The organism is Waddlia chondrophila WSU 86-1044 (genome assembly GCF_000092785.1).
Taxonomy (GTDB): Bacteria; Chlamydiota; Chlamydiia; order Chlamydiales; family Waddliaceae; genus Waddlia; species Waddlia chondrophila.
In genome coordinates, this window is the sequence record NC_014225.1 from 114,996 (window position 1) to 172,666 (window position 57,671).

Consider the following 57,671-nt stretch of genomic DNA (forward strand, 5'->3'; position numbering starts at 1 on the left):
CAGTCGCCGCTTTCTTCGGCCGTGCCGTGTTGATACCCTATGTTGTCCAACTGCCTTGAAAAGCCTTTGTACATCATTTTTTTCCATTCAGCTACCGGTTTCTGACTTTTTTGAGAGCCGGTGATTGGGGTCTTTAAAGTGGAGGTGGACTCTAACTTCTGTTTTCCCTGAGAGCTGACTATTGCAGCTTCTGGATTAGAGGTGGATTTAGAAACGTTGTAAAAGTGATGAGTTAAGGCTCGAAATGCGACAAATCCACCATATAAGGGAAAAATGACTGCTGCAATTGTGGAGACTAGCAGAATAATCCCTTCCTGCTTCCAATTCAACTCTTTGAAATTGGCCCAGGTGTTGAGCTCGGTTTTGGGATTGAGATAATCACTAATGCGCATCTATGTAGAACCTATAATTTAAGTTTTATTGATTTAATATTACTCTATTTGTGTTAAGATCTAATAAATTTTTAACAAAATTTTTTTCAAGAAACTTTTTTTTCTTGAGAGGCTCTTTGAAGGATTTGGTATAGCTGAATACTGATAGCTGCACAGAAAAAACACCAAACTGAAGTGAAAGCGTAGGTGTAGATGAGTTGAGAAATGATGAATGCGATCAGTAGGCTGATTCCAAAAATTTTCATTCTGGGAACACTGGAAAGAAAAATAGGAATAAATACGATCAGGCCGTAGAGAATATTTCCATATAGAGGCGTAAATCCGTAGTCTAGGCTTCTCCCTACAATTTGAGGCGTTATTCGGTAGTTGATCAAGTAGATAATGTCTATGTAGGAAATAATTAAGCCAATGAGGAAAACGGTTAAAAAGAGGATTTTTTTCCATTTTTCCTTTTCCGCAACAAAAAATGCGATCGGCACAAAAATCGGCCAGAAAAGCCAGGCGAAAAAAAGATAAAGGTTGACTGCTGCTTGGCTTAAAGGTGTTGAAACGAAAGAAGGGTGCATGTTAAGCCAAACAATCCCTTCGATAAGTTGTTGAGAGGCAAAGAATAAAGGAAAAAGCGCGACAAGAAAATATTTCTGTTTTTTTACCTGTTTAAGTGTCGTGATTCCTACAACACTTAAAATTGCTCCCACTGTAAAACTTGCTTCAGCTGAAAAACACATAGAAAATAATGATCAACTTTTGAGCGCTTTTAGATAAAGATCGGCAAAATCTTTTTCTTGAACCGGACGGGGGTTGTAGGAATGATAAGGCGTCTGATAGGCAAGAGCCGAAAGGTGCGCGACGTCGCCTTCGCTTACTCCAATCTCTTTTAATGAGCGAGGAAGTTCCAGGGTCTCCGCAAGCTCTTTGGTTGATCGGATAAAATCATGGCTCCAGATGGTGTCGGAAAGCTGTTGCAATTTGCGCGGGCTTTGAGGAATATTGAATTCTAATCCGTGCGGCAGCATGATTGCATTGGCAATTCCATAAGGGGTGTTGAACACTGAAGAAAGGGAATGAGCGGCAGCATGAATCACTCCCTGACCTTTTTGTTGTGCGACAGAGCCCATTAAGGCAGCCATCATCATCCCTGCCCGAGATTCCATATCGCCTTTTTTAACCGCTTTCGGCAGATGTTCAAAAACGAGGCGTACCCCTTCCAATGCGACTCCATCGCACATCGGATGAAAATTTTTTGCCAGAAACGCCTCAATATTGTTGGATAACGCGATGATGCCGGTTGAAGCGGTAATGGATGGCGGCAGTTCTAGTGAGAGTTCAGGATCTGCGAAGACTGCTTGAGCGATCAGCCTAGGAGAATAAATGGCCGCTTTTTCCGATGTTGCTTTATCCGTGATGACGCATCCGCGAGACACTTCGCTCCCTGTTCCGCAAGCCGTTGGAATCGTGATAAAAGGGGGGATTTTTTTTGAGATTTTTTCAGCTCCTCTTTTTTCTATCGAGTAGTCAAAAAGATCACCTGGATGATGGATTGAAAGGGCGATCGCTCGGGCAGCATCTATTGCTGTTCCACCACCGACTCCAATCACTGCGTCGCATCCATGTTTATTGTAGACTTCTTTTCCGTTTACCACTGATTGTTTCGTTGGTATGGAAGGGATATGGTCATAGATGATGCTTCCTCCAGACTGTTCGATGAGATTCGGAAAAAAGGGTTGTTTGGAGAGATTTGCATCAGTGACAAACAGGGGGCGGCGGATTGCTTGTTGATCGAGATAGTTTCCCAGTAGATTCGATACCCCTTGCCCAAAATTGATCAATGTCGGGAATTCAAAAACATAATGATCGGACATTCTGCACCTCCATGAGTTTGCAGAACATCCTAACTTAATTAGAGTGTATCGTCAATGAGCTAAACATGTCATTTTTCGACATCGGTGCCGCATTGCCCAGGAGGTCTGAAAGGACGGGATGACCCGGAAATCCAGTTGACAGAGACCGGAGCTGTTCCCTCATACGTGTAAATATCCATGTATCCATACTTTGGGATCCTTGTCGAACTCTCATGCAGTTTGAATTTTCCAGGCCTTTCTTCCACGCAGATGCTGGCCCATATTCTCTTAGGACAGGAGTTGTAGAATTTAATCACGTAATCGCTGCCGCTGCCCCTCCCAACCGTCATCAGCTGCAAGCATTCAGGCTCTTGAATAATGATATCTTCTTCATATTTTACCTCTTTCTCATCAGCGCTTGCCATTAGGGAGGCAGCTAGGAAAAGAGAGATCAAAAAAGTCATTCTAATCATTTTTACTCCCTGCCTGAAATAATTATAGAATGTACAAACAACGATGTCAATTAAATAATTTATTTGTATTATAGGTTAATCCGCTTGTATTTTACCGGCTATTTTAAGTATTTCTAATTCTAGCGCTGAGATCACCTGCATCCCTTGTTGAGGAGTTTGTACCATCTGAAAATCGCGTTGCGAGCGCACATCGGCAATGATGTTGAAAAGCATCTCTTTGGCATCCAAGCCACTAATTTTTCCTGTTTCGACTGCATCTTCAATCATGTCCATAGCTCCGCAAAAGACGATGAAAGTCCCTGTTCGCCCTACTCCTGCGCGACAGTGCACTTTCATCGGTGCAGGGTTGTCTCCATGCACCTCTCGATAGAGATCTCTTAAGCTAGTTAATACACTTGCGTTTGTTGCGCTGAAATCGCTCCAATGAGGGTAGTCGATCTGTGTGACGAAGCGGGGGGGTGTTTCTCCTGGTTGCGTGAGCTTGAATTGACGCAAGATAGCACCAGGAAAGTCTTCGATAAGGGTTTCATCAATGTGTTCCACTGTAATTTCATCTATCGTTGTCAATGAACCGATGTAGACTCCAGGCCCTGTTCCGGATTCCTCAGCTTCTTTTTCTTTTAAGACATAAGCAAGATGCTCTTTAGCCGCAATAAGGAGTATATCAAGCTCTTGTTTGTTCTTTTTGATTTCTTCGTTGTATTTTTTTATGTTCTGCTTAAGCTTATTGATTTGAGGGGCAGCATCTATTTCTGTTAATTCATTCTCCAAATGGTTAAGCTCGATTTCAGTTTTCGCTTTCTCTTTTTCCATTCTAGAAATTTTAGCGATCAACTCTTCTATCTTGTCTTTTTTTTCTATTCTTTTGAGTGTTTTTTCAGCTAGAAGACAGCGGTTTTGAAATTTTTTAATAGAAGGGTCTCCTTTTCTTACCGGCCAATAATCGCGGATCACGGGAAGATCATTGGAAAGAGGACAATGATTGGTGGAAAGCTTCATGATGGTTGCTCTTCCATCAGCTTCCCCTGCATCGTTCCACAACGAGAGCCAAACATCGTCCCTCGAATAATCTGTAGGAAGTTGGTGGCAGTCAAATTGATGTTTTCCCACTTTGATCGTGTTGCAATGAAAAAAGACGGGTTGGTCTCTTCTGATCAAAAGCTTAGCTGTTCTTTCTGCCAGATTGATTTCGTCAACAGAAGATTTTTTATGATTTTCCGAGCTTTTATGTTGAGGCCTGTTGTTTGGAGCTTTTATAAAATCGGATTTTTCTTTAAGCGATCTCCAATGGAAGAAGAAATTAAATTTTACTTCGGATAGTTGGCTGCACAATTTAAGCAACGCTTCTGTCTCCGGTTTCAACTCCCTAAGAGGGGTTACAGTCATGCTAAGCACTGCCGGAGGAGCAGTGTCTTCATCTTTGTCAATAGAAATTTTTTTAGAAAAGTTAGTCTCAAAGCAGGTAACGTCCTCTTCGCCCGAACAGCTGTCTTCAAAAGATTTGAAGAAAGAAAGTGGATTAAACACCGTGTATCCTGCTTCGCCTTCTTTTTTTTCCAGAGAGTGTTGTTCAGGGCCTGAATCGCCTTTAATGAACATTGTTAACTTTTTCTTTTCTTTAACGATGACGTAGCTTCCGATGGGGATTGAAGGCAACTTTAACGCATTCGATGCGGTCATTTGCGTCCATCCCATGCGATAGGCGGGATGGCTATCAAGATGATCTTCATCGAGTTCATTTAAAATGGTTTCCACTGTTTTGGACGTTGAGCTAGAAAAGGTTGTGCAGATGATTTCCGTCTCTCCTTTTGTTTTTTTTAATTTTTCTAAGGCTAGGCGGATTTCTCCGTTTTCAGAGATCGATTTTTTAGAATTTAAAACTTTGGAGACTAGATGAGTGATTTTATCGATTGTTGAATTTAGCTCGCCTTTGGAAATTTGTCTTCCGTTCCACGAATCGAGTGTTTCCCGGACAAACTGCTGAACGCTCTTGTCGTTGATTGAGCCCAGAATTTTTAATTGATCTTCCACAGTTGATTGACAGCTTGTTTCTCCTAATAGATTTATGCTCATTTTATGAATTTCTCCTATGTTTGATTGAAATAAACCTTATCTTAATGATTATTATAAAATAATACTAATCTATAAACCAATTTCAAGAACCGGAATTTATTGATTTTTGGGGATAGGGGAGAGCCTCATAAGAGGGGATTGCAAATCAGGAACCCATCCGTATATTGCTATTTGTGCAAATTTTTTTTCTTTTCGAGAGATTTTTTCGATCGCTTCGCAAGTAAAGCTTGGAAAAGCTTTGCAAGAAGCGATCGGAAAACAGAGCCGAAAAGAAGGGAAAGATGTCAAATTTGAATATACGGATAGGTTCAGGATACGATTACAGGTTCAAAGCATCCAACTTCTCAATCACGAGATCGGGAGTCAATACCTGGGGAAGAACTTCCACTTCGCGCTTCTCGTTGTAAAGAACGTAAAGAGGGACTCCGTTGCGACCGAATTTTTTCAGCCATTCAGTGATGACCGGATCAGATTTTGTCCAGTCTCCAATCATCCGGACCACCCCTTTTTGCAGAAATTTCTTTTCCACATTGTCCACTTCCAGCACAAGGTGGTTGGCTTGGCAGATCAAGCACCACTTTGCTGTGAAATCAATAAAAACAGGAATGCCTTGATCCTGGAGTTTTTCTAAAAGTTCGGGAGAAAACGGGATCCAGCGATCGGTTAGCTCGGATGGAGAGGCTTCGGCCATTGCGATTTCAGCATTTGTCAAAGGTGCAGGGCTGTTTCCGGACATGGAAGAAGCCTTTGTGATCGCATAACCTCCGATGATAAAGGTTGCTGAAGCCGCTGCAAGGCCGATCATGCGCGTGCGTTTTTTCATGACCGGTGTTCCCCATTTTCCCCAGATCCAGCATCCAATAGCGAGGAAGAAAAAGCCGATCAACAGAATAAATAGAGCCATGGTATCGGTTTGTGCGCCAAATACCCAGATGAGCCAAAGAACTGTGGCTAGCATGATAAAGCCCATGATCTCTTTGAATGTGATCATCCAGTTGCCTGGCTTAGGCATCCATCGGAGCAGGTTTGGAAAGGCTCCTAAAAGCAGATAAGGAGAGGCCATTCCCAGTCCAAGCGAGGTAAAGATTGTCAATGCTTGAAAAATCGGAAGAGTGACGGCGAAGCCAACGGCGGTTCCTAAAAAAGGACCTGTGCATGGAGTTGCGACAGCAGTTGCTAAGATGCCGCTTAGAAATGATCCTGTTAAACCATTGGCAGATTTCGTTGTTGCTTGCCCTGCTGCTGACGCCATGCCTGTTCCGATTTCAAAGACTCCAAACAAGCTAAGGCCGAAAATTAAAATAATTGCAGCGAGGATTCCGACGAATAAAGGTTCTTGCAGCTGAAATCCCCAGCCCACAGACTGCCCCCAGGACTGTAGCATCAACAAGACCCCTGCCAATACCCAGAAAGAGAGCAAAACTCCAAAAGAAAAAGCAAGGCCGTGTTGGAAGATTAACCGGCGGCTCTCTCCAGCCATCTTTACGAAGCTGAGAATTTTAAACGAGATGACCGGAAGCACGCAAGGCATGCAGTTGAGGATCAAACCTCCTAAGAATGCAAGGGCAATAGCCAGCCAAAGACTTCCACTGAACTTGTGCGCATCCCCTGAGGCTGCCGGATAAGAAGCGTTGTTCAGGTTCATTGCGACATCGGTAGAGTGATGGGGATCTAGTGAAACATAGATTTCGTAAGCATCTTTACCATTGAGAACGAGAACTCCTTTTAAAGGGTCTTTACTGCTGCTGCCCTGCTCCTTTAACAAAATGGTCGCATCATCTGCAATGACAGGATCGACAGAGATGTCGATTCTTTCCTCTTGCTCAGGATAAAAATTTGCGGAGACGATCTTTTCGGAAGTCTCGATCGGAATGCAGATCAGTCCGTTTTTCCGCTCCCCTTTTAAAGAATTCATCGCTTTTGGAAGCTTGCTACGCGCTTTTTCGAAATGGCCGGCGTGAACATCGTGAACCTGAATCTTATCTGTTGAAACGGCGAGAGTTGATTTGACATTGGCGCTGCCTGGGAGGCAAGAAGAAGAGTCGCAGACAACCCAGCTGATACTAGCTTCGATCTGAATTTCGGAATGGTCTGTTTTCGCCGGGGTGACTTTAGCAAGAAGGATCACTTCGTCTTCATAGCCGAAACCGATTGCTTCCATTGCTGTAAATTTTTTTGGACTTGGCCATTGGATATCGCTGATTGAGAAACCTTCAGGCAACGTCCACTCAATTTGAGGAGGCATGCCGGCATCTCCCGGATTTTTCCAGTAGGCGTGCCAGCCGTCGTCTAATTTCAATCTAACCCCTACCCAAAAAGGGGTGTCTGGGCGGATCGAGCGGGATTCGTAAATGAGCTCTGCTTGTACAGGGTCTTGGAAATGATCAAAGCTTTCTTGCGCAAAGCAGGCAATGGCAAAAAGTGTTAAGAAAACTGGAATGTATTTCTTTATTTGTGTAACCATAGGTTATCAAATTCCCGATTAGCGAAGGTTTAATTTCATTGAAATTTAACTAAATTCTAAAAGATTGTTTATTTTAAAGGATTTATATTTGTTTGTAAAGAATTTAATAATACTTGGCTCTACTAGCCCTTTTCTGCAAGCTTACCAACAATCCGACCTGCTGGGCAAAGGGATCTACCTTGCCATCGTTGCCGCTTCTGTGATTTGTTGGACATTGATGCTCTATAAGACATGGCAGATTAGGGAAGCCAGGAAAAATTCCTTGAGGTTCAAAAAGAAGGTTGATTTGCGAAAAGGGAACCTTCTCGCTCAGGAGGCGGAAGGGGAAAGAAAGGAAAGGCTACCCAATCCTTACTATGAAATTTATGTGATTTTGAAGAAGCATACTGTCGATCTGCTGCGCAAAAACCATCATGTAATGGGGCAGAAAGAGGGAGGTTCTTATCTGTCGCCGACCGATATTGACTGTATCGAGGCCAATTTGGCAACAGCTATTGCTAGCCAGACAAAAGAGATGGACAGACATCTGTTTATCCTATCTACGATCGTCGGCCTGGCTCCGTTAATGGGATTATTAGGGACTGTTTGGGGAATTTTGATCTCGTTTTCCCAGTTGCAGTCGCAAGCAGCAGCGGCAAGTAATCAAATGGTTTTGGGAGGGATTGCACTCGCGCTGACAACGACAGTACTGGGACTTTTAACTGCGATCCCTGCACTGATTGCCTACAATTATCTTAAGAGCAGCATTCGAGATTTTGAAACCGATATGGAAGGATTCACCAATGAGATGCTCTCTTCAGTGGAAATGCGCTATCGCAAAGTAGATATCAAAGGGTAGGCAATGGCGCGCAGGGGAATTCGACATCGCAGAGAGGAAGGGGAGCGTCCTGCAGTCGATTTGACGCCTTTAGTTGATGTCGTTTTTTCGATCTTGATTATGTTTATTATTGTCGCTCCCATGCTCAATCTTGATCGTGTTGAGCTGGCGGAAGGGGCTAAAGAGGCTAAAAGCAGCGATGTTTCGGTCAGGGACAGCTCCCTTGTGACAATTCATGTGCGCGAAGACAATTCCATTTGGATCAATCAAAAGCTTGTCGATGCTGTTCATCTTCCTGAGATTCTAAAGCAGGAGAGGCAGCGCCATCCTGATGCAAGACCGCAGCTTTATCACGACCGCCGCGCCCAGTTCGGGACGTACCAAATCGTGAAAAATGCCTTGGAGTCCGCAGGCTTTGAACAATTGGACATCATTTTAAAGCCTGTTTGAGATCCCATGAACAAACAACGCTTATGGATCCTTGCAGTATCGGTGATTTTAGCGCATCTTTGCGTTGTAATATGGCTGCATTATGGAGGGGTGCCGGAAAGCCGCTTTCCTTTGCAAGAGAAATTAGTTGTGAGAACGATCCACTTAACGCAGGAAAAAAAAGCGGAAACTATCCCAAAAAAACTCCCTGCACAGATTAAAAAAAATGCGCCCAAAAAAAAGCAGCCTTTACTTAAAAAAACAGAAAAGAAAACCGAACCGCGGCAGGAGAAGGGGCTCAGACAAGAGGAAAGAATGGAGAGTTTAATCGCTCAGGCAAGGCAGCAGTTGAGCCAGGTTGGAAAAGCGTCAAAAGCAATGGATCAGGCTAAAAGAGTGGAAACGTTGAAGATCGACGGAGTGGAGGATCATGGCTATTATTCACAGCTGGCAGCTTGTTTAAAGGAGAATTTGAGGCTCCCGGAATTTGGGGAGGTGAGAGTCTCTCTTACTTTAGATTGCCGAGGAAAAGTGATTCAAGTTAAGATCATTGGTGCCCAAAACGAGAATAACAAAAGATATGTGGAAAAAATTCTACCCAAAGTGAATTTCCCCTCTTTTGATCAAGCGTTTAAAAATGAAAAAGAGCACACGTTTAGCATCACATTGGCCAATGATTTATAGATTTTTGCTTTTCATTTTCCTCTCTTCTTTATTGGCAGCGGAAGAGCAAGAACTCGTTGTCCGATTGGAAACAGACAACCGATTAACCCCAGTCCAATTGATTCCAATTGAGGCTGCCCAATCTGCATTGCCAAAAGATTATGTTAGACAGCTGGAGGAAGTGCTCCGTTTTGATCTCGGCCATAATGGAGCTACGCAGCTGACGGACAAACCGGTTTTTTATCGAATCGCTTGCGAAGTGAAGGAACACCACATCTCTGTGCGCCTTTTCTCTTCGGATGGCGAAGAAGATTTCAGACTCGGCCAGCAACATCTTTCAGGATACTTGAGCGAAGACAGAAAGATTATCCATCGTATTGCCGATGCTATTCATCGCGCTCTTTTCGGTGCTGACGGCATCGCCTCGACCCGTTTATTGTATACGGTCAGAACGGTGGAAGAAAAGACAGAATATTCAGAAATTTGGCAATCCGATTACGACGGCGCTAATGCCATGCAGTTGACCTCGCGCCAGGCAGGTTACTGTATTACTCCGGGTTATGTCCCCCATTTGCCGGGGAAACAGGCGGAGTCTTTTTTTTACGTTTCTTATAAAACGGGAATACCAAAAGTTTACATCGCTTCTCTTGGAGAACCGATTGGAAGAAAAATGTTAACGCTGTCGGGAAATCAGTTGATGCCGGCGATCAACCGTCAGAGAGACCGTATTGCTTTTATCAGCGATGTTACTGGAAATCCAGATCTTTTTATTCAGGAGTTTTCCCCGGAAAAAGGGGGAATTGGCAAGCCGCGCCATCTCTTTTCTGCGCGATATGCAACTCAAGGGTCCCCAACGTTTAGTCCGGATGGCTTTCGCCTCGCCTTTGTTTCGAATAAAGGAGGATCTCCAAGAGTATATCTCATGAATATCCCTCCTCAGGGAACACCTCTTAAGGAGATAGAACCAATACTCGTGACTAAAGTAAATCGTGAAAACACAGCGCCTTGCTGGTCGCCGGACGGGACGAAGCTTGCCTACTGCTCTAAAACAAAAGGGGTGCGGCAGATTTGGGTGTACGATTTATTGACCGGTGTTGAACGGCAGTTGACGGATGGTCCAAGAAACAAAGAGAACCCATCTTGGGCGTCAAACAGCCTGCACATTGTTTACAATACCTCTGATGCCGGGAATTGCGAGCTTTATCTAATCAATCTCAAACAGGCAAAAGCTGTAAAGATCACTTCAGGAGCAGGGGAAAAACGGTTTCCTAGTTGGGAGCTTTAACCTCTGACTGTAGATGGACGGCAGATTTTTTAGTTTGTGACGAAGGGAATGTCCCTACATTCCCGAGGAGCAAAATGAAAAAGATGACGCTCAGCTATCAGAAGTTTAAGTTGATGGTTTGTAATAAAATTTTTCAAAAACTTCAATCGTCTTCCACTCCTGCCGGTTTTTTGAGAAACCAGACTGAGGCCTCATTAAGCTGACATGTTCAAATGCGGCATTTGCGGTCATGTTCTGATACTTGATCAAATAACAGACAACAATCATAAAGCTTCTGCCTCTGCCGGCTTTACAGTGGACATCAATGCTGACTCCTTTTGACAAGCACCAATGAATAAATTCTACACCGCGCAAGACTAGTTCGAAAAAAATGGTTTCACAATCGGGAGTGGGGATTTGCAGGTGTTTGATTCCGTTTTCTGCATATGTGCTTGGCTTGATGGGAGAGGTAAAATATCCGTCGCTATGTGTTTCGAAAACTTCTGTAACGCTGAGAACAGCGCTGATTTCAGCCTTTTTTAAATCCTCCAAAGAGTCCATATTTTTGGAGACCACCGGAAGAGCGCTTAGATAGAGGTTGCCGTTTTCAAAATGGCCGATTTTATTCATCCATTCCCATCCCGAGTCTGAAAGATAACTGCGGGCTTGATTGTAGAACAGCCCCGTCGAATAGCGTCCGTAATAGTGCATCATGCCAACAGATTCTTTAAGTAAGTCGGCGCTGTGGGCTATGGCTGCTTCCCACTCTTCGTCCGTATAATTTTCTTCAGGACAGATCGGTTTTTCCTCTGGTTCGAAAGTGTATGTCGTCAGAGAATTGAGCTGTTCGTTTCCGAGCATTTTCTTTTCCGGTAGCTGGTCGCGCAGAGCTTTGAGCGCGTTCAATGCGCTTTCTCTCATATTCGAGATCGCAGTTTCGATAACTTCTTTGGCATCTCCGTGATTTTCATAAGTTTTGAAGACTCCTGTAAGCCCTCCCCCTTCTACTCGCCCTCTAACGGCGTAGTGGATTCTTTGACAGACAAAGATAAGTTGACGGAATGTTTTACGGCAGAGAATTTCATTGTTGGATTCTAAAGCGGTTTCAGTTTCGGTGCTGATTAATACTTGAAGCTTCTTTGAGAATTTGGTGATTTGGGAGGCAGTTGCAGCGGGATCTCTCCCTTTATAAGTGTTAGCGATTGTTTGTGCACACAGGATAGTGGAAGCGAAATCGGCAGTCGTCATAAAATGACCTTTCCGGTTGCGGTGGAAATAGGTATTTGGAGGAATAGAGGCAAGAGTATTCAGTTCGGCAAGAAAGGGGCTGAAAGATGAAGGCGTTGTCATGAAATCCTCTGAATTTAAGTTATGATTATCTATTTTATATCTGATCTTCCCAATGTTGAGTAGGAATCTTTTGAGAGCCGATCTTGGTTTTCCAAATTATGGCAGATGTGCTAGTATCCTGTATTCGAATCTACAACTAATGCTTTGAGGGGAAATGAATAAGAAAAGCCTTGTGATCATCATGCAGTTCAATTTTTTTCTGCTTGCATTGACCGGATGCTGCCGCAGTTCAGAAGATGTTTGGGATGACACGAAAACCGCCGGAAGGCACATGGGAAGAGGGGTCCGGACTCTTGCCGGTAAGCATGGAGATTCCAGGCAAGTCCGTTGCCGGGAAGATTTCATGAATTGCCGTGAATATGAGGAAGACGATTTTTACACAAGCGCGTACTCTGGTTTGGAGTTTGAAGCGTTTCCCGATCAGGACTACGGCAGAGATGTGGCTCTGGCAGAGCCGCGCTATCATCCCCAAAAACAGCGCATAGAACCAGGGATGAGTAAGCAACTTCCTGGAATAGAGGATTTTACAGATCCTCGCTACGATGTTGAGTTGAGGACTGTTTTTCAAACTGTTTACTTTCCTTACAATAGTGGTTTGATTAAGGGGAAAGGAAATATGGATCGTCTCCGCACGATCGCTGCCTACATGCAGAAACATCCCGATACGTACCTTTTTGTAGAAGGGCACTGCGATGAAAGGGGAGCTGAAGCGTATAACTTGGCTTTAGGGGCTAAAAGAAGCAATTCTGTACGGGAATTATTGATTAAGGAAGGAGTAAGGCCGGAGCGTATTTTCACTGTCTCTTATGGGAAGGAACGTCCGGCCGATTCTGGACATAATGAAGAATCCTGGTCGAAAAATCGCCGGGCAGAGTTCAAAATTTTTAATTCTGATTCGTAAGCAATGAGGAAAATTGGCGTCTTTTTTATTTTGCTGAACGCTTCGGTTAGCGGGGCGCAGTATCAAAGTCGTTCAACTGGAAAAAGTGTTTCTTACGGCGATCTTCGCCATGAGATCGAAAATCACGAAGCAGAGATCCGCATGTTTGAAGAGAGGTTGAACACGCAGGAAGAAATTGTCGATTCTTTAAGGCAGCAGGTAATGGATGCTAATCATGAAAATCGGGAGCTAGTCAAGGGGGGCGTGATTCAACTGGAAGGCGATGTCTCAAGACTAGGAAATTCTGTCAAAGGGATGGCTGAGGATTTGCGTCAATTGCAAACGCACGGCAATGATACAGCATCCCTGTTGAACCAGCATAAGCGTAAAATTGAAGAAGTTGAAGAAAAGATGGGGCAGCTGCAGGCGACTTTGCAGCTTGTATTAGATGCGTTGCAAATTTCTGAGAAAGAGCAGATTTATGAGGTTGTTTCAGGAGATTCTCTGGAGAAAATCGCCCGTAAGCACAACACAACAATTCAGAAAATCAAAGAGCTCAATAAGCTTTCCGGCGATCGGATTTACATTGGACAAAAGTTAAAAATGCCATGAATGCAATCGCTGTTTTTGACTCCGGTCTAGGAGGGCTGACAGTTGTCAAAGCGCTTTGCGAGCATTTGCCTCAGGAAGAAATCATCTATTTTGGCGATACCGCTCGTGTCCCTTACGGTGGTAAAAGTCGAGAAACCGTTATTCGGTATGCAAGGGAGATCAGCGCTTTTCTTCTTTCTCAGGAAATCAAGGCGTTAGTCATTGGTTGCAACACTGCATCCGCTTACGCTGCAGATCTTTTGGCAGCGGAGTTAGAGCTTCCCGTATTTAATGTCATTGATCCCTTGATCGAAGAGATCAGTGCATGTCAAGCTGAACATATTGCAGTTCTTGGCACAGCGGCAACGGTGCGTTCCGGAATCTATCAGGCACGGCTGGCGCAAAAAATCCCTAATGTCAAGGTTACCGGGATTTCTTGCCCATTGTTTGTCCCAATTGTAGAAGAGCATTTTCAAAACCATCCTGCTGCGAGATTGATTGTTGAAGAATATCTTTTTCGTGTGAAGGATGAGCGCATGGACACAGTGGTTTTAGGGTGTACCCATTATCCGTTGCTTTATTGCTTGATCAGGGAATACTTGGGGGATGAAGTCAGAATAGTGGATTCGGCATCAGCTTGTGCAAAACAAATTCAGGCCGCTTTATTCTCGCATCCATTCAATAATTCTCTTTCAGTTAAAGGGAAATTAAAGTATTTTGTTTCAGACGACCCGGAAAGATTCAAGCATCTTGGGGAGCAATTTCTAGGGGTCGAGATCGGCCCTGTCGAATGTGTAGATTTAAACTCGGTTTTGCAAATCCCTCAAAACTTTGCAAAGTCGGGCTAAAGATTAGGAAATCGTTTCTTATGGCAATGCAATCTAAAATAAAATCTAGATATGCTTTTCAGCAGATCGCTTCGCTTTGCGACCACACATATCTAAAAACTGTAGAATTTTATCGCCAAGTTTCAAGAATTGGGCAGAGTCCAATTTTGCGTAGGCAGGAGGAATTTTACCGATTTCTTAGAGAAACGATCGAAAGTCCATTAACTCCGTATGGAATTTGTGTCGGAGCTGAAGATGTTCCCCATGTCCGCAAATTTTTGCAGCATCACAAAAAAGATTCAATCGCTCTCGTAGCAACGGTTGGGTTTCCCGATGGGAGTTGGCATCAAAAGCATTATAAATTCTTCGAGGCGCAGTATGCTTTGAGCGAAGGGGCGGACGAGATCGATATGCCTGTCAATTGGAAGGCCCTTAAGCAAGGGAATCATGCCGAGGTATTGGAGGAGCTGCAAACAGTATGCGGTCTTGTTCGTCAGAAAAAAGGGGTGTTCAAAATGATTTTGGAAACCTCTTTGCTTAATGATCGCCAGATTATTGAGGCATGTAAGTTGGCCAGGCATGCTGGTGTCGATTTTGTCAAGACTTCGACAGGATTTGGAGCGCATGGTGTCGGACCAAGACAGATCGAGTTGATTTTAGACCACTGGGATGGAGGGCTGAAAATCTCTGGAGGGGTGAATGCGGGCAACGTCGCTATCTATCTCGATCAAATTTTAAAGCGTTTAAAAGGTCCGGACCACTTGTTAAATCCCATGAAGGTTCGGATTGGGGAAAGTGATTTGCTTTCAGATTTAATGTGAACATTTTCCTTCCGTTATATTCGTTTCCGCAGAAGAAAAAAAAATATTGCTGTTCCCACCGCTGCAGCAGCAAATAGGAGATGTAAGCGGTTTTCTTTAGGAACTGCTTCGCCTTCAGTTAAAAACATTTGGCCTGTTTCAGGATCGATGCGAAGGGTTCCCCGCATCGTCACAGGTTGTTTTGTCGCTGGGATCGATTCAAGATCTTTGAGAACAATTTGCTCTCCCGACCGTTGGCGAGACCCGATACAGCACGATTTCAGGTCGGGTTGAGGGGCGAGGTACGCCTCCCCATTTTCAGATTGGTAGATATAGCCGCTGATTTCAATTTTTTCGTTATTTATCGTTTTTGAAATTTGATGAAAGGACACTTTTTGTTCTGCCCAAGATAAAACAGGTAATAGGCAAATGAGAAGTAGGTAAGAAGTCACTGTTTTCATTGATAAAATCATGCGCGATCTGTAAAATTATTCCAAATATTTTAAGAGGTTGCTTTCCCGTTATGAGTCATTTTCTTTTTACTTCAGAGTCCGTATCTATTGGCCATCCAGATAAAATTGCTGATCAAATTTCCGATGCTATCTTGGATGCTTGTTTGAAAGCTGATCCCGATTCTAAAGTGGCTTGCGAAACATTGGTCAGTACTGGGCTTGTTGTGTTAGCGGGAGAGATCACGACAAAAACACAGCTGGACTACCAGGAGATTGTTCGCAAAACCATCAAACGGATCGGGTACAATAGCAGTGAATTAGGATTTGATTATCGCTCATGCGGGGTCATTCTTTCCATTAATAAGCAATCTCCTGACATCTCCCAAGGTGTAGAGGAAGGAAAGGGTCTTTTTAAAGAGCAGGGGGCAGGCGACCAGGGAATTATGTTTGGCTTTGCTTGCGATGAAACTCCGGAGCTGATGCCGCTTCCCATTATGCTCTCTCATAAAATTGTTCTTGAGCTTCAGAGGTTAAGGGAAGAGAACGCTCTCTCTTATTTGAGACCGGATGCAAAGGCGCAAGTCACTTTGGAATACGATGAAGGCTTTATTCCTCGGCGCATCCATACGGTCGTGGTTTCCACACAGCATGATCCTGGTGTGGATCTGGATTTTTTGAAAAAAGATATGATTGGGATGGTTAACCGTCTTGCTCCGGAAGGTTTCATTGATTCGGAGACAAAGTATTTCATCAATCCTACAGGCAGATTTGTTTTAGGAGGGCCGGTTGCAGATTGCGGTTTGACCGGACGGAAAATTGTCGTGGATACTTATGGAGGGATGGCACGCAGTGGCGGAGGCGCTCTTTCTGGGAAAGATCCAAGCAAAGTGGATAGATCCGCCAGTTATGCAGCTCGCTATGTTGCCAAAAATATTGTGGCTGCGGGGTTTGCCAAGCGGTGTGAAGTACAGGTTTCCTATGCCATCGGAGTTGCAGAGCCTGTATCGATTAAAGTCGATACGTTTGGAACAGGGGTGGTTAGTGAACAGATGTTAGCTGAGGCAATCTTCAAAACATTCGATCTTTCTCCGAAGGGGATCATTGAAATGCTCGATTTGAAGCGGCCTATCTATAGTGAGACTGCCTATGGAGGGCATTTTGGCCGAAAAGGGGATGCGTTTACTTGGGAGAAAACCGACAGAGTGGAAAAGCTGCGGGAGGCTGTTGAACTGCAGGCAACCAACGCGTAAATTTAATAGCAATCAGCTGTTTTCACAACTCAGAAGAAAATTCTTCAAGTCAGTCGAATTAGGGCGTGTCATCAATTAGCTAAACATGCATCTTGCAGCTTTTTTTACCTTGAAAGAATCATTTTCAGACTCGCCACTGTGTCCAGTTTGGTTCGACTTCCAAATGGTTCTCTCAGGGAAAAATCGATGACAGTCTGTATATTTATCTAATTGGTGACATGCCCTAGTAAATTAATCCTCTTCTTCCTCTTTAAAGCGGTAGCCAACCCCTCTTACCGTCTCAATCCAGTGAAAGTTAGGCCCTAACTTTTTGCGGAGAGAGGCAATGTGCACGTCGATGTTCCTATCGACAATAAACGCTTCTTCGTTTTGTACATCATCAAGAAGTTGGTTGCGTGTCAATACTTTTCCAGGATTGGAGACAAGCCTTTTCAAAATCCCGAATTCAGAAAGCGTCAGGTGAAGTTGCTTGTCATGCTTGCGAACCTGATAACTTTCCGTATCAAGGGCAAAATGCCCGAATTTGATGATTTTTGGTCCTTTTTCCGGTTCTTTTCCTCTTCTTAAGACAGCGCGGATGCGGGAGAATAAAATTTTTGGGGAAAAGGGCTTGGTGACGTAATCGTCAGCGCCAAGCTCAAGCCCAAGAACGACATCCAGCTCCTCGCTTTTTGCTGAAATCATAATCACTGGAATATCTTTAGTTTCAGGATTGTTTTTTAACTTCCGGCAGACATCTAGCCCGCTTTGTCCAGGAAGCATAATATCTAGAATCACCAGATCAGGTTTTTCCCGTTCGATGGCAAGCAGTCCATTCAATCCGTCAACTTCTACGTGGAGTTTATAACCGGAAATATCAGCTTGGAGTTTGATGAGAGCTGCAATATCTTCTTCGTCTTCAATTAAGAGCAGTCGCGATTTTTGCATGATGAAGGTTTCCTGTAAAAATTTAATTTATTTTTATTATAACATTATTAATGCTTTTTTTTCTTTACTTTTTGTTTATGATTGGCTTTAGAGTGTGTGGGGAATATCTGTATAAATTTTTCACTTAAGGGATTCAAGTTGAAGATAAAAATCTTAGGATTAGCGGTATTGTTGGCAGCAAGCTGTGGAATGGGCCTTTACTATTTTTCCGGAGAGCCTCTGGATGAAGAAGAGCCGCTGGAACATTTCCAAAATGGAGATTATGCCGAAGCACTTGTTGCCCTGGAGAAAAATAAACGCTTATATACAAAAGCAGACTATCTTCTGCAGAAATCGTACATTCTAAGAAAAACTGGCGATGAGCAGGAGGCGGATTTGATTTTGCTGAAAATTGTGCAGTCAAGCGCTGCTAGTTCCTCCCAATTATCGGAGGTGTACCTCAATTTGATGCTGAGCGCATATCTGCAAAACAATCTAGACCTGCTAAAAAAACAGCTCATGGAAACGCGGCGTTTTCTAGGTGGCCACTGTGAATGGGTCTCTTTATTCATGGGAGTTGTTTTTTATCACGATGGCGAAAATCGAAAAGCGCTGCAAGCATTTGCCTCTTCATCATCTCGTGGATATCAATCTCCCTGGATGGAGCAAAGGTTCTCCAAAAAAATCGACACTATTTGGTATGCAGAACATCTCATTGATTGTTTGATCAAGACAGGTTCTTTAGACGAAGCAAGAGCGATGCTGGAAAAAATGAAACCGGTGTTTTTTCCTTTGCAGATGGATGAGTTTAATGGTTTGTATGGGAAATCGTACTTAGTCGAAGCGGAAGCAATGTCTTACGATCTGGCGATTCCCCATTATCGAATGGCTGTCGGGTATTTAAGCCGTATCCAAAAAAAAGAAAAGAAAGTAGAGCTGGCCGAAAGTCTTAATAAACAGATTCGGCAGATATTGGCGGCTGAAGATTTTGAATATCTTCCTTTTTATGTTCAACTTTACGAACAATGGGGGGAGAACAAAGAAGTGGGCGAGCTGAAGGATCTTCTAATCGCGACTTTGGATCAGCAGTTCATGAAAGGAGACCAAGAAGAGATTGGCCATCTCGCAGAGACTCTCGCCTACTTGCTGAAAGATAGTCGCGTGTGCGAAGAGATCGGAATGAGGTTCGAAAATCTTCTGGAGATAGCGATAAAGAGAGAAGAAACCGAGCTCTTGGCAGCATACTGGAATATGTTGTTAGCTTTTCAGCCAGAAGATGAAAGGGTACATGGGAAATTTTCCGATTTAGCAATCCAAAAGGTGCTGCAGTCGATTTTTTGTGACGATTCCTCTTTGACAAAGACGGGCGCCTTTATCAATTTTTATATGATTGCCGAGGATAAAGATGAAGATTCCAGGCAATTGGCAGATCATCTGGTGAGGATTGCTGAAAGATATTGGGAAATTCCCCAACAAAGAGGGAAATCTATCGAATTATTGAAAGCAGCAAAAAAAGTGGCTCCTCATGATTATAAAGGGAAGGTGCAAGCATCTATAGAGGAAATGTTTAAGTTTCGCTACGCCGATGCATTAAAGCAGGATATGCTGCCTGAATTATTCGATCTAATGAATGCCGTTGAAACACTTGAGATTGCGAGCATCGATGTGAAGAATCGGCAAGGACTGCAGCAACAGCTTGAAGAAGCTGAATATTTATATCTGCAAGGGCAGTTGAACGAAGCTCAGAATAAAGCTGAATGGGTGCTGGCAATTGATCCTGAGAGTGTGAGGGCAAGGCGGTTGGTTGGTATGGTTTCCTATTATTTCGCAGATTATGAAAAAGCGAGCGGGTATTTGAAAGACATTCCTCCCGTAAATGATGAAATGCGCGAAGCGCATGCGGTTGTAGCGATTTTATCAGGTAATGAGCAGAAGGGAAGGCAGTGGTTGGAAGAGGTTGCAAAGACGCGTGCGGTGCAGCCACAGATCTATTTGCGCATTGTTTATGGGTTCTTAGTTCAAGATAAGCCGACCCAGGCGATTGAGTGGTTGGAAAAAGTTGATGAGAAGAATCCAGAGGTTCTCCCAGCAAGAGTCTTTGCTTCATTTCAATTGAACAGCTGGTATGAGACCATTGAATTGTTCAATCAGATGAAGCCTCCATATGTGAATTTAGATGGCTTTCACGGTATTGTGGTGGATTCTTATACTGCGTTGGGGAATACTCAACAAGCTGAAGTTCAATTGGGTCAATTGCTTAAAAAACCTCCTCAGCCTGTCGACAGCAATTTTTCTCCCTATTTTCAGGCTTTCATCAGAAAGAAACTCAACCAATGGAACAGATTCTTTGTTGCCGGGCTCTATTTTAAAATTGTTCGCAATGATCCTGAAAATGCGTTGCGCTACTTCGATAAGATCGACAATCCATCATTATTGGCCCAGGTTGAAAAAGCGGAAGTTTATTTCCAGTTAGGAAGGCTTATTGAAGCAAAGGATCTGATGCTGCAAATCGACAGCGAGGCCGCTGAGAATCAAAAGGGGATCAAGCTTCGCATTTTACCTTTGCTTGGAATGGGATTTGAGCGACTGGGCTATGATATCGAATCCGTCCCTTTTTATGAGGAGTATTTCAAGCTTAAACCAAACGATGCTGATTATCGTTATCCTTATATCCGTGTCCTTATGCAGTTGAAACGGTATGATCTTGCATTGGAGCAGATCATGAAGCTTAAGAAAATCAGAGAGCTTGTTCCTAAAGAAGTGGTTGCCTGGATGCAATCCTTGCTGCATCGGGGAGATTTTGAAAAGGTTGATAAAATTGCCAACGAATGGCTTTCGAACAGGCAAGTGCCGCTTTTCCCAAAGCTGCAAATGGCTAGAATGATGGTAGTCACGGGGAATTTACCACTGCTTGAGTATATCGTTAAGGAGATCCCTGAGCCTTCTCAACGTTCGATTGAAGATAATCAGGAATTAATTCTCTTGTGGATGGATATGGGAGAGTTCGCGAAGGCGCTGGATCTTGCCCAGCTTTTGGAAAAGAAACTGGTGCAGACGCCCGGCGGCCTTTTGACTCTTGCAGAGCTTTACATGAAACTGGCAAAAAAAGACGATGCATTTTCTTATGCTCAAAGGGCTTTGCAGATGGATCCTGCGAATGTGAAAGTCTTGGAGTTTCTTGAAAGGCGTGAACAGCAGGCAGGCTCGATCGCCCCGCTTGTGAAATTATTGAAAGATCGAGTAGAGCAAAACCCTGGAAATATCACGCTTCAGATTGAGTATGCAAAAAAATTAATCGATTTAGCTGTAGAGATCTACATTGCTGGCGCAATTGCCAATATCAACGATTCTGTCGATCTGCAGCAGGCTCGGTTGATCTTAGAAAAATTAAAAGGAAAAGAGATTGAGTTGCCGGAAGTGCATCATTTGCTGGGAAAAGTGTATTATTTAGTCGATCTTTATGATAAAGCAAGAGAGGAATTTGATCGGGCACTTTTTTTCGATCCTTCGTATATCGAAGTTCTGCAGCTTCTTGCTTTAGTCTACGAAGCGGAGAAAAAGATGGATAAAGCTATTGAGTCTGTCGCTGCTGCTTCACGGTTTGCTCCTAGCGATTCAGATGTGTGGGAACAGCTGGGAAATCTTTATGTAGAAAAACAAGATTGGAAAAGCGCTGTCGACGCCTACCATCATTCGATCCGTTTCTCCCCATTCGATCCAGACCCTTATCTCAGGCTTGCAGCGACTTATTTAACTGTTAGTCAACCAGTGGATGCAGTTAAAACATTGGAGGGACTTCTAGCTTTTTCGCCGCAGAATGCCGCAGGGCTCAGCCTTATTTTAAAGGCGTTGTATCATCCGGTATACGTAAAAAAGAATAAGGATGCCGAGTTACTGCGGAGAATTCGGATCGATTACTATGACCGTCTTAGGATTATTGATCCGGAGTTAGCGAAAAAATCGTTGCCTGAAGGGGTTAGTTTGGATCCTTAGAGCGTATCGTCAGATAATTTGTTTTCTAAATGTGTTTCTGTTAAAATTTTTGCTAAAAATGTGGTGTTTTAAGAGATGCACTTAGTCGTTTTACTTTATGCTTTTTTTGCCAGTGTATTTACTATTTCCAAGGTTGGACTGCAATACACTCAGCCTCTTTTTCTTGTCGGAACACGCATGGTATTTGCCGGTGTGCTGCTTCTTTTTTATCTGTTTATTTTTCATCGCCGCCAGTTTTCTTTTAGTAAAAGCGCTCTATGGGGATTACTGCAGCTCGCTGTATTCAATATTTATTTAACAAACGTGTTCGAGTTTTGGGGGCTCCAATACCTCACCTCTTTTAAAACCTGTTTTATCTATAGCTTGTCGCCGTTTTTTTCGGCTCTTATCTCTTATTTTTCACTTAACGAAAGCCTCTCTCCTAAAAAATGGCTCGGCCTTGCTGTTGGTTTTATCGGTTTTTTCCCTATTCTTCTCACCGAGTCGGTAGCGGAAGAAGGGGTTAGGCATCTCTTTTTCGTCTCGTGGGCAGAGTTGGCAGTCATGTTAGCTGCTGTGACTAGCGTTTATGGCTGGATCATTTTACGGCGGCTTGTCAAAGATGAAGGAGTGTCTCCGATGATGGCTAATGGGACAAGCATGGTGATCGGCGGCGCAATGGCTCTTGCCAATTCCTACCTGATCGAAGATTGGGCTCCGTTTCCTGTGACTGACATGGTCTCTTTTGCTGAATGCATGATTTTGCTGGTGGTTGTTTCCAACATGGTCTGTTATAACTTATATGGGTACTTGCTAAAGCGTTTCACCGCTACGTTTATGTCGTTTGCCGGATTTACAACGCCGCTTTTTACTGCAATTTATGGCTGGTTTTTTCTGTCGGAAGTGATCTCGAGCGCCTTTTATCTATCAGCTGCAATTGTCTTTATCGGCCTGTTTTTATTTTATCAGGAAGAGCTTAAGCAAGGTTACACGATCCCTGAACCAGTTTAAAAATAAATATTTGATATCAATTGATTAAAAAATCTGATTTTTTTATTTAATTTATATTCATCAGAAAGTATATAACAATAACCTTAGGATTATAAGTCCCAAAGGCTTTGCCATGACCAGCTCATCCCTTCAGGGAGAGGAAGTATTTCCGTTTGATTCAATTTTTTTTCACGATCAGATAGATCGTGTCATTGAACAGGCATTGCCTGCATTTTACAGGATGGTGAAGCGGCATGTCATGTTTCATCTCTGTTTCTTTTTTATCGGATTCGCTGAAGTCTTTTTTGTGTTGTTCTTTATTTCAGAGTTGGTGAAGTCTTCGCTGCTTGCAGCAGGGTTGGCTGCGTTGTTTTTTACTTTTTTTTCCTACTTTATCATTCGGTTGTATTTGAACGATAAAAAGCCGGAACAATTTGAAAATGCTTTGGAAGAATTCGTCAGCCTTTGCGGCGAATTGATCCATTTCAAACAGGAAGTTCCTGAACACCGATTTGCGCTGGCGACAGCTTGCACCAAGTACGCTGCTGCGCTGCATGGGAAAGATCACGCCTTATGGAAAATGCCCGATTGGTTGGAGCTTCTTCGTCCTAGTGTGGAAAGATTCAGTCGTTTTTGGCATTGGCATGATGTCCATTATATGCGTGAACGGCTGCTGCTTAAAGCTGTTGATGAACACCTTGAAATTGTCAAAATGGAGCCTACAGATTTGGAAGTGCACGCTGCATTGGCTAATGCCTATGTCACTCTTTCCGGTGTTTATATCAATCCTCGTCATCAATATAGTTTTGAAGCGAGCAGAATCCCGAATGCAGCATACCGCAGCCTTTTGGTGGAGCGTTTCCGCTTTACTGCAGAAAGAGCAATCGAGGAGTTTAAAATTCTCAATGATTATGCTCCCGATGATCCTTGGGTCCACGTGCAGTTAGCTTATAGTTATCGCGATCTCGGAATGCCGGAAGAGGAGATTCGTGAATACGAAATCGTGCTTTCGCTTTGCCCGGATGATTATGACATTTTATATCGTCTAGGAGAGTTGTACTTTGAGCAGGGGCAAAATGCGCGTGGTTTGGATGTATATGAAGTTTTAAAGAAGATGAATTTTAAGAAGGCTGAGCAGCTCATTTCCCACTACAGCGATCGCCATCGCTTATTTACCTCACAGGCCAATTCTCTTGAAGTTAATTCGCTATAGATTCTAATGTATTGCTTTAAGGCGTGTTATTAACTGCAGGTTATTCATGGCAGCAAATCAAGGGATGTCAGGATTCTCCCCATGGGTTAGGCTCTTTTTTCTTTTTTTTATTGGAGGATTAGCTGTTGCGGGATTTGCCTATTTTTCTTCGGATAAATCTTTCGACGTCGTGGGAGATCAGTTGCAGGACCTAAGAAACCATCGTGTTTCCAAAGCCTACTACGAGCATATGTCGAAAGAGTTTCAACAGACGACTTCTCTGCCTCAATTTCGTGAATTTCTTTCTATCTATCCAGTTCTCTATGAGAATTTGTCCTACCGTTTGGAAACGTCTACTGTTGAAGATTCGCGCGCTCATCTCACCGGAATACTGGTTTCAAAGGGAATGGAAGAGATGAAGGTTGATTGGGGGCTTGTTAAAGAGGATGGAAAATGGAAAGTGGCCGGCCTGCGTCTAACCGAGCTGAAACAGGATGACGAAGCGGATAAGATGATCGACTTTGCCAAAGAGCAGCTGCAAGCTTTGCGTGAGCGGGATTTCGTCGAAGCTTACTACGGTTTTGTTTCAAAAGATTTCCAACAACAGATCTCTATCGGAGAATTTGAAGCATTTGTTAAGGAAAATCCTATTCTGTTCAATTATCGCATGATCGATTCGGAAAATAGCAGAGTGGAGGATGATCGCGGATATGTCTCTTTACACTTGGAAAACGGGAAACAGACCTACCTGCTAAACTACACGCTTTCTCGCGAATCGGATGGATGGAAAATCTATAGCCTGAAAGTGATCCTGCCTCCGGAAGTGGCGATCCAAAAGGCGGAAACCAATCCCGAAGCGTTAGTGCCGCCGATTAGAGAACTTTTGGAAGCTTTGGAAGAACATCAGATCTCACGCGCCTATCAGCTCACCTCCAAGGAGTTTCAGGGCTCCACTTCATTTGAAAATTTTAAAAAATTTATCCGTTCTTTCCCCGCTTTTTCAGTCAGGGAAATGGCGGACATTAAAAAAAGGGAAGTGCAGAATGGTACGGGTTGGGTTCGGGTCAATCTTCACGATGAGGAAGGGATTACTGCTGTTGATTTCCGTATGGGGTATGAAGAAGGGGAGTGGTTGATTTGGGGAATGGAGGTGGTCGATTCTCCTGTTAAGGAAAAACAAGAGTCCAGAAATGCAACGGTTCCTCCTCTTGCAGATCAACTTGTTTCCTTGCTGCGGCAGCAGAGGGCCTATCTTCATTATGAGGATATTAACGAAGCTTATGAACAGATCATGAGCAAAGAATATCGTGTGCACAACTCAGTCGAAGATTTTCAAGCATTTTTTGCTGCGAATCCTGCATTCATCGAGCATCGCAGCAGTTATTTCAATCGCCTTCTTGATCAAAATAGCAGGGCGGTTTTGAGAGGTTTTATCACAACAAAGGGCGCAGAGACGCTTCCCGTTCGTTTCGACTTCGTGAAAGAGGATGGAAAATGGAAAATCGATAGGCAGCAGCTTTTGAAAGAGCCTGAACCTATTGCAGAGGCTGAAGAAGTCTTCGATAAACCGGAAGAGGATTCGCCTCCGAAGCCATTGGAATTTGCAAAGATTGTTTTGGGAACAGAGGTCAATCAGCAAGGCATTGTCACAACCCCGTTGGATGAAGTAGAAGGGGATGAAGACTTTTTGTTCTTCAATGTCTACATCGATAATGGCCAGCCAGAGACGGTGGTCACCCTGTTTCTTGAGCATGTGGACTCAGGAACTTCGGCTCGGCCGTTATCTACGAAATTAGACAGGAAAGGGAAATCAACGATCTCCTTTTCCTACTCTTCTCCCAAAGGAGGATGGCCCTCCGGAGATTACATCGCGAAATTAACAGCATCATCGGGCCAGGAATACCTATTTAAGTTCAAGGTGCTGAAGTGAACTCAGAGGTTCAAAGCTCGAGCGGATCTTGAAGTTGGAGGAGCAGATTGCCATGTTGCAGATTATTGGCGGCAAGCTAAAAAGAAAGAAGTTAAAGTCTCCTAAAGGGCTCAACACTCGCCCCACTTCCTCGAGATTGAGGGAAACAGTCTTCGATATTTGCCAGCAGGAAATTGAGAGAGCACGGTTTCTCGATCTCTTTTCCGGAAGCGGATCGATGGGGATTGAAGCGTTGAGCAGAGGCGCTGGATCTGCTGTTTTTGTCGATCATGATCGAGGAAGCATCCGCTGTATCCAAGAGAATATTCAAGAATTGGGGCTTGCAGACTGTGCTAGGGCAGTGATTGGGGATGTGATTAAGCTGCTCCCAAAGCTTGGCACATTTGATGTGATCTACGTGGATCCTCCATATTTCGAGAAAAATCGGGATTTTTCCCATAGTGCGGAAGTGTTGAAAGCAATCGATCAATCCGACTTGCTAGCACATGGAGGGATGTTATTCATCGAGGACAGCAGATCGTGGGAGCCTGATAGCGGCAGTCTGAAAACATTGCGTCTAAAAAGTTCAAGAAAGGTCGGCAGGTCGATGCTGCATCAGTTTGAGAGGTAAGGGATGCTGAATAAAAATTATTGAATTTAATAAAGTAAAAGAGTAAATTATCGACAATGCCTAAGTTAGTTGATTTAGGCTTAAAAAATTTTGATACAACCCATAAGGATCTATCAAATGAATAGTTGTTGCCCTTTGAATAGACTCAACGAGTCGTTAGGCAGCGCAATAGAAAGCGCGTGCCCATTATCGAATTTAACTGTTACTTTATCAATTCCTTTCATCTCTTCTCTTCACCATCCTTGGCGTCGTTCTTATAAACGGCATTATTAAGCCGATCCTTTTTTTACATTTTTAACTTTTATTATAGAGTCCGCAGCGAAGCTCTTCACCGTGTAAAATCGTTCTTTATGTTCCATTGATTTTTCACTTTTGCGGAGTTTTTTAGAGGTCTCTTAAGAATCTGATTTTTAGATTCTTAAATTAAATTTATTTTTATATAGGAGTATCCAATGAACTGTTTGTCTTCTTTGGAGGCAGGTATGCCTGTGCTTGGCAGCCTGCTTCCTTCGGAAGATGCTAAATGCTCTTCCATAGATCGTTTGTATGTGCGGACGATGATCTATCAACGTGCTCTGGAAGCGTTGGCCGCATTTGAAACCTGCCGGTTTCAGTCGCTTGATGTGCCCGCCGGAGATCAGGCGTGCCAAATCCGCGCATTTCAGCTATGTATGCTGAATCTTAAAGGATTAGATGTCTTAAAAAAGACAATTAAGTCAAGGCTTGACGCTTTGGCCGATCTGGAAAAAATTTTTGCATCTCTTGATAAGGAATGCAAGGTTCAAGTTGCTCAAATCGAGAGGGAAAAGCTTATGCCGCTTGTTGAAGAAAATCGCTTGATCGGCATTGAGCGAAGGAAAGCAAATCTTTCCAAAGGAGATCCTCTTTGCGAGGAATTTGCGCAAGCGTTTCAAGCCGTTAAATTGAAAAAGCAGCCGATCTTAAAAGAGATCTCCGAGTTGCAGCAAGCGTGTCGAGTGAAGCAAAAAATGATGATTGAAGATGATGGGCTAGAGATGACTGCAGATCCGAGTGCGGTTTTTATCATCCGCAGCTACTTGGTGACTTTAGCCAAGGTGGATGTGATTAGAGAGGAGATGGGAATATTTACCTATCAAATTCATTCCTCTCCTAAATCTTTGCAAGAGGAAGGATTTGTTGTGCCGACCAGCCAGTTGATCGAGATTGTAGAGAAAGCGAAAAAGGCAATTTGCCTCGACTCTATTGCTTTTGTGCAAAAGGAAGCGTTGCTTATTGCAGGAAATAATGGAGAACGATTGCAGAAATACACGGCTAATCTCCGTGTACTGGAAAGCAAAGAGAGGTCTGAGCTGCCTTTCTTTTACTTGACCCAGGTGATTTTCTTGCGGGCGATGGCTGAAGAAATTCCGGTGCTTCTCAAGGTGAGAAATATCGGAAGCCATCCGTTAGAGCAAGAAAACTTTGCCTGTTCGACGCTATTTAAATCCGATGGGAGCTCCTATAAAGTCAGTCCTGTGCTCTCTGATGATTTGAATCGCCGCGTTATTGTGATCGAAGGGTTTTCGAAACAGGCTTTCGAAGCCTTGCAAACACTCGATTATGTGGAAGATACCATGGAAAAAAGCGGAGGACTTTTACGTTTGATCGATCTGAATACCGCCCAGCACGGGCAGTATACAGATACAAAAAGCAGCAAAAAGATGTTCCGCAAGATCCCAGGAATGGTTTCTGATGAAGAAGAAACGCTGCTCTCTCTTTTTGAAGAAGCGGTGTCTAAGGGGTTTTCATTGGACAATTCTGAGCAGCTTTGCATCGACCACGTATTTTGCGATCTGCTCGCCAACCAAAGGACGGGATAATGGACAGGCAAGGATGGCTGCAGTTAACTGCTGTCCAGGCTGGGGGGGCGATTTGCCTCCCCGTCTTTGTGATTGGTCATGCATTGGGTAAAAGCTACGGCATGGCGTCAGCAGCAATGGCAATTGTTTTGGGAAACACTTTGCTATTGGCATTGGCATTTGTGAGCGGTGTGTATAGTGCAGAGAAGCGTTTATCCACTATCCAATGTGCAATTGCGTGTTTTGGAGATCAAGGCAAAGGGGGATTTTCATCCGCAATGGTGCTATCCATGATCGGATGGTTTGCTATTCAGCTGCATCTAATGGGGGAGTGTTTAAATCAGATTCTCCCGTCATCAATAGGGATCGCCTCTCCTTTGGGGATGGGGGTTGTGATGACAGCTCTAGGGACGAGAGGGTTGCGCGGAGTAGGAATTCTTGCCAATCTCAGCATGCCTCTTTTAATCGCAACGATCGTTGCAGGACTTATTGGCGCCGATAAAGGGAAAGGGGTGGCTTTGGAACCAAAACTTCTCACTATGTCAGGGCTTTCTCTTGTTCTTGCCTGCAGCATAGGTGCTGTGGTTGATCTGCCCACGTTCTTTCGGAGTGCCAAAAGTCGAAAAGATGCAGTCATTGCTGTCTGCGTTCTTTTTGTTTTAGTGATTCCTTCTGTGGAGATGGTTGGAGTAGTTCTCTCCTCTTCCGGAGAGCAAAAAGGCTTTTTAGATGTGTTGATGGGAGCGCACGCTTCAGGCGTATGGGAGTTATGGGTATTGTGTTTTGTATTAATTGCTGGATGGACAACCAATAGCGCGAACCTTTATTCCGCTGCCGTTAGCTTGGAACCTGTTTTGCAAAGAGTGGAATTTTCCAAACGGACGCTTTTGGCTGGTTCTGTAGGAACTTTGCTTTCTGTCTTTCCTTTATTGGATGGGTTGGAGTTGGTTCTACAGCCGATCGGAGTTGTTCTGACAAGTATGGGGGCTGTGTTGATCGTTTGTTTTCTTTCCGAGAATAAAACAACTCCGCAGCAAAATTTCGCTTCGTGGATGATTGGCGCGGGAGCGGGAATGATTTCTCTGGCCACATCTACAGCAACGGGAATCGCCGTTTTGGACGGTTTTATTGCAAGTTTAATCGCAATGGGGGCATTTAGCCTAAAAAAAGAGAGATGGATCAATGAAAAAAATAATTGAAGAACAGTTGGATGACTTGGCATTAGGAGCTGCGCTTCTAGGATCGGGAGGAGGAGGTGATCCCGCCTATGAGCTATTGATGGCTAAGCAGGCTTTTGAAGAGTATGGACCGCCTGACCTGGTCGATTTGAAAGAAGTGCCTGATAACGCACTGGTTGTGCCGATCGCATTTATGGGAGCGCCTCTTGTTAGCATGGAACGGTTGCCGAGCGGTAGAGAATACGCTGCGATCCTCAAGAGAATTGAATCGCATTTAGGAAAGCGTGCAACGCACTTAGTCGCAGCTGAGATCGGCGGAGCTAACGCATTCACTCCGTTGATTGCCGGAGCGATGGCAAGGCTTCCGGTTGTCGATGCAGACACGTTGGGGCGTGCGTTTCCCGAGTTGCAGATGTCTTCCTGCCATTTGCACGGAGTGGAGTCAACCCCCGCTTTTTTATCCGATCCGATGGGAAATACAGATGTTGTTGAGATCAAAGATGCAGGGGCGATGGAGAAATGCTGCCGAAAGATCTGTGTAGAGATGGGGTCGAGTGCAGCTGTTGCTGTGTATTTGATGAGCGGCGAAGCTGCAAAGCAAGCTTTGATTCCTGGAACAGTCTCGCAGGCGATCTCCCTTGGAGCCGGCTTAAAGCGTGACGGTTTGAAAGGCATTTGCCGGGAATCGAGAGGACGTGTGTTAGGAACGGGAGTGGTTGTGGATATCGACCAATCCATTCAGGAAGGATTTTTGAATGGAATGTTTACTCTGGAATGCTTCGATGAACCGATTGTTGTTCAGTACCAAAATGAATTTTTGGCGGCTTTCCAAGGAGATCGCGTGCTGGCTGCAACGCCGGATATAATCATCCCCGTTGAGGAGGAAAGCGTTCGTCCTGTCACAAGCGAATCGCTTCAATACGGTTTGAGAGTTGATCTTCTGTGCCTTCCTTCGCCTGAAGTTTGGAAAACGCCTGAAGGTCTATCGTTAGTCGGACCGGAAAAATTTAACTTAAGGAGTCAGAAATGTTGATTGGGATAGATATTGGAGGGACACACACAGATGCTGTCTTGGTAAGCAAAGGAAAGATGGTGCGCGCATTTAAAACGGCGACAACTCGTCCTTTGGAAGAGGGGGTGAAAAAAGCTCTTATTGAAATCGGGCATCTTGACGAGCTGAAAGCTGTGCATGTGGGAACTACCCACGCCACAAACGCTTTGTTGGAGGGAAAAAATCTCTTTCGTACAGGAGTGATCCGTTTAGCAGGTCATCGGCCCGATGCTCTCAAACCTTGTGCTGGATGGCCGTTGTTTCTAAAAGAGAAGATCTTTGCAGGAGTGGAAACGGTGGATGGGGGATGGGAGTGCGATTTGCGTGCCATCACCATGCTGAATCCTGCTCAAATTAAGGACGCATCGGAGAAGCTTGCTGCTGCGGGGGTGGAAAGCTTGGCAATTGTCGGTGTATTTTCCCCCATTCTATCCGAACAGGAGGAAATGGCCGCTGCAGCGGTAAGAGAAGTATTGGGAGAAGAGTTCCCGATCACTCTTTCTTCGGAAATTGGAGGAATCGGCTTTATTGAAAGGGAAAATGCTTCGATTCTGAATGCTTCTTTGAAAAAACCGATGAGAGAAGGATTTGAACGTTTGAAGGAGACTTTGACTGCGCTTGGCGTCAATGCTCCTTTGCATCTGACCCAGAACAATGGAAGCGTCATTGATCTTAAGCGGGCAATTGAGTATCCGTTATTAACGGTATCTTCAGGACCGACCAATTCATTCATCGGAGCAAGCCGCCTTGCCGGTCTCTCCGATGCGATTGTTGTCGATATAGGAGGGACGTCAACAGATATTGGCTGCGTAAAAAATGGGTTTCCAAGGCGCTCAATCCACAATGTCTCGTTTGGAGGTGTGGCGTTGAATTTTCGTGCTCCCGATGTATTGGCGCTTCCAATCGGCGGAGGCAGTTATCTCGATGGGAGGCGAATTGGTCCGGAAAGTTGCGGCGGTGCGCTAAGAACGCAAGCTCAGGTATTTGGCGGAGAATTTCTAACATTGACTGATGCGGCTTGCGTTGCCGGAGTCATGTCAATTCCTGGTGCAGAGGTTAGCAGGGTGTGCCTTTCAACAATTGAAGCGCAAAATTTGATCGCTACAGTGAGGTCTCAAGTTGCCAGTGGAGTGGAAAAGATGCGCGGCGGTCGGAAAGACCTTCCTGTGATTGCAGTAGGTGGAGGGGCTGCGATCGCTTCTGCTTTTCAACCGGAGCATCAAGCTGTTGCAAATGCCTATGGCGCCGCTTTGGCAGAGGTATCGGCCACTATCGATACCGTGTTAAGTTTGTCGGATCGGGGAAAACAGCTGGAAGATTTGAAAGATCAGGCATTGCAGTTGGCAGTTGATGAGGGAGCTTCGTCTTCCTCTGTCAGAATTGTCGATCTGCAGGTAATCCCTTACCACTATGTGCCGAATCAACTGGCACGGGTGATTGCTACTGCTTCAGGAACTCCTCTTGAGGAATTGTTAAACTGCAGCCGCTGAAAAACGTCTGGCTTGTTTTGATTTGCTGAATGGCATTTGGTTGAAGCAGACGGCAAGCCAGCGATAAAACCCTTTTCATGATGTGTTGATGGGGAGGGCGCTGCGCAACGATCAAAGCGGGTGCAAGAGTCAATACTTTGAGGTAGTTGAGGAACTGCTTGTCTTTCTCCTTGCCGCTTTTGATCATTAAATAGATGTAAATGATCGTGGAGATCATCATTCCTCTATCGATATGGGAGCGGCATGCAGTATCCACTGTAAATGGCTCCAGATCATCGCAAAAATTCTCCATTAGCAGAGCGACGCACATGATCACATAATCCTGCTTTTCCTCTTTGTTCAGAGTTTTCTTATCTGCAAAGAAAAGATTTTTGACAAAGAGGATCGCTTGTTCTACTTGATTTTTGAAATGTGTACTTTCTCGAATTTCTTTTAAAATTTCAAAGGATGAAGATTCTTTAAATAAATGCTTTCTTAGCGTGTGTAAAAAATCTTCGACAGGCTCTTCTCTTGAAAATTCTGCATCCTGAGAAACAAAATCAGAGTCGGGTTCGCATCTCCATACATTCAGGGAATTGCGAAATGTCCACTGCAATTGAAAACGTTTTCCGGCAATTTGTTGTTCGCTGTCAAAAATATGAGGACTTAACATGACTAAGCTTAAATGACTGGAACAACGTGCATCAAGGGACGCTAAGAATTGCAGATACAGCGGGTCCAACATGCCGGCTTCGCTTTCAGGACTTTGCATTCGGAAAAATGTGATGGGATCTTTTTTTTGAGGAACGCTGACCTGAAATAATTGGTTGGGGAGGTTGGGAGAAAGATAGATATCCAAACTGCCTGAAGCTTGGAAAGCAATGCTCCAAAGGCTAGCCAATTCTGTGACAATAAAAGGACAAGTGCCGGATATGCCAGAGAGCAGTTCTTGTTTGATATCGGGATCGGAGGAAATCTTTTGAGGAGTGTAGTGTTTGAGCGCTTCTCGATGGATTTTTAAAGCGTTAATCCGAGTGTACATGCTCGTTGTCACTCTTCCAAAAAGCAGTTTAATCTCATGAAATTCCTTATCTTTGCTGCAAAGCAGTGTTCCCTGTACTAGCCCCCACACAAACATTTCATGGCGACTTTCAGGGGGTTCATTACTGCTCAGAGCTTTAAAAAGAAGATGCACTGCCTGCCGAATGAAAGGAGGGAAGCTCTGCTCTTGAAGCCATTTCCAGTCTTTTTTGTGGATTTCTGAGATTTGCGAAAGATAATTGATAATGAGATGTTCGGTAAATAGCGGTTTTGAAGAGGGTGTAGAGCTTTGAATATCGTCAAAGTCTAATGTTTCATTGCAATATAACGAAGAAATTTTGCCGGAAATTGTCGAAACTTTACGCGTTTTGCTTAAGTTGGCTAAAATTTCTGCACTGCGCTTCCGCTTAAGCGTTTCTTGAGGAGTTTCTGAATGAGAGCTTAACGAACTTGATAGAGGATCCATTTTTAAACTTTCTTATGTAAATCAATGAAAAATAATAACTTAAGGGAATAATTTTAAGCGATGTTTTTTTTAGAAGTGTTTCAAAATGGAGTTCTTCGACTTTGTAGACAGCTTCTAAGAGGAAATTCCTTAACATCTCCAGGCTTTAAAGTGTAAAGCTGGTTTTCGAATTTTATATTGATCTCTTTCTCTGTAGAAAATTTTGAGGCGACTCGCAATTGAGTATGCGTAATTTCCACTTCGATAGAATGCCCTCGATAGTGGATATGAAAGCGCATTTTTTTCAGAGATTCCGGAAGAGATGGATTGAACCAAAGGGCATCTTTTCTAGGCTCGATGCCTGCGTAGCAACGTTGAATGATATCGACAGTCCCTGCCATAGATCCCAAATGGATCCCTTCAGGCGTGGTTCCTCCTTGGATATCGGCGACATCGCTATCGAGCGCGTTGATGAACAAATCCCATGAAATGTAGCGGTCTTCCCTGGAGAGAACCCAAGCATGCACAATTCGGCTTAAAGTCGATCCATGGGAAGTGCGTCTTAAATAATAATTGATGTTTTGAGGGATCTGATCGGAGGTGAATGGGTAATCCAGGCGGTCAAAAATTTCTTGCAGTTCCTGTGATGTGAACAAGTAAAACAGCATCAGGGTATCGGCTTGTTTAGAGAGTTTGTAGTTGTTGGCAGAGTCTCCTTCCGCTTCTAAAATCCGGTCCAACCGTTGGATATCCTGATATTTTTTCCGATATCCTTTCCAATCGAATTCTTTGAGCTCTTCGTAGCCTTCAAACTGGCTGATCACGCCGTCTTTATGAAAAACGACACGCATTTTTTTAGAGATTTTTTCCCATCTATCCACCTCCTCTTGCCGAATTTCCAGCATGCTGCACAGCTCTCGATGATGGTCTTCGGGAAGAATGTGAAGAATTTCGATCGCCTTGGCCATTAACCAAGCGGTCATGACATTGGTGTAACTGTTGTTGCTTAGCCCAGGTTCGAGGCTTTCCGGATAGGCGTCGTGGTACTCGTCCGGTCCCATAACGTGGTGGATTTCGAAACGGTCAGTTGAGTCGTTGTAAACGCACAGGCTGCTGAAAAAACGGGTGATTTCGAGAATCATCTCTGCTCCGTAAGAGCGGAGGAATTCCAGATCGTCTGTCGTTTCAAAATAACGCCACACATTATAGGCAATGGCGAGATTGACATGGCGCTGAATATTGGAGTAATCCGCGATCCAGCGTCCCGATTTTGGATTGAGATGGACTTTTTGGCTCTCTTCCCTACCGTCGCTGCTGCTTTGCCAAGGAAACATTGCTCCCTGCAGCCCCTCTTCGCGCGCTAGGAAGCGCGCCTCGTCCAATCTTCGATAACGGTATTTGAGCAGTGCTTGGGTAATTTTAGGGATTCTCAAATTTAAAAGCGGGAAAATATAGAGTTCGTCCCAGAAAATATGTCCGCGATACGCTTCTCCGTGCCATCCGCGAGCAGGAACTCCTACATCAATGTCGATCGTGTTGTAAGAGGCGGTTTGCAGCAGATGGAAGATATGCAGGCGCAAAACCATGAGCGGAGAGATGTCTTCGATAGAGCGCTCGGCAGTTTCTATTTCAATATCGAATTGTCCCCATAATAAATTCCACATGTTGGCATGCGTCCGCTCTAATTCTTTAAAATCCGGAGCTAAAACGATGTTGCGCTCCGCCTGGTACTGTGGTTCGGAAATCGCGGGATCTCTGGAAGTGTACATTGCAACCACTTTTTCAATAGCCAGCTCATCTCCATCTTTAAGATTCACCGTGAACTGGTGGGCTGTATATCCGGCCTCTGCAATCAGCACAGGCTCGGAGGCAAGGCGGGCGTCATTGAGGAAGAGATGATGGCGTGCAGTCTGCGCAACGCGGATTTCAGACTGTGTCGTCTGCACCTTGAGGAATAGGTTTCCGTCGTCGTTTTCCCCTTCGGCAATCGGCTCTAGATGGCAGGAGTTGAGCTTCCGGTATCGGGGGACTCCTTGATTGAGCACTCTGCCGTCCAGAGCAGACAAGATTTCAATGGTTCCTGACCAATTTTCAGCTTTGATCGTTTGCCGGATGGCAGCCAGATGGTAGTGCTTCATGTGCACGAGCCGTTTCTCTGTGAATGTTGAAATTCGCCCGTAGGCATCTTTGAACCGGATCTTCCTTTTCAAAATTCCATGCTTAAGATCAAGGGTTTGAGCGAATTCCTCAATCTTAATGCTTTTCATTTGAATCCATTCGCCGCCGTCGATTCTGAATTTCAAACTCAGCCAGTTTGGAAAGTTGACCAGATCTTCGTTTTCAATCACTTTTCCTGAAACCTCAGTACCCAGTCGATTATAACCGCCGGCAATGTAGGTCCCTGGATAGTGAATGGGGTCTGCATCTTCTTCTGCGAAAGCCCCGCGGGTAGCGAAATAGCCATTGCCCAACGTGCAAAGGGTTTCTCTGAGTCCTTGCTGCTCGGGGATATAAGAGTTGTAGGAGAGGATCCAGTTATTGTTATGCATCGTTGAATAATTGGAGTAGAAAGGAGTGCACTTCCTCTACATTGTTCACTGTAAAATGGGCATGGGTCGGCTGATCTTCATCTTGCACCGCGATTCCTAATCCGTTTTCCGAGATGGCAAAAAAAGCGTCTTCATCAGTTACATCGTCTCCAAGATAGACGGGGCAGACTTCCGGTCGATCCAGATCGAATAATTCAAGAAGCTTTTTTAAGGCTTTTCCTTTATTCCAAGGGATATCCGGCTGCAATTCGAAGATTTTCTTCCCGATAGCCTTTCTTAAATCTTTTTTATAGCGGCGATGAATTTCGTCGACGATGCTTTCTACTTCCGCCTCCTTTTCTTTCGAAACGCCGCGATAATGGATGGCTATTGAGTAGCGCTTGCGTTCCACCCAAGCGCCTTTAACCTCCGGAATCCTCTCATTGAGCTCCTCTTCGGCGGCACCAAGCATCGGCAGCTTCTTTTTTCCTTCGTCAATTTCAAAATGCTGACCGTTCGGTCCTGAGATATCAAATCCATGGCTGCCTGCGTAAAAAATTCCATCGATATTGATTTTTTCCTGCACATCGAGGCGGTCTCTACCACTAATCACAGCGATCATGAAGCGCTTTTTCATGTTTTCCAGAGTTTTTTTTATCGCAGGATCCAACAGCGCTTTGTCCGGATGACTTGTAATCGGCGTCAATGTTCCATCGTAGTCAAAGAAAATGACAGGTGTTTTCCCTGCCAGCCTTTCGCGTACTTTGTCGATATTTTCCAAGGCATGCGGTTTCTTAGCTGTTTGATCAATCACTTCAACCTCTCTTAGATCTTTAACGACGACATCGGCCCCATTTTCGAGTAAAGCTTGCCGTTGGTCTGAGCGATCGACACCAATCACCTCGGCAAAGCCCCCTTTTTTTCCTGCTTGGACGCCGGAAATGGCGTCTTCAATCACGACAGCATGGGACGGATCGACACCTAAATCTTCAGCAGCTTTCAAAAAGATATCGGGAGCCGGTTTCCCTTTGATTTTACGTTCGATAGCGTCCAAGCCATCGATGCGGGCATCAAAAAGATCTTCTGCCCCTACCTGCTTGATGATGCTGCGGCAGTTTTTGCTGGAGGAAATGAGAGCGGTTTTAACTCCTAAGCGGCGGATTTCATGGATGAGAGCGATGGTTGTTTCGTAGACTTCGATTCCGTCTGCTTGCAGAACATCGATAAACAGCTGATTTTTCTTGTTGCCTAATCCATAAATGGTTAAGGATTCCGGTCCGTCATTTGGATCTCCCATGGGCAGGTTAATGCTTCGTGAAGACAGGAAGCTTTGAATTCCTTCATAGCGAGGCTTGCCATCGACATAGTTGAGATAGTCGACATTTTCATCGAAAGGGACAAATGCTTCTTTGTACTCTTCTGCCCGCGCTTTAAGAAAATCATCAAACATCTTCTTCCACGCCTTTGCGTGTACACTGGCCGTTCTTGTGATGATGCCGTCAAGATCGAAAATAACGGCGTGATGGTTTTCAGGGGAAATAACAGCCTTCATGAATCTGAGCGTGCTTTTTTTAGATTCTCAAATTCTTTTTATAAAGATAGCAGTTATTCTTTTCTACTTAATTTTTGAATGATTGATCAGCATGAGGTTGCGGACGTAAGGGATGAGCCCGAAGCTTTGATTGAATACACTGACAATATCCTGAATTCCGACAAAGTAAATCAAAGAGAGAATGCTGCCGGCAATGCTGAGCCACCAAAATGCCGACCGCAGTTCAGAACGCTGGCGATGTTCTGCCTGCCACCACTGCACCCAAAAACGGCTGGAGAAAAGCGCGCCGCTAAACGCCCCTAACAGATGCCAGCCAAACGAATGGTGCACCCTTGATTCGTTGATAAATTTCGTTGGTGTGCGGATCCAGTCCCATTCGCCGATTAAAAGATAACTCTGTCCTGCAAAACTTAAAGTTAGCGCTGTAAGGGCTGCTGCCATGATCCCGATTGCCGTGCCGGTAGAAAAGGGTTTCCTTTTTCCCATCAGATTCAGGTTCCTCCAGGAAATCACTCCGTTTGCAGCCTGAATGAGAGCGAAAGGGTACTGCACTTGAATGATGTAATGGAGCATAAAAAGCAGGTTTCCGGCTAACGAAAGTTTCCAAAATAGAGGGGTGACAGTTGATTGTTTGAGTCGTTCGCTTTGGATCCATTGAACAATAAATCGGGAACCGAAAAAAATTGCAGGAGCCAGACCTAATGGGAAATAGAGGAAAAGACGCCAGACATCAGTCATTGAAGAGGTCATTAAAATTCTTTTTTTCGAACTTTGTTTCCTCGCCGAAGAGTTTCTTGGAGGCCTCTTCAATGGAGCTTGAGGAAAGATCGTTTGTTTCCTTTAAAGAAAATTCGTCGCAAAAATTGCATGCCTCACGATCGGCAATCTGTTCAGTACCTGGGATCTTGCAGTCGTTAGGAAGTCCTGGTTGATAATTGCGGCAATTGACACAGCAGTGGAGCCATGCGCTGCAGTGATCGCATGTTGCACGGAACGGCAGTCTTGGGGATGGAGGATCGTCAAGCTGTTTTTGGCATTTCCAACAGTACATCAGGGTTATTATACGCTTATACCCTAGGCAAGATCAAGCTCGAATTCTTGATCTACTGTGCTTGGCAAAAGAGCTGTCAATGCAGTCCCTACACAGAACAGAAGGCCAAGAGTTGATAATGCGAATGTTGGGGCATTTTCCGAAAACAGTTTAGTCAGCAAACCTCCGCCGCCGGGTCCGAGCCATTCGGCAACGCACCAAACCATTCCCATGAGGAATGCACTGACCAAACCTGGGCGGGATGGCATGATTTTGTTTCCCAATGCGACGGCAACAGGATTTGCCATTCCTAAGGAAGCCCCCGTTAACGCAAGAAGGATAAGGGCTGCCGGGATAGACAGGTAAGGAGTGAGTAAAAACAGGTAAAAGAGAGCGCACCCCATCGTACTTGAAACAAGAAGGACGCTGCGGGCGGAAAACCGATCTGACAGATAACCGCCGGGAATCATCATGAAGGCTCCTCCGATAATGTAAACGAAATGTCCAACCCCAAAACACATCCAGGCAGGATATCCCTTAGAGGTTAAGACGTCGGGAAGAAGAAACATCATTCCCCAGTAGATGGATTGGATGCAAACCTGTGAAAAGTAGAGAACTCTTAAATCACGGTATCCAAAAAGTTTTCTCAGAGCTTCGAATCCGTAGCGGCGGCCAGCCTGTGCAGGCCGATCCGATGCTCCAGGCATTGTCTTTGTCGCCGTATATAGCACCAAAACAAGAGCCGGCAGTATCAACCATGCTGTTGAAAATTGGAAATGAAGATACCATAAGGAGAAAATCATATGACTCAAAGCAAGCCCTAAAGCCCCTCCGGAGGCGAAAATCGTAATGAGCAACCCTTTTCGTTTTTGTGTCAGTCCGCTGGTGATCGCTACCGCAGTCGGGTGGAATGCGCCTGATCCAATGCATGTCAATAAGAAGATAAGGAAGAAGTAAAAATAGCTTTCATACAGCGGTAGCAGAGAGCTGACTCCAGTTGCTGCAACTCCGAATAGAAAAAGCTGCTTGCGATAGCCTCTGTCTCCAATTGAGCCAAATAGAAGCTGCATCCCTTCTCCAATGAAAGGACAGATTCCAGCAATCAATCCTGCGATGGCTAAGTCAACACCGGAAATTGTTTTATATACAGACCAAAAACCGATCATAACGTCGACCAGGAAGTGGGCGATCCACATCATTGCCAGTGTCAATCCGGCGCTTGCCATACCCTTTTTCATATTTTTCCTACTTTTTCAAATTTTGATCCGAATTATAGTTCAATTAAAGATTTTCATCCATAATAATTTGTAGGTAAACCATTATTTTTTAAAAGTTTAGGTGGTATGGATGTGGAGTGGTTGAAAATAAAAAAATGTATTGATAAATATCTAATTTCAGAGGGTATCTGACACGTATCCACGTTCGGAGGAAGAGCGGTTAAGAGGGTGTCTGCAAAGTCAACGCAATTCGCTTCATTGACTTTGCAGACACCCTCTTAGTAGTCGCTCTGATTGTCAACAACAACAATCACTTAGGGAGGAAGGAAAATGAAAGGGAAAGCAATGGCTGCGGCTTTGGCAGCTGCAATGGTTTTTTCGCCTTTGATGGCAAAAGAGCGCTCTTATTCAAATAAATATCAACAGTGGGGAGAGAGCCACCAACAATGCGGGTTATTTAAAGGTCTGCAAAAAAAACCGATGACAGAAACCACGCTTCTTTTGCAGTTAGATAAGGAAGGACGGCAGAAATTTAAGAATCTTCCTAGTCAAACGAGGGAGGAAGTCCTGCAGACTGTGAATCAAACAGGCACAAGCGATTACAAAAAAATTATTAATGAAGCTATTGAATCTCAGCGTCTTAAGGCGGGAATAGAACAGGAAAGAATGTTGCATAACGGTATGGACCGCATTCAGCGTTAAGTGGAAAGAGAGTGTTCACAGCCTCTCTGTGAACACTCTCAGGATATCCTTGATTAAGCGGCGGCAGAAGCTTTGCCAAGTTTTTCATATTTAGCGATCCTTTTACGCTCTTTCATGATTTCTATTCCCTGGTTGGCGTAAACAATTAATCTAGCGGCAAAGTTTGTTGGGCTATATTCGTCTTTTGTCAATCCTTCTATTTTAAATGGAGTGATTTTCATGATTCTTGTTCCAGTATTATCTTTTATCACCCTGACAGCGGGACTGCTGGTTCCTAGTTGCCCTCTCATCACCCTTCTAACGGTACTTTTTGGGAACCGCTTTTCTTCCATTTTCCTTTTGGTTACCAAAGCTGAAACAAATCCCGTTCTATCTTTTGCACTCAAACATCCCGTCGATACCTTAAATCGTGCTTTTAAACCAAGGTTTACTGTATCTGCGGCCGACGTGTATCCCGATTTTTTGCCTGTCAATTTTTGTTCCAATCCTTTCATTGTTTCGTCGTCTATTCCCATCCCCTTCAATTTTTTCAGTGCTTTTTCATTGAGCTCTCTTTGTGTTCCATCATTTTCAGTATGCCCCTGTACAGACTGGTTTAGATAAATGGCGCGCAGGCTAAGTTCTTGTACTCCTTCAGGGAGTTGGGACATGGAGGGAAGGTGGATGTTTCCATCTGAATCAATATAGGGGCCTTTTCCATCACAAATCAGTTTTGCCTGATCAAACTGGTCGAATATGTCTGCCATATCTTGCATTTCCTGATCTTCATTGTGATACCATCCCGTGCCGTCAACGGATCTGGATTGATGATTTAGGAGCCCTACATGAAGCATGCGAAGCTGGTTGCCTGCCAGATCTTCAGGGGATGAATGTTCAAGTTGTTCCATCACGATTTGGAGAAATTGATTTGCCATCAACTGATTTCTTTTTTCCATGACGGCATCGACGCCTTCTGCAACTTGTGCGATATTCTCCTTCCCGATTTTTAAAACATCTCCAGGTATGTCGCTGAAATCTCCTCCTTTTTTGATAATATCTGCAATAGTTTCCACCTGTTCAAGAGAATATCCCAGCTGAGTTAGAGCATATCCTGCTGAAGCATCAATATTTGAATTTCCTTTTTTCGATTGCTCTTTCCAGACTTCGAAGATTCCTTGCGTCATCTCATTTCTTTTTTCTGTCGCTAAATCCTCTTTTCCCTCTTTCAGAGCGTTTTGTAATTCCCTCATAGAACTTTGGTTGACAAAACCGTTGTCCATACAACTGACGACACCCACTCTTATCCATCCTGTGCTTGTTGCTTCTTTTTCTGTCTTTCCTCGGACATCGCATTTGTGGTACCGCATATTTACCGGAGGAGCTTTTGCATAGTATTCTTCATCCATAACTTTAGAAAATTCTTGTATAGCGCCTCGTATCCCCTCTTTATTTTCTGCAGATCTAAGATCTGAATTCCCTCGCAGCATATCTCTAAAATAGTCTGAGTTTGCCCAGCTCGCGCCTTTTTGCTGACATTTAACCCTTATTTTTTCGAGTTGATCGATCCTCGCTTCTATTTTGGTTTTTTCCTCGGGATTACAATCACTCAATTTCTGCTTTAGATAGCCGATCTCTTGGCTGGCATTTTTCTGAAGCTTTTCCACTGTATCGATACGCTCTATTGTTTCATCAGCGACAAATCCTTGCTTGTCCGACCATCTTTGAAAAATTTTTTTACCAGGATCTTCAGTGGAGCCTGTCATCAGGGGTTTATCTGAAGTTTTATTCTCATCTGGCAAACGAAAGGCCGCAGTGCTTGCAGCCTGGACTTTGGACTCGGTCCTTTTGGCTGGGGATTGTTCGTCTGAAGGAAGGCTCTCCGGGTTTTCCCTTTGTACAGAGACAGAAAAAATGAGGGGGTCGTCTTTTTCTTCCTCTACTTTGGGATCGGAGGATTCTTGAAAACTCACTGTGGGGATTTGAACTTGATGAGTAGGAGAAAGAGATGAAGTGCTTTCCTTTGCATTTTGAATAAGTTGTCTGACTTCTTGCTTTGAAAATGTTTGAATGACGTTTGTGATGCTTTTTGCTAATTCGCCTTTTCCCTTACCGTCCAATTCACTTAAGCAGGTGGGATCTTTTTCACCCTGGAGATGCACCTTTGTGTGTTGAGCATCCGCATGATCTGCAATTGAGGTGGAAATTCTCGTTCCAGACATGGCAATAAGATCTTCTGCTTTTATTCCACTTACAATCTTATCAACAACTGTAAGCACATTTTTTTGGCCTTCCGGCAGTTCATCCAGTTGGCTTTTGTAGTGCGCTTCCAGCTGAGTTTTGTCGAAGCCTACTGTTACTTTAAACGATCGTCCCTGTAATTTGACGTCGTAGGAAACCATTGTCTTGCCGGATTCTTCTTTCGTTTCTGTCCGTTTGACGTCTTTTGCTGCTGTGCTCTGTTGAATTTTGGCCAATGTATCTGATGATCGATATCCATCAATGCTCATTGATATTCTCAAGTTTATTAATAAAAATTCCCTTTATTAAATTATATAAAATAAAATATTTATTATCAATTTAATAAACATTAATATTTTTTAATCAGGTTCTTGACGTCAAAAAAGGACAAAAGGAGCTCGAAATTCCTAAGAACTCTTATTTTGTAAAAGAGTGACAAATTTTACCTGTCCCGGTTAATATCGTTATGATATGGACATCACCAAAACGAAAAATCCTCGGGAAGCTGCATATCTGGCGCTGCTTTCTTCTGCACGGGAAGAAAGCTTTCTTATTGATTCGCTTGCCCAATGGCAGGCGAAGTGTAGGCCTTCTATCCAGGATTATCATCTGGCGCGGGAGGTTGCATACGGGACCACGCGCATGGCCCTTGCCCTTGATCATTTAGCGTTGCAGCTTGCAGATAAAAAAAAGCTCGCTTTGAAATTGCGGGAAAAGATCCTTTTTCGCATGGGGCTCTATCAATTTCATTACATGGATAAGATTCCCTTATACGCAATTGTGGATGAAACGATAAAAATTGCAAAAATCCATTGTCATGAGTCTTTTGTAAAATTCCTTAATGCCTGCTTGCGAAAAGTGGAAGAGATAGATCCACAGTTGCCTAAAGGTGAGACGGTTCCGGAACTGAGTATTCGGTATTCCTATCCAGCATATTATGTGCAGGAACTTGTACAGAATTTTGGTTTAGAAAAAGCTGAAGAGATCATGGAAGCCGGCAATCGACCGTCTCAGACGATGTTTAGAGTACGTCCTCAAGCATCGAGGCCAAAAGAAGCTAATGGAGAGATCGATTTTCTTGCTGGAACTCGGTGTGGGATGGGAGTGATCCGTGACCCCTCTTTAATTTCCAATATCTCCTCTTCATCCGATTATTATATTCAGAATGCTACTCCTGCTGAGTTGATGAGTTCGTTAGCCCAAGATTTTGGGGCGCCAAAGAACATTTTAGATCTTTGCTCGTCTCCAGGAGGGAAATTAATCTTAGCGCATGATTTGTATCCGGATGCGGAACTCTCTGCAAACGATGTCTCCTCGGGAAAATTAAAGCCTTTATCTGAAAACTGTGCGAAATATGGGATTTCAACGACATTAAGTTCTGTGCGCGGGGAGGAATTTCCCTTAGCCCAGAAGTTTGATTTGGTGATTCTTGACGTTCCTTGCAGTAATACGGGAGTTTTAAATAAAAGGCCGGAAGCGAGGTGGCGTTTGTCGCAGAAGACGCTGGAGCAGCTTGAGGAGATCCAGCTGCAGCTTTTGAGGCGTGGAATCGAGCTGCTTGATAAGGGGGGGGAGCTTTGGTATCTCACTTGTAGTGTTCTTAAACGGGAGAATGGCCGCCTAATCGATAAAGTTTGTCAGGAATTATCGCTAGAAACGAGGCTGAAGGAGGCGATCCTTCCCAATGCGGATGGCTGGGACGGGGGCTTTGGCTGCGCTTTGAGAAAGATCGGCTAACCAAATACAACTTTGTGTTTTTGAGGGGAAAGGTTGATTTCGTCAAATACTGTGCCTTGCCGAGCATTTAAAACCATAGAGACAGCATCCGCGATATCTTCTGGAGAGATCCATTCGTCCCTTTCTTCCCCGTGTCGGAAATTGAGTGAGTCGAAAAATGGCGTTTTGACCATTCCCGGGTTGATTAGAGTGACTCTAATGCCATCGGCAGCGCATTCCTGGCGCAGCGCCTGAATGAATCCGCGTAAGGCAAATTTTGATGCACAATAAACGCTTCCCTTCCGTTTGCCTGCCAGGGCAGCTTCCGACCCGATGCAGATGATGTCCCCTTTTTTTCTCTTCTTCATTAGTGGAAGCCATGTTTTGATCACATACACTTGAGAAAGGAAGTTGAGGTGAAGAATCTCCTGAATCCGTTTGTAGGAAAACTCTTCCAAATGGCCAAATGCCCCCTCTCCGGCGTTGCAGATCAAGGTGTCAAAATTCTCCTTTTCTTTTGCGATCGCTTTCAATAAATGGGGAAGGGGGTCGAGATTCTTTAAGTCGATCGCATAGTGTGTGTAAGCCGGATTGGTAGTGGGACAGGCAGTGCGGGAAATTCCTGTCACGTTCCATCCTTTGTCCAATAGCCGTTCAGCGATTGCAAGGCCGATGCCTCGGCTGGATCCGGTAATAAGAGCTTTTTTTATGGGCAACACGGATAAAAAATTTCTTTAGGGATATGATTCATTATCTTATTTGTACAAAAAGAGGTCATCTCTTTTTCGATCTTTTCTTTATAAGAAACGATTTCTTGATTTTCTTCCAGAGAATGGGCAAAAAGTTTTTCTTCCGGATAGAGGCGGGCCATCTTTTTGAAGATGTTCCGAGGAACGCGGAATGCTCCCAAACTGACGGAATGCAGCCCTTTTAAGGAAATTGCAGAAAACAGCTCCTGGTAAAATGCATCATATTCTTCTCTCCAATCTTCGCAGTAGATCACAGGATCTAGCCGAAGCCCGATTTTCCAACCCTGCTCTTGCAGTTTGCGGAGTGCTTCCAACCTTCTGTGCAGCGGAGGAGCGCGGTGTTCCAGTTCTGCAGCAATGCGCTTGGGGGTTAGCGTCATCGCTGTCACAACGTTCGGAAGGGGATTATGTTTTAACAGAAACTGTATCTGGGTGCTTTTTGTACGCAGTTCCAGGGTTGCTTGTGGATGGCCGGAAAAAAATGGCAGCGAGTTTTCTACAAAGCGGGTCACTGGTTCAAGAGCTAAGCTGTCGCAATCGTAGCCGGAAAAAAAAGAGACTTTTTCTCCTGTGTGTTTTACCAGCTTTTCTTTCAGTGCGTCGAAGAAATCTTCGAAATTCACAAATAAAACATAGTGGGCGGAGCGGTACATTCCTTGCAAAAAGCAGTATCTGCAATCAAATATGCAATTCAACATATGGGAAAAGTAGTAATTGTGTTGATCTCCAATACCGTATCCCTTAGGTGTGGGAAGTGTCAGATTGCCATGCTTTTTTGCTAGGATAAGAGCAGGTTTTTGCTTTTGTATGCGGAAATTCTGAGCTTTGCGGTTGAAAATTTCTCCATACCGCTCGCAAGGGATATGGGGGAGATCGGAGTACTTTTCAAGAAGTCTTCGCGTTCTTGGATGCTCTCTTATTTCTTCTTCGTAGTAGATGGCGTGAAACATAAAGGGAGTTGGTTAAGTGTGTGTTCGAGGAATTGAATGATTTCCCGGCTGGTTTTCAGATGTTGGCAAAGAGGAGGAGATTTTTCCATAGCTTTCCAACGAATGAGAAGGCGTTCTAACTGATGTTTTTCTGTTTCTGTCCAATGGCAAAGCGCAACATAAGGGGAATCGTCGATGGCTGGTGGATTGGGGATCAATGCCAGGATCTGGCCTATTAAACTTTCTATTTTTGTGATTGACTGCCCGATCAAATCGCGCACGAATTCTTTGTTGATTTTTTCCGTTGGATGCCAGGCGTTATCAGAGACAATCTTTAAACAATGGATTCGGTCGACAGTAGCGAAGCGCTGCGCTGCTTGATAGAATCCTGCCGCTTCCATGTCCACAAGATCTTTGTCTGGATAGCTGAAAGAGGGCTTGTCAACGGTTGTCACTCCATGCATCGGCAATCCTTTGATGAGAGAAATATCGGGATAGAATCGTTTGGAGCTGCCAGCGTCTGTGACACTAAGCGCTAAGGCTTGGTAGCCGATGGGCAAGTCTGCATGGCCCGCAACTCCGATATTCAGCCAGGCGGAGCAGGTGTTTTCTCTGGCTCCCAGCCATCCTGTTGCTGTTGCGGCGGCGATTTTACCGATTCCGCAGACCGCTAGCCGCATGGCCTCATTTTCGTAGACAGGAAACGGAGCAGACTCTTGGAGCTTTCTGAGCCTTAAATGTTGGATCAGAGGTTTGGCCTCGCAATGTAAAGCGCACAGGATATTCAGCATAGAGGGGATGATAACACAATTAATGCGGTACCTGAATCAATTTTTTGAACTCTTTGGCATTTTCCAGGGCAAACCCGCCAAAATGATTATTGAAAAAAACATAGACAGTTTTCCCCTCTTCCAGCCAATGCTGCACCTTTGCCGCGCAATATTGCAGTGTATCAACTGTGTACTCTGAATTTTTAAGATCATGCGTGCCATGGAAGCGAAGATAGATCTTGCTGCCGATCGTTTTGTGGATGGTAGGAATCCGCCCGCAAAAATCGGAAATGCTCCAGGTGAGCTCCCGCTCTTCACACATTTTGCCGGCGTTAGGATCCATCCAGGAAACGTGCCGTGGTTCAATGACAAAGGTGTAGTGATGGGAAAATCTTCCCAACATGTCAAGAAAGGGTTCCACATTTTCATCGGTAAAGTAGATGTTTTCGGGAATTTCGATCACGACCGGGCCAAGCCTTTCTTCCAATGGGAGGAAATGGTCTAAGAAAGCTTTGAGGAGGTTGTCTCCTTTTTTTAGCTTGTTTTTAAAGGTGATTGCCTGGATCAGACGCGGGCATATTTTAAAATCGCTAGGCGTCCGCATTTTCCACTCGATAATTGTCTCTGGGCGAGGAAGACGGTAATAGCTGGAATTGAGCTCGACCGCATCGAAAATTTCGCTATAGTACGTTAAAAATTGACTTGTCGGCATCCCTCTAGGGTAGAAGGAGTGCTTCCACTCTGGATATTGCCACCCTGCAGTCCCTATATACAACCTCTTCATAAGATTGACTATGGAATATTATAATTTTTTTTTCAAATTTGCTTTGAAAAGAGGTTTTCATTATAAGTTTCAATAACTTAAGAAGGAGAAAAAACATGAGAGACAGACGGATCGACCGCTGGGCGGATGTGTTGGTCAATTACGCTCTACAGGCAAAATCAGGGCAGCATGCTGTGATTGTCGGTGAATACGAAGCTCTGCCGTTGATTGAGGCAAGCTATGAGAAATTCATTCAAAAAGGGGTGGTCGTCGATGTTGTGATGTCGCCGAGCGCGTTTAAAGAGACCCTTTTTGCGTACGCTTCCGATGAATTATTGTCGACCCCTTCTCCTGTCACTCAGTATATCGCAGATCATTGCGACCTGTATTTGGCTATTGGTGCAGAGGGGAACTCCAAGTTGTTAAGCGGAGTGGATCCCAAGCGGCAGGCGATGGCATCTCAGGCTCGCCAGCCAGTTCTCGAAGCTATATTAAATCGTGCAGCTGCTGGGAAAATGCGTTGGTCTTACACGATGTTTCCGACCGCAGCAGCAGCTCAGGATGCTGAAATGGGAACAAAGGCGTATGAAGAGATGATTTTTAATCTGGGTGCATTGAATCAAGAAGACCCGGTTGCCCATTGGAAAAAGGTTGAGGCAGAGCAGCAGAAAATCATCGACTATTTATCTGATAAACACGAATTAAGGTTCCGTAATCCAATGGGAACCGATTTGCGTGTGAACATTTCCGGAATGAAGTGGGTCAATTGTTGTGGAAAAATCAATTTTCCTGATGGAGAAGTGTATACGGGGCCGAATTTAAAGGCGTCTGATGGCGGGGTAAACGGTATTGCGCGCTATTCTTTTCCTACGCTGTACCGCAATACCGAGGTGCACGAAATTGAGCTGAAATTTGAAAAAGGCGCTGTAGTGGAAGCAAATGCTTCTAAAGGGCAGGAGTTTTTGCGCGAAATGATTGCTCAGGATGCAGGGGCAAAATTTGTTGGAGAGATCGCAATCGGGACAAACTACCAGATGACAACAGTGACGAAAAATATTCTTTTCGATGAAAAATTTGGAGGAACATTCCACTTGGCTCTCGGGAAGGGTTATCCTCAAACGGGCAATACGAATGCATCGGCTTTGCATTGGGACATGATTTTCGATTTGCGCAATGGCGGATCGATCACCGCAGATGAAAAGGAGTTTTACCGCGATGGACAATTTCTTAATCTTTGAGGCGGAGCTTTCTGCAGAGGAGTTTTTTCTTTTTGAGGAAACGGTTGGAGATCTCGTAGAGAGCTTGAATTGGGAAGGGGGAGTTGTCAAAGGGATGGCTTGTATTGACAATCGGGTCGAGCTAGAGCTGCGCGCCGGCAGGCCGTTAGCGTGGAGTCCAATGGAGTCTGTCGACTGGCTGGAAGAGGATGAAAAGAAACTGCCTCCAATTACTGTAGGAAGGCTGTTTATCTGCACCTCTTATTACACAGGGCCGATTCCAAAAGAAAAAGTGCTTCTTAAGCTTCATTCCTCTTATGCATTTGGGTCAGGCCATCATCCGACTACAGAAGGGTGTTTGGAGGCAATTCAGATGTTGCCAAATGTGAATCGTGCTTTGGATATCGGATGCGGATCCGGGATATTGGCGTTGGCGATTGAAGCTTTATTTGGCGCAGAGGTGGTTGGCAGCGAGATTGATGAGCGCAGTGCCGAGATGGCGCGGGAGAATGCCTGCGGCCGGATCAAGGTGGTGCATGGGAATGGAGTGTCTTCGGAAACGATCATCGAAAGAGCTCCTTACGACCTCATTGTATCGAACATTCATTCCGGTCCATTAATTGACATGGCGCAATCAATTGCGTCGTTGCTCTCGAAAGAGGGAACGTTGATTCTAGCTGGGCTGCTGAGAGAACAGCGAGAGGAAGTGGAACAGGCTTATGCTTTGCAGGGCTTGGTTTTTAATGGAGTGCATGGAAATGATCCCAATTGGCCGGCTCTTCAATTTAAAAAAAAGTGACAGAACCATCTGTCACATCGTAGATAGCGGGAACAATGCGAATTTTTCCCTCCTCTTCAAGCTTTTTTAAGTCGGCGGATTGCCCGCGGATTTTTTCCACGTTGTACTCAACGTTAAGACGGGAAACACGATTTGCAAACTGCTCTGCATCCTCTTCGTTTGACTGCTCCTTTTTTGCTATTTCGACAACCGGATAAATTTTCTCAAGCAACTTTTCGATATAACCATTCCCGCCGCCTGTGCAAGCAGCGTTGATTGCTCCGCAGCGGGTATGCCCAAGAACCACGACAAGTTTTGACCCCGCTGTCTTGCAGGCATACTCAAGGCTTCCCAGGATGTCTTCATTGATGAAATTGCCCGCTATTCGAACACTGAAGATATCTCCCAACCCCTGGTCAAAAATCAACTCGGCTGATGTTCGTGAATCAATGCAGCTCAAGATGACAGCAAATGGAAATTGCCCCTCGCTTGTTTGGTTTACTTGTTGAAGCAGGTTGCGGTTTGCCTTTAAATTGTTCTGAAATCGCTCGTTCCCTTCTTTTAAATATTGCAGAGCGTCGTCCGGTGTTAAGCTGGCCTGCGATCTTTTGGTATGCGTCCTCATTTTTTCTCTCTTTTGAAGAATTTTTTCGACTTTTTTTGACTGATGTTGAGTATTTGTTTTTGATGATCAATGATATGCGGCTGATTCATCTTGATGTACTCCACTTCAATATCCCGCGTCTTTGCATTGATTAAAAAGGAATCGATAATTTCATGAATATCCGGGTGCATTTTACGCGTTTTCGATGCATCGATAACCACTCGCAATCCATTTGGAATGTGATCCAGCGTTTGCAAAAGCCCTACTTTATTTAAAAAACTCACATCCTCTGATAATTGAATGCAGATACCATTTTCAGGATGCTCAATGTCAGCATAGTAAGGATGGCGGTAATTTTCCCACAAAATGGAAAGTAAGCTAACTGCAAGGCCAAGGGCGGTGCCGATTAAAAGGTCGCTGAAAATCAGTGCAATGACTGTCACGATGAAGGGGAGGAATTGCTCAAATCCCTCTTTGTAAAGATCAAAGAATCGTTTCGGTTCGATCAATTTATATCCGACTAAAAGTAAAATGGCGGCAAGGCTTGATAAAGGAATTAAATTCAAAATGGTTGGGAAAAACAGCAGGCTGACGAGAAGCCAAGCACCATGTGCAATTGTCGATATCTTCGTTTTTGCTTCTGCCTGGACGTTTGAAGAACTGCGTACGATCACCTGTGCAATGGGAAGCCCTCCCAATAGGCCGGATAGGCAGTTGCCTATTCCTTGAGCAAAGAGTTCCCTGTTTGTTGAGGTGACTCGTTTATAAGGATCAAGCTTGTCTACAGCTTCTGAGGATAAAAGCGTTTCAATACTGGAGATGATTGCAATGGTCAGAGCAATGCTGATCACGTCAAAACGGAAAAAAGCGGAGAAATCAGGGAAGGTGGTCAACTCGGAAAAAGTCGAATAATCTGCAATCATCGGCATTGTGACAATTTGATCTGCCTTCAATTGAAAAAGAGAGGTTTTTTGGAAGATAATACCAAGGAAAGTTCCGGAGATTACAGCAAGCAGAGGGCCTGGGATTAATTTGGACCAGCGGAAGCGTTTGATCCACGGTCTTTCCCATAAGATGAGGATGGTCAGCGAGATGGCGGCAATAGCCAGCGGACCCGGGCTGATAAAATCCAGCATGTTGATCAATTCCGACAGTGTGGTTTGTCCGTCATCTTGGAAAAATGAAAGGCTTCCCTCGTAAACCTTATCGTAACCAACTGCATGGGGGATTTGTTTAAGAAAAATAATACTTCCGAGCCCTGTCAATATCCCTTTGATGACGGATGATGGTAAAAAATATCCGATAAATCCGGCTTTTAAGAATCCCAAAATGAGTTGAAAGAGGCCCGACAACATGACGGCAGTAAACAGGGCAGGAAGCGATCCTAGTTCGTTGACAGCGGTTAGAATGACTATAGCCAAACTTGCTGTAGGACCGCTTACACCAAGGGCAGATTCGCTGAGCAACCCCACGACGATGCCGCCGATAATTCCTGCAATCATTCCGGATATCAGCGGTGTTCCGGATGCCAGCGCAATTCCCAAACACAAGGGAAGCGCAACTAAAAAAACAACAACGCTGGCTGGAAGATCGCTGCGCAGGCTGTTAGCGAAATCTAAATCTTTGTGGCTCAAATCGATTTTTCCTGTTTTTTATGGATGAAGCTACCCATGTATTCATCTTATAAATAGTTGCTTCAGGAAAAAAGATCAATGTTCTAAAAGTGCCGTTTAATATTCAAGCCAACACTTTGACTATTGTCTGAATCGATGGTGTTTTTTATATACCGGTACTCTAGACAGGCAAACGCAACATCTGTGAATGGAATCATCAGTCCGGAGATCCCTTGATAGGTAAAGGTCTTTCCACGGCTGAATGTATAATGATCATCGAATGTGATTGAGCGATATTGTGTTCCAGCTCCAAATCCGAAGTAAGGACGTGCTATCGTTTTCGAGTTGATGACGTATAGAAGATTTGCCATGATCCGATCAGTATTTAAATAGAAATCTAATTCTTTAAATTGATTGATGCTGGATGAGAGTTCGCCTTCCAAGCGGAAGCTTGTTGATAACTGATATCCTATAGAAAGTCCTATAGAAAGTCCTAGATGTGTATCGATTTCCAAATCAGAATCGATGTGGCTGGCTCCGATAAGTCCTCCTATGTACCAACGACTGCAAGAGGGAGCGTTTTCTATATCAGCTTTAAGTTGACTGAAAAATAAACCGATTAAGGCAATAGAAGTCATGAGAAGGTTTTTCATTTTTTGTTCCTTTTTAAGAAGTTGAGTTGCAGGATTATAGAGAAGGTGCAGCTTGTTTGCAACACACAGATTAGGTATAAACAGTTTCTATCTTCTCATTTTTCGAGGGACCAAGGGTGCGGATATGCATCTGTAAAAATAAAGGATTATACTGCATCCAGCCGAAGTAGGTGTCATCCCCGCATAGATGGGGGTTGAGCGATTCGAGAAAATTCTCCTCGCCAGCTACGAGATAGAAGAGAAAGACCGGATGCTTTTCTCCTCGTCGCAAATGCTCCAAAGATAACATCTCTTCCCGCCAATGCCACGTCCAGCGATAGACATTGCGATAATTCATGCGAAATCCGTCGTCAGCAGTCCATTCCCCCTGTTCGCGAAAAGTCAACACGTTGTCTTTGAGCGTGGAATCTACTTTGCCGCTCCCTTTGCGGATCCATAAACGGGATGTGCGGGAGCGGGAAGATGCTTGCAAAGTCATCCGCTTCACCGATTTGAGCTGCTCCCACACTTTTTCCATCAGGCGGGGCTCTTTTTTGAATGGCTTTGCTTTTGCCTGTTCCGGATAATGATAACACTTTCTTTCTTGAACTGACAGCTGTTGATAAGTTTTTTTTAACAGCAGCTCAACTTCATAGATCATCGGAAAATTGGTATTAAATCGATAAATTTTGCGATTTTTTTCATTTTTACTAAAAATTACCCCTCCCTTTTCCAGTCTTTCCAAGGCTTTTTGAACAGGAGTTAACGCTAAGCCTAATTTGCGGTGTAGTTGATGTGCATAGCACTGTTCGTTAACCAATAGATACAGAAGGGTTTTTTCCACGCTGTTGCTGCCTAAAAGCCCTCTTAGCATAAAAAACAACCTAGATTTGAGTTTATATTTAAGGAGTATATTAAAAGGAGAGTGAGTATTTATCACCTAAAAAATAGTTAAATAAATAAAAGTCAACAAAAAAATGAGTCGATTCTTTTTCCTTGGGAGGGTAATTTTATTGGGAAAAACCAGGAGGTGATGATGGATGCCATCTTATCGAATAAGTACGCAGCTGCTTTGCTGCCGATGGCGGCAGGCTGCTGCTTCATTTTTGTGTGTTCGCTAGTCAAGGTTCCTTTTTACCCGGTGCCGATGACGATGCACACATTTGCTATTTTCTATTTGGGGTTGATGCAGTCTCCACGCAATGCGTGCGGATCAGCTTTGCTGTACCTCGCAGCCGGCACATTGAACCCTAGTTGGATGATTGGCAAATGCGGCGGCTATTTTCTCTCCTTTCCTATCGCTGCCTATTTGATCTCATGGAGTGTTCAAAAGATTTCGCCATATTTGGCGATTTTGGCTGGACAGGGAGTGATCTATTCTTTGGGATTTCTTTGGTTGGTTCCCTTTGTCGGAATTAAAATTGCTTTTTTAAAAGGGGTTCTTTTCTTTCTCCCTTCTGCTGTTGTGAAAGCGGCTTTGGCAGTTAAGCTGGCGGAGGCAAGATCATGAATATAAATACAGTATGTCCGATCAATCAGGTGATCGTCTATTGCGGCCACAAAAAATCTGAAGTTTTGGGCCCATATGCAGACAGTGTCGCAAAACGGGTGACAATGTTTAAACAGTTGAATTTTTACAGAGAAGAAATCGGGAGAAAACCTTGGAAAGTGCGGGAAGTTCCTGGGGAAACTTTGGTTGAAAAGCTCCAGAAGATGAAGGCGGATGAAACCCTTTTGGTCATTCCTGCTGGGCAGTCTTCAAGATTGGAACAAGTGTTTTCTGTTACCCAACTGGCGTTTTTGCGGGGAGAGTTTTTCGAAAAAGGAGGACGTGCTTATTTTACCTGCGGCGCCTCCTATTGGGTTTCAAGGAAGCGAATCTATCAGGAGGTATGCCTTGACCATCCCGAAAAAGCGGTGAAACTTGTGAAAAATTCGACATTTCCCATTTTTCAAGGAATCTCTGTTGGGCCTCTTTGCCCTTTTCCTGGTGTAAAATATAAGGTAGGTTTCTACTCAGATGCAGTTAAGGTAGAAGCTGAAGGGGATCGTTGCACAATCTATTTAAGTGGAGGAGGAAGCTTTATGCCCGATTTAGACCCTATCGATGGGCAGCGGGTGCGCGTGTTGGTGCGCTATCCTAAGAAAGAGCTTTTGAGGCTGGGCATTCCGGAAGAAGAGATTGTTGATAAGGAAAAAGCTGCTGTGATGGTATCGGTGGGTAAAGGGGCTGCTTTGCTTTCGATGTTTCATCCTTATTACAGCTCCGGCGATATCGATGTAGAGGCTTATGAGAAAGCGTTTCCCGATTGTGGAACAGATTGGCGCAGAGTGCATGCTAAATTAAGCTCCACTGATTTACGAATGCGGTTTGTTCTCAATCGCATGCTAATCTATTTAGAAGAGATGAGTTTTTAGGATAAAGGTGGTATCATCTTAGGAGCATGTGCCCAATTCGGCCACATGCTCTTATCAAAACTGTTTGCATCGAGGTTCAATCAAGAATGCAGCCGCTGGCAGATAAACTGCGACCAAAAAAACTTGAGGAGATTTGGGGACAAGATCATCTTTTGGGTGATGGAGCCTTTATCCCTTCCGCCATCCGTTCGCAAAAACCGTTATCCATGATCCTATGGGGGCCGCCTGGTTGTGGAAAAACGTCGATTGCCAGGCTTTATGCCCAAGCATTCGCTATGGATTTCCGCTCGCTGAATGCGATCTTCAGCGGTGTTGCCGACCTCAAGAAAATTGTACATGAGGTGAAGCAAACGCCGTTGTTTTCGCAAAACTGTGTGCTTTTCGTCGATGAGATCCACCGATTCAACAAGGCGCAACAGGATGCTTTTCTCCCTTTTATTGAGGACGGCACCATTGTCCTGATCGGAGCAACTGCGGAAAATCCCTCTTTTTATCTCAATGACGCTCTTTTATCCCGTTTGCGTGTGCTGCAGCTAAAGGCGCTTGACCATGAGGCTTTAGAAAGCATTTTGGAAAGGTGTGAGGAGGCGATTGGTCCTTTAAAGATCACAGAAGAGGGGCGGAAATTTCTTTTGGATCTTTCTCAAGGGGATGGAAGATATTTGCTTAACTTGGTAGAAAACGTGTCGGTGTTTTCCTCCGATCAACTGTTGAATGTTGAGATGTTAAGAAGTCGTTTGCAAAAGCGTGCGCCGCTATTTGACCGAGGGTCCGATCAGCATTACAATCTCATTTCCGCATTGCATAAATCGGTTAGAGGATCAGATCCGGATGCTGCCCTTTATTGGCTGGGTAGAATGTTGGAAGGGGGGGAAGATCCCAGATTCATTGGCAGGCGATTGGTACGCATGGCGACAGAAGATATCGGTCTTGCCGATCCTCAGGCTCTGACTATCTCAATGGCAGCAAAGGATTCTTATGAGTTCTTAGGGTCTCCGGAAGGGGAGTTAGGGCTCGCTCAGGCAGTGGTTTATTTAGCGTTGGCTCCTAAGAGCAATGCGGTCTATAAGGCTTATCAGAAATCCAGAGAAGCAGCATCGAAAACTTCCCAGCTCAACCCTCCAAAGCACATCCTCAATGCTCCCACACGTTTGATGAAAGAGTTGGATTATGGCAAAGGATACACCTATGATCACGACACATTAATTGGTTTTTCAGGCCAAAGCTACTTCCCTGAGGAGATGGAATCCCAAGAGTTCTATAAGCCTGTGGAGAGAGGATTTGAAAGGGAAATGAAGAAACGCTTGGATTATTTTATCAAGAAGAGGAAAAGTGCCGGTTAGCCCATATCGAATCCGTTTTCAGAATAGATCAATTTGAAGTTGTTGAGGAAAAGTTGCTTGTTATTGGCCCAAGTGCCTGCATCTGTTCCAACAGATGTGTGGGTAATTGGAACCTCTAATGAAGTGCTGCAAGTGTGCGCTACGCAGTTATAAGCCCTTGTTCCTGTGATTTCGATTTTCGTTTTGGCTGTGATAGTCGTGCTGCCTGTGATGGCCATAAGAACCCGTTTGATCTCCTCTTCATCGCTGCTAAGAATGTATTCCTTGAGCCATGCAGTTTTTTGTCTGACAACCGGATGGTCGGAGTCTGTGAAGATCCTATCCGCAATTCCTTGCGGATCAAATTTTATCCCCTGAATTTGTTCGCAAAATTTTTCGGGAGTTAGGTGGTCGAATAATCTTTCATACAGTGTTCTAATGACAAGCTGTTCCTGTTGTGAACTCCCCAGCGCTCCCTTTACCATATAGTGGATAGCCATGATCTGTTTTTTGTAACAGTCTAAAATGTAATTTTTTGCAAGTTTTTGAGCCTCTAGAGGATCAGTCATGGAATCCTCAACGTCTTCAATCATCAGGATATCTTCGAGAAGATTCTTTTCCTCATCTGTAAAAATCCTTGGTCGATTGTAAACGTCAAATAGGAATTGCTGCTGTTCTGTTTTGCAAAGAAGTTGAGCTGCTTGCATGAAGACATCGTCTGTCGTTTTATTGTCAAACTTAATCAAGAGGTTGAAACACTCGTAAACGACGGGATCAAGGATATTGCCTAAGGTCACGGTGTTATCGGTTAGGGCTGTTCGAATTAAATTTTTTCCGGCCATCTCCAACAACTCTTTTTCCCTATTTGATTCGGAATTGCGCAAGGCAGGAATTCCTTTTATCACCTGAATTTCTCGATTGGGAGATCCATCAAACAAATGCAGCGCAAGTTCTGAAAACATTTGCCTTTTTAATCCTCCGAAATCGATGCCCGGACCCTCGGTTAAATCGTCATTGAGGTATCGGTACATCTGTTTTGGAGCAAGTTTTGAAAGAACGTACTCAGGGAGTTCGGAGATAATTGCATTGTGGTAGCCAAATATGCCGCTAATATCCACTCGTTCTCCGTTTATGATCAGTGCAGCAGGGCCACCCAGGTGTTTTAGAGCATTTTCTCTGAGGAAATCGTGAAAGCAAAGGGTAAGAAGATTTTTCCAAATTTCATCTTCTTCAAAAAGAAAAAGAGGATTTCTTTTTTGGTTATTCAGTTCAACTGCATTAATTTGCCCATCATGATCTAAGGAAATTTTAATTTCTTGCGCAACAGAATCGATGCGCACATGCAGATAAAACGTGCGGGGATTATTGTGTTTTTCCGGCCATAGGTGTATTCCGTCACCCATTTCTAATGGATTTTCTGCATCGTATTCGTTGCCTTTTTCACTCTCAAAGAAACATTTTATAATTTTCAAGGTCTGAGGCTGGAATTGACGGCGTTCCCTATTGAACTGCTCTTTCAGCTCTAAAAGATGTCTATACACATGTTCAACAATCTCCATTTGTTCCTGATTCTCTGCCAGGAAAGAGCTATTGGAGATGGTGATCGCCTCATCGGGCTCGTCTGCTTTTTCGATGATGGCCGAACGACTGTGAGAATCGTACCAGATGATGAATTGCGTCCCTTCTATTTCTAGCTCAATCGGAAAGCCTTCGTCGGGAGCGAATTGTTTGGCGTTATTAATAA

Annotated in this window: 50 protein-coding genes (2 of these 50 cut by a window edge); 25 read left to right on the forward strand and 25 right to left on the reverse strand. The window is 44.3% G+C overall.

Features of this window, described 5'->3' with window-relative positions; genetic code table 11:
• The 6 genes from WCW_RS00515 to WCW_RS00545 all read right to left on the reverse strand — a co-directional run.
• Positions 1-392, reverse strand: the start of a protein-coding gene (locus WCW_RS00515; RefSeq protein ID WP_013181213.1) for an OTU domain-containing protein. The gene continues 505 nt to the left of window position 1, outside the view; only the first 392 of its 897 coding nucleotides appear in the window; the start codon lies at positions 390-392; its stop codon lies beyond the left edge, outside the window.
• An 86-nt stretch (positions 393-478) separates the two neighbouring features.
• Positions 479-1,120, reverse strand: coding sequence for a DUF6629 family protein (locus tag WCW_RS00520; protein ID WP_013181214.1), 642 nt, complete (start codon positions 1,118-1,120; stop codon positions 479-481).
• Between the two features lie 12 nt (positions 1,121-1,132).
• Entirely contained in the window at positions 1,133-2,254 is a 1,122-nt protein-coding gene (locus tag WCW_RS00525) for an iron-containing alcohol dehydrogenase (protein WP_013181215.1), read from the reverse strand.
• A 68-nt stretch (positions 2,255-2,322) separates the two neighbouring features.
• Positions 2,323-2,706, reverse strand: a complete 384-nt coding sequence (locus WCW_RS00530; RefSeq protein ID WP_013181216.1) for a hypothetical protein — start codon at positions 2,704-2,706, stop codon at positions 2,323-2,325.
• Positions 2,707-2,781: 75 nt separating this feature from the next.
• Positions 2,782-4,779, reverse strand: coding sequence for a tyrosine-protein phosphatase (locus WCW_RS00535; protein ID WP_013181217.1), 1,998 nt, complete (start codon positions 4,777-4,779; stop codon positions 2,782-2,784).
• 319 nt (positions 4,780-5,098) lie between these two features.
• A complete protein-coding gene (locus tag WCW_RS00545; RefSeq protein WP_013181219.1) occupies positions 5,099-7,243 on the reverse strand; it encodes a protein-disulfide reductase DsbD family protein in 2,145 nt (714 codons plus the stop codon).
• An 88-nt stretch (positions 7,244-7,331) separates the two neighbouring features.
• Here WCW_RS00545 and WCW_RS00550 point away from each other — a divergent pair, with 88 nt between their 5' ends.
• The 4 genes from WCW_RS00550 to tolB are packed head-to-tail and all read left to right on the forward strand — an operon-like array spanning position 7,332 to position 10,437.
• Positions 7,332-8,081: a MotA/TolQ/ExbB proton channel family protein gene (locus WCW_RS00550; RefSeq protein ID WP_013181220.1), complete on the forward strand. Its 750-nt coding sequence runs from the start codon at positions 7,332-7,334 to the stop codon at positions 8,079-8,081.
• A 3-nt stretch (positions 8,082-8,084) separates the two neighbouring features.
• Positions 8,085-8,510, forward strand: coding sequence for an ExbD/TolR family protein (locus tag WCW_RS00555; RefSeq protein ID WP_013181221.1), 426 nt, complete (start codon positions 8,085-8,087; stop codon positions 8,508-8,510).
• Positions 8,511-8,516: 6 nt separating this feature from the next.
• Complete coding sequence (locus tag WCW_RS00560; protein ID WP_013181222.1) at positions 8,517-9,173, forward strand: TonB system transport protein TonB; 657 nt, start codon at positions 8,517-8,519, stop codon at positions 9,171-9,173.
• The gene (tolB, locus tag WCW_RS00565; protein WP_041941433.1) at positions 9,163-10,437 is read left to right on the forward strand and encodes a Tol-Pal system protein TolB; all 1,275 of its coding nucleotides are present in this window, start codon (positions 9,163-9,165) and stop codon (positions 10,435-10,437) included. The genes WCW_RS00560 and tolB overlap by 11 nt, the downstream gene beginning before the upstream one ends.
• A gap of 105 nt (positions 10,438-10,542) precedes the next feature.
• Here tolB and WCW_RS09610 read toward each other — a convergent pair whose 3' ends face one another.
• Positions 10,543-11,766: a dual specificity protein phosphatase family protein gene (locus WCW_RS09610; protein ID WP_013181224.1), complete on the reverse strand. Its 1,224-nt coding sequence runs from the start codon at positions 11,764-11,766 to the stop codon at positions 10,543-10,545.
• 154 nt (positions 11,767-11,920) lie between these two features.
• Between WCW_RS09610 and WCW_RS00575 the strand changes: the two genes are divergently transcribed.
• From WCW_RS00575 to deoC, 4 genes are read left to right on the forward strand one after another with little or no spacing between them, the layout of a single operon-like run.
• Positions 11,921-12,667 carry an OmpA family protein gene (locus tag WCW_RS00575; RefSeq protein WP_013181225.1) on the forward strand — a complete coding sequence of 249 codons (747 nt, stop codon included), beginning with the start codon at positions 11,921-11,923 and terminating at the stop codon, positions 12,665-12,667.
• Positions 12,668-12,670: 3 nt separating this feature from the next.
• Positions 12,671-13,258: a LysM peptidoglycan-binding domain-containing protein gene (locus WCW_RS10340; RefSeq protein WP_013181226.1), complete on the forward strand. Its 588-nt coding sequence runs from the start codon at positions 12,671-12,673 to the stop codon at positions 13,256-13,258.
• Positions 13,255-14,085: a glutamate racemase gene (gene murI / locus WCW_RS00585; protein WP_013181227.1), complete on the forward strand. Its 831-nt coding sequence runs from the start codon at positions 13,255-13,257 to the stop codon at positions 14,083-14,085. Before WCW_RS10340 ends, murI begins: the two co-directional genes overlap by 4 nt.
• A gap of 20 nt (positions 14,086-14,105) precedes the next feature.
• Positions 14,106-14,885 (forward strand): 2-deoxyribose-5-phosphate aldolase, encoded by a 780-nt coding sequence (gene deoC / locus WCW_RS09615; protein WP_013181228.1) that lies wholly within the window; start codon positions 14,106-14,108, stop codon positions 14,883-14,885.
• A gap of 14 nt (positions 14,886-14,899) precedes the next feature.
• Here deoC and WCW_RS00595 read toward each other — a convergent pair whose 3' ends face one another.
• Positions 14,900-15,325 (reverse strand): hypothetical protein, encoded by a 426-nt coding sequence (locus WCW_RS00595; RefSeq protein ID WP_143876327.1) that lies wholly within the window; start codon positions 15,323-15,325, stop codon positions 14,900-14,902.
• Positions 15,326-15,387: 62 nt separating this feature from the next.
• Here WCW_RS00595 and metK point away from each other — a divergent pair, with 62 nt between their 5' ends.
• Positions 15,388-16,566 (forward strand): methionine adenosyltransferase, encoded by a 1,179-nt coding sequence (metK, locus tag WCW_RS00600; RefSeq protein ID WP_013181230.1) that lies wholly within the window; start codon positions 15,388-15,390, stop codon positions 16,564-16,566.
• Positions 16,567-16,797: 231 nt separating this feature from the next.
• Here the strand turns inward: metK and WCW_RS00605 are convergent, their stop codons facing one another.
• On the reverse strand, positions 16,798-17,493 hold the full coding sequence (locus WCW_RS00605; RefSeq protein WP_013181231.1) for a response regulator: 696 nt from the start codon (positions 17,491-17,493) through the stop codon (positions 16,798-16,800).
• A gap of 138 nt (positions 17,494-17,631) precedes the next feature.
• Here WCW_RS00605 and WCW_RS00610 point away from each other — a divergent pair, with 138 nt between their 5' ends.
• The 9 genes from WCW_RS00610 (at position 17,632) to WCW_RS00650 (ending at position 31,705) form a co-directional block, all read left to right on the forward strand.
• A complete protein-coding gene (locus WCW_RS00610) occupies positions 17,632-21,465 on the forward strand; it encodes a DUF1347 family protein (protein WP_143876328.1) in 3,834 nt (1,277 codons plus the stop codon).
• 75 nt (positions 21,466-21,540) lie between these two features.
• Positions 21,541-22,455 carry a DMT family transporter gene (locus WCW_RS00615; RefSeq protein WP_013181233.1) on the forward strand — a complete coding sequence of 305 codons (915 nt, stop codon included), beginning with the start codon at positions 21,541-21,543 and terminating at the stop codon, positions 22,453-22,455.
• Positions 22,456-22,567: 112 nt separating this feature from the next.
• Positions 22,568-23,647 (forward strand): tetratricopeptide repeat protein, encoded by a 1,080-nt coding sequence (locus tag WCW_RS00620; protein ID WP_143876329.1) that lies wholly within the window; start codon positions 22,568-22,570, stop codon positions 23,645-23,647.
• 46 nt (positions 23,648-23,693) lie between these two features.
• Complete coding sequence (locus tag WCW_RS00625; protein ID WP_013181235.1) at positions 23,694-25,556, forward strand: DUF4864 domain-containing protein; 1,863 nt, start codon at positions 23,694-23,696, stop codon at positions 25,554-25,556.
• Positions 25,557-25,608: 52 nt separating this feature from the next.
• Entirely contained in the window at positions 25,609-26,166 is a 558-nt protein-coding gene (rsmD, locus tag WCW_RS00630) for a 16S rRNA (guanine(966)-N(2))-methyltransferase RsmD (RefSeq protein ID WP_013181236.1), read from the forward strand.
• 452 nt (positions 26,167-26,618) lie between these two features.
• The gene (locus WCW_RS00635) at positions 26,619-28,007 is read left to right on the forward strand and encodes a hypothetical protein (protein ID WP_013181237.1); all 1,389 of its coding nucleotides are present in this window, start codon (positions 26,619-26,621) and stop codon (positions 28,005-28,007) included.
• Positions 28,007-29,185, forward strand: a complete 1,179-nt coding sequence (locus WCW_RS00640; RefSeq protein WP_013181238.1) for a purine-cytosine permease family protein — start codon at positions 28,007-28,009, stop codon at positions 29,183-29,185. The genes WCW_RS00635 and WCW_RS00640 overlap by 1 nt, the downstream gene beginning before the upstream one ends.
• A complete protein-coding gene (locus tag WCW_RS00645; protein WP_013181239.1) occupies positions 29,169-30,197 on the forward strand; it encodes a DUF917 domain-containing protein in 1,029 nt (342 codons plus the stop codon). Before WCW_RS00640 ends, WCW_RS00645 begins: the two co-directional genes overlap by 17 nt.
• Complete coding sequence (locus WCW_RS00650; RefSeq protein WP_013181240.1) at positions 30,191-31,705, forward strand: hydantoinase/oxoprolinase N-terminal domain-containing protein; 1,515 nt, start codon at positions 30,191-30,193, stop codon at positions 31,703-31,705. Before WCW_RS00645 ends, WCW_RS00650 begins: the two co-directional genes overlap by 7 nt.
• Here WCW_RS00650 and WCW_RS00655 read toward each other — a convergent pair.
• From WCW_RS00655 to WCW_RS00680, 6 genes are all read right to left on the reverse strand, one after another.
• On the reverse strand, positions 31,656-33,191 hold the full coding sequence (locus tag WCW_RS00655; RefSeq protein WP_013181241.1) for a hypothetical protein: 1,536 nt from the start codon (positions 33,189-33,191) through the stop codon (positions 31,656-31,658). The genes WCW_RS00650 and WCW_RS00655 overlap by 50 nt on opposite strands.
• Before the next feature lie 80 nt (positions 33,192-33,271).
• Complete coding sequence (locus tag WCW_RS00660) at positions 33,272-35,719, reverse strand: glycoside hydrolase family 65 protein (RefSeq protein WP_013181242.1); 2,448 nt, start codon at positions 35,717-35,719, stop codon at positions 33,272-33,274.
• Positions 35,712-37,250: a trehalose-phosphatase gene (gene otsB / locus WCW_RS00665; RefSeq protein ID WP_013181243.1), complete on the reverse strand. Its 1,539-nt coding sequence runs from the start codon at positions 37,248-37,250 to the stop codon at positions 35,712-35,714. Before otsB ends, WCW_RS00660 begins: the two co-directional genes overlap by 8 nt.
• Before the next feature lie 63 nt (positions 37,251-37,313).
• The gene (locus WCW_RS00670; protein WP_041941657.1) at positions 37,314-37,988 is read right to left on the reverse strand and encodes a lipid-A-disaccharide synthase N-terminal domain-containing protein; all 675 of its coding nucleotides are present in this window, start codon (positions 37,986-37,988) and stop codon (positions 37,314-37,316) included.
• Positions 37,981-38,301, reverse strand: coding sequence for a hypothetical protein (locus WCW_RS00675; protein ID WP_013181245.1), 321 nt, complete (start codon positions 38,299-38,301; stop codon positions 37,981-37,983). The genes WCW_RS00670 and WCW_RS00675 overlap by 8 nt, the downstream gene beginning before the upstream one ends.
• A 23-nt stretch (positions 38,302-38,324) precedes the next feature.
• Complete coding sequence (locus tag WCW_RS00680; RefSeq protein ID WP_013181246.1) at positions 38,325-39,518, reverse strand: MFS transporter; 1,194 nt, start codon at positions 39,516-39,518, stop codon at positions 38,325-38,327.
• Positions 39,519-39,827: 309 nt separating this feature from the next.
• Between WCW_RS00680 and WCW_RS00685 the strand changes: the two genes are divergently transcribed.
• A complete protein-coding gene (locus WCW_RS00685; RefSeq protein WP_013181247.1) occupies positions 39,828-40,199 on the forward strand; it encodes a hypothetical protein in 372 nt (123 codons plus the stop codon).
• A 53-nt stretch (positions 40,200-40,252) separates the two neighbouring features.
• Here WCW_RS00685 and WCW_RS00690 read toward each other — a convergent pair whose 3' ends face one another.
• Positions 40,253-42,685, reverse strand: a complete 2,433-nt coding sequence (locus WCW_RS00690; protein ID WP_013181248.1) for a hypothetical protein — start codon at positions 42,683-42,685, stop codon at positions 40,253-40,255.
• Between the two features lie 202 nt (positions 42,686-42,887).
• Between WCW_RS00690 and WCW_RS00695 the strand changes: the two genes are divergently transcribed.
• Entirely contained in the window at positions 42,888-44,153 is a 1,266-nt protein-coding gene (locus WCW_RS00695; RefSeq protein WP_013181249.1) for a transcription antitermination factor NusB, read from the forward strand.
• Here the strand turns inward: WCW_RS00695 and WCW_RS00700 are convergent.
• From WCW_RS00700 to WCW_RS00715, 4 genes are read right to left on the reverse strand one after another with little or no spacing between them, the layout of a single operon-like run.
• Positions 44,150-44,851: an SDR family oxidoreductase gene (locus WCW_RS00700; protein WP_013181250.1), complete on the reverse strand. Its 702-nt coding sequence runs from the start codon at positions 44,849-44,851 to the stop codon at positions 44,150-44,152. The genes WCW_RS00695 and WCW_RS00700 overlap by 4 nt on opposite strands.
• Positions 44,839-45,831, reverse strand: a complete 993-nt coding sequence (locus WCW_RS00705; RefSeq protein ID WP_013181251.1) for an SPL family radical SAM protein — start codon at positions 45,829-45,831, stop codon at positions 44,839-44,841. The genes WCW_RS00700 and WCW_RS00705 overlap by 13 nt, the downstream gene beginning before the upstream one ends.
• Positions 45,798-46,601: a 5'-methylthioadenosine/S-adenosylhomocysteine nucleosidase family protein gene (locus WCW_RS00710; RefSeq protein WP_013181252.1), complete on the reverse strand. Its 804-nt coding sequence runs from the start codon at positions 46,599-46,601 to the stop codon at positions 45,798-45,800. Before WCW_RS00710 ends, WCW_RS00705 begins: the two co-directional genes overlap by 34 nt.
• Before the next feature lie 19 nt (positions 46,602-46,620).
• Positions 46,621-47,355, reverse strand: coding sequence for a DUF72 domain-containing protein (locus WCW_RS00715; protein ID WP_162268157.1), 735 nt, complete (start codon positions 47,353-47,355; stop codon positions 46,621-46,623).
• Between the two features lie 104 nt (positions 47,356-47,459).
• Here WCW_RS00715 and WCW_RS00720 point away from each other — a divergent pair, with 104 nt between their 5' ends.
• A complete protein-coding gene (locus tag WCW_RS00720; RefSeq protein ID WP_013181254.1) occupies positions 47,460-48,581 on the forward strand; it encodes an aminopeptidase in 1,122 nt (373 codons plus the stop codon).
• The gene (locus WCW_RS00725; RefSeq protein WP_013181255.1) at positions 48,559-49,359 is read left to right on the forward strand and encodes a 50S ribosomal protein L11 methyltransferase; all 801 of its coding nucleotides are present in this window, start codon (positions 48,559-48,561) and stop codon (positions 49,357-49,359) included. Before WCW_RS00720 ends, WCW_RS00725 begins: the two co-directional genes overlap by 23 nt.
• On the opposite strand, the gene WCW_RS00730 is transcribed toward WCW_RS00725, so the two are convergent.
• From WCW_RS00730 to WCW_RS00745, 4 genes are all read right to left on the reverse strand, one after another.
• Positions 49,346-49,963, reverse strand: a complete 618-nt coding sequence (locus WCW_RS00730) for a carbonic anhydrase (protein ID WP_013181256.1) — start codon at positions 49,961-49,963, stop codon at positions 49,346-49,348. The two genes, WCW_RS00725 and WCW_RS00730, sit on opposite strands and share 14 nt — an antisense overlap.
• The gene (locus tag WCW_RS00735; protein ID WP_013181257.1) at positions 49,960-51,576 is read right to left on the reverse strand and encodes a SulP family inorganic anion transporter; all 1,617 of its coding nucleotides are present in this window, start codon (positions 51,574-51,576) and stop codon (positions 49,960-49,962) included. Before WCW_RS00735 ends, WCW_RS00730 begins: the two co-directional genes overlap by 4 nt.
• Positions 51,577-51,659: 83 nt before the next feature.
• On the reverse strand, positions 51,660-52,208 hold the full coding sequence (locus WCW_RS00740; protein ID WP_013181258.1) for an outer membrane beta-barrel protein: 549 nt from the start codon (positions 52,206-52,208) through the stop codon (positions 51,660-51,662).
• 70 nt (positions 52,209-52,278) lie between these two features.
• Positions 52,279-53,061 (reverse strand): winged helix-turn-helix domain-containing protein, encoded by a 783-nt coding sequence (locus WCW_RS00745; RefSeq protein WP_013181259.1) that lies wholly within the window; start codon positions 53,059-53,061, stop codon positions 52,279-52,281.
• A gap of 159 nt (positions 53,062-53,220) precedes the next feature.
• Here WCW_RS00745 and WCW_RS00750 point away from each other — a divergent pair, with 159 nt between their 5' ends.
• The 3 genes from WCW_RS00750 (at position 53,221) to WCW_RS00760 (ending at position 55,948) form a co-directional block, all read left to right on the forward strand.
• The gene (locus tag WCW_RS00750; RefSeq protein ID WP_079891142.1) at positions 53,221-53,697 is read left to right on the forward strand and encodes a biotin transporter BioY; all 477 of its coding nucleotides are present in this window, start codon (positions 53,221-53,223) and stop codon (positions 53,695-53,697) included.
• The gene (locus tag WCW_RS00755; protein ID WP_013181261.1) at positions 53,694-54,605 is read left to right on the forward strand and encodes a BPL-N domain-containing protein; all 912 of its coding nucleotides are present in this window, start codon (positions 53,694-53,696) and stop codon (positions 54,603-54,605) included. The genes WCW_RS00750 and WCW_RS00755 overlap by 4 nt, the downstream gene beginning before the upstream one ends.
• 86 nt (positions 54,606-54,691) lie before the next feature.
• A complete protein-coding gene (locus WCW_RS00760; protein ID WP_013181262.1) occupies positions 54,692-55,948 on the forward strand; it encodes a replication-associated recombination protein A in 1,257 nt (418 codons plus the stop codon).
• On the opposite strand, the gene WCW_RS00765 is transcribed toward WCW_RS00760, so the two are convergent.
• Positions 55,945-57,671 carry the 3' portion of a hypothetical protein gene (locus tag WCW_RS00765; RefSeq protein ID WP_013181263.1) on the reverse strand. The gene runs 301 nt beyond the window's last position, so 1,727 of the gene's 2,028 nt are visible here — the last part of the coding sequence; its start codon lies beyond the right edge, outside the window; the stop codon is at positions 55,945-55,947. The two genes, WCW_RS00760 and WCW_RS00765, sit on opposite strands and share 4 nt — an antisense overlap.

Bases quoted from the DNA above. Each gene is read 5' to 3' on its own strand.
- WCW_RS00670 (WP_041941657.1), bottom strand. From the start codon at position 37,988: ATGACTGATGTCTGGCGTCTTTTCCTCTATTTCCCATTAGGTCTGGCT.
- WCW_RS00755 (WP_013181261.1), top strand. From the start codon at position 53,694: ATGAATATAAATACAGTATGTCCGATCAATCAGGTGATCGTCTATTGC.
- WCW_RS00660 (WP_013181242.1), bottom strand. From the start codon at position 35,719: ATGCATAACAATAACTGGATCCTCTCCTACAACTCTTATATCCCCGAG.
- WCW_RS00705 (WP_013181251.1), bottom strand. From the start codon at position 45,831: ATGTTTCACGCCATCTACTACGAAGAAGAAATAAGAGAGCATCCAAGA.
- WCW_RS00750 (WP_079891142.1), top strand. From the start codon at position 53,221: ATGATGGATGCCATCTTATCGAATAAGTACGCAGCTGCTTTGCTGCCG.
- WCW_RS00625 (WP_013181235.1), top strand. From the start codon at position 23,694: ATGGCAGCAAATCAAGGGATGTCAGGATTCTCCCCATGGGTTAGGCTC.
- WCW_RS00725 (WP_013181255.1), top strand. From the start codon at position 48,559: ATGGACAATTTCTTAATCTTTGAGGCGGAGCTTTCTGCAGAGGAGTTT.
- WCW_RS00620 (WP_143876329.1), top strand. From the start codon at position 22,568: ATGACCAGCTCATCCCTTCAGGGAGAGGAAGTATTTCCGTTTGATTCA.
- WCW_RS00685 (WP_013181247.1), top strand. From the start codon at position 39,828: ATGAAAGGGAAAGCAATGGCTGCGGCTTTGGCAGCTGCAATGGTTTTT.
- WCW_RS00575 (WP_013181225.1), top strand. From the start codon at position 11,921: ATGAATAAGAAAAGCCTTGTGATCATCATGCAGTTCAATTTTTTTCTG.
- otsB (WP_013181243.1), bottom strand. From the start codon at position 37,250: ATGAAGGCTGTTATTTCCCCTGAAAACCATCACGCCGTTATTTTCGAT.
- WCW_RS00615 (WP_013181233.1), top strand. From the start codon at position 21,541: ATGCACTTAGTCGTTTTACTTTATGCTTTTTTTGCCAGTGTATTTACT.
- WCW_RS00640 (WP_013181238.1), top strand. From the start codon at position 28,007: ATGGACAGGCAAGGATGGCTGCAGTTAACTGCTGTCCAGGCTGGGGGG.
- WCW_RS00545 (WP_013181219.1), bottom strand. From the start codon at position 7,243: ATGGTTACACAAATAAAGAAATACATTCCAGTTTTCTTAACACTTTTT.
- WCW_RS00530 (WP_013181216.1), bottom strand. From the start codon at position 2,706: ATGATTAGAATGACTTTTTTGATCTCTCTTTTCCTAGCTGCCTCCCTA.
- WCW_RS00760 (WP_013181262.1), top strand. From the start codon at position 54,692: ATGCAGCCGCTGGCAGATAAACTGCGACCAAAAAAACTTGAGGAGATT.
- WCW_RS10340 (WP_013181226.1), top strand. From the start codon at position 12,671: ATGAGGAAAATTGGCGTCTTTTTTATTTTGCTGAACGCTTCGGTTAGC.
- WCW_RS00555 (WP_013181221.1), top strand. From the start codon at position 8,085: ATGGCGCGCAGGGGAATTCGACATCGCAGAGAGGAAGGGGAGCGTCCT.
- WCW_RS00605 (WP_013181231.1), bottom strand. From the start codon at position 17,493: ATGCAAAAATCGCGACTGCTCTTAATTGAAGACGAAGAAGATATTGCA.
- WCW_RS00525 (WP_013181215.1), bottom strand. From the start codon at position 2,254: ATGTCCGATCATTATGTTTTTGAATTCCCGACATTGATCAATTTTGGG.
- WCW_RS00655 (WP_013181241.1), bottom strand. From the start codon at position 33,191: ATGGATCCTCTATCAAGTTCGTTAAGCTCTCATTCAGAAACTCCTCAA.
- WCW_RS00675 (WP_013181245.1), bottom strand. From the start codon at position 38,301: ATGTACTGTTGGAAATGCCAAAAACAGCTTGACGATCCTCCATCCCCA.
- metK (WP_013181230.1), top strand. From the start codon at position 15,388: ATGAGTCATTTTCTTTTTACTTCAGAGTCCGTATCTATTGGCCATCCA.
- WCW_RS00745 (WP_013181259.1), bottom strand. From the start codon at position 53,061: ATGCTAAGAGGGCTTTTAGGCAGCAACAGCGTGGAAAAAACCCTTCTG.
- WCW_RS00730 (WP_013181256.1), bottom strand. From the start codon at position 49,963: ATGAGGACGCATACCAAAAGATCGCAGGCCAGCTTAACACCGGACGAC.
- WCW_RS00695 (WP_013181249.1), top strand. From the start codon at position 42,888: ATGGACATCACCAAAACGAAAAATCCTCGGGAAGCTGCATATCTGGCG.
- WCW_RS00710 (WP_013181252.1), bottom strand. From the start codon at position 46,601: ATGCTGAATATCCTGTGCGCTTTACATTGCGAGGCCAAACCTCTGATC.
- WCW_RS00645 (WP_013181239.1), top strand. From the start codon at position 29,169: ATGAAAAAAATAATTGAAGAACAGTTGGATGACTTGGCATTAGGAGCT.
- deoC (WP_013181228.1), top strand. From the start codon at position 14,106: ATGGCAATGCAATCTAAAATAAAATCTAGATATGCTTTTCAGCAGATC.
- tolB (WP_041941433.1), top strand. From the start codon at position 9,163: ATGATTTATAGATTTTTGCTTTTCATTTTCCTCTCTTCTTTATTGGCA.
- WCW_RS00535 (WP_013181217.1), bottom strand. From the start codon at position 4,779: ATGAGCATAAATCTATTAGGAGAAACAAGCTGTCAATCAACTGTGGAA.
- WCW_RS00740 (WP_013181258.1), bottom strand. From the start codon at position 52,208: ATGAAAAACCTTCTCATGACTTCTATTGCCTTAATCGGTTTATTTTTC.
- WCW_RS00720 (WP_013181254.1), top strand. From the start codon at position 47,460: ATGAGAGACAGACGGATCGACCGCTGGGCGGATGTGTTGGTCAATTAC.
- WCW_RS00595 (WP_143876327.1), bottom strand. From the start codon at position 15,325: ATGAAAACAGTGACTTCTTACCTACTTCTCATTTGCCTATTACCTGTT.
- WCW_RS09610 (WP_013181224.1), bottom strand. From the start codon at position 11,766: ATGACAACGCCTTCATCTTTCAGCCCCTTTCTTGCCGAACTGAATACT.
- murI (WP_013181227.1), top strand. From the start codon at position 13,255: ATGAATGCAATCGCTGTTTTTGACTCCGGTCTAGGAGGGCTGACAGTT.
- WCW_RS00690 (WP_013181248.1), bottom strand. From the start codon at position 42,685: ATGAGCATTGATGGATATCGATCATCAGATACATTGGCCAAAATTCAA.
- rsmD (WP_013181236.1), top strand. From the start codon at position 25,609: ATGTTGCAGATTATTGGCGGCAAGCTAAAAAGAAAGAAGTTAAAGTCT.
- WCW_RS00635 (WP_013181237.1), top strand. From the start codon at position 26,619: ATGAACTGTTTGTCTTCTTTGGAGGCAGGTATGCCTGTGCTTGGCAGC.
- WCW_RS00520 (WP_013181214.1), bottom strand. From the start codon at position 1,120: ATGTGTTTTTCAGCTGAAGCAAGTTTTACAGTGGGAGCAATTTTAAGT.
- WCW_RS00560 (WP_013181222.1), top strand. From the start codon at position 8,517: ATGAACAAACAACGCTTATGGATCCTTGCAGTATCGGTGATTTTAGCG.
- WCW_RS00650 (WP_013181240.1), top strand. From the start codon at position 30,191: ATGTTGATTGGGATAGATATTGGAGGGACACACACAGATGCTGTCTTG.
- WCW_RS00680 (WP_013181246.1), bottom strand. From the start codon at position 39,518: ATGAAAAAGGGTATGGCAAGCGCCGGATTGACACTGGCAATGATGTGG.